This window comes from Marinobacter sp. G11 (assembly GCF_021282325.1).
Classification (GTDB): Bacteria; Pseudomonadota; Gammaproteobacteria; order Pseudomonadales; family Oleiphilaceae; genus Marinobacter; species Marinobacter vinifirmus.
In genome coordinates this window covers 57,672-114,194 of record NZ_JAJSPB010000003.1, presented here as the reverse complement: position 1 = coordinate 114,194, position 56,523 = coordinate 57,672, and the positions used below count along the sequence as shown (strand labels likewise).

At 61.0% G+C, this 56,523-nt stretch carries 54 protein-coding genes (2 of these 54 running past the window's edge); 29 read left to right on the top strand and 25 right to left on the bottom strand.

Annotated features, from left to right (window positions below):
* The 6 genes from rpe to trpC form a co-directional block, all read left to right on the top strand.
* Positions 1-643 carry the 3' portion of a ribulose-phosphate 3-epimerase gene (gene rpe / locus LWH94_RS03090; RefSeq protein WP_022988433.1) on the top strand. It extends 44 nt beyond the left edge of the window, so the window shows 643 of its 687 coding nt (coding positions 45-687); its start codon lies off the left edge, out of view; its stop codon occupies positions 641-643.
* Complete coding sequence (locus tag LWH94_RS03085; protein WP_232901217.1) at positions 640-1,329, top strand: phosphoglycolate phosphatase; 690 nt, start codon at positions 640-642, stop codon at positions 1,327-1,329. The genes rpe and LWH94_RS03085 overlap by 4 nt, the downstream gene beginning before the upstream one ends.
* Positions 1,330-1,565: 236 nt before the next feature.
* A complete protein-coding gene (trpE, locus tag LWH94_RS03080) occupies positions 1,566-3,053 on the top strand; it encodes an anthranilate synthase component I (RefSeq protein WP_232901216.1) in 1,488 nt (495 codons plus the stop codon).
* A 16-nt stretch (positions 3,054-3,069) separates the two neighbouring features.
* On the top strand, positions 3,070-3,648 hold the full coding sequence (locus LWH94_RS03075; RefSeq protein WP_232901215.1) for an aminodeoxychorismate/anthranilate synthase component II: 579 nt from the start codon (positions 3,070-3,072) through the stop codon (positions 3,646-3,648).
* 16 nt (positions 3,649-3,664) lie between these two features.
* Positions 3,665-4,693, top strand: coding sequence for an anthranilate phosphoribosyltransferase (gene trpD / locus LWH94_RS03070; RefSeq protein WP_232901214.1), 1,029 nt, complete (start codon positions 3,665-3,667; stop codon positions 4,691-4,693).
* Positions 4,694-4,857: 164 nt separating this feature from the next.
* The gene (gene trpC / locus LWH94_RS03065) at positions 4,858-5,679 is read left to right on the top strand and encodes an indole-3-glycerol phosphate synthase TrpC (RefSeq protein WP_232901213.1); all 822 of its coding nucleotides are present in this window, start codon (positions 4,858-4,860) and stop codon (positions 5,677-5,679) included.
* A gap of 146 nt (positions 5,680-5,825) precedes the next feature.
* On the opposite strand, the gene LWH94_RS03060 is transcribed toward trpC, so the two are convergent.
* From LWH94_RS03060 to LWH94_RS03040, 5 genes are all read right to left on the bottom strand, one after another.
* On the bottom strand, positions 5,826-6,437 hold the full coding sequence (locus tag LWH94_RS03060; protein WP_232901212.1) for a DUF4202 domain-containing protein: 612 nt from the start codon (positions 6,435-6,437) through the stop codon (positions 5,826-5,828).
* A gap of 63 nt (positions 6,438-6,500) precedes the next feature.
* Entirely contained in the window at positions 6,501-7,118 is a 618-nt protein-coding gene (locus LWH94_RS03055) for a glutathione S-transferase family protein (protein WP_232901211.1), read from the bottom strand.
* A gap of 77 nt (positions 7,119-7,195) precedes the next feature.
* Positions 7,196-7,936 (bottom strand): alpha/beta fold hydrolase, encoded by a 741-nt coding sequence (locus tag LWH94_RS03050; protein WP_232901210.1) that lies wholly within the window; start codon positions 7,934-7,936, stop codon positions 7,196-7,198.
* A gap of 1 nt (position 7,937) precedes the next feature.
* Positions 7,938-9,038 (bottom strand): M14 family zinc carboxypeptidase, encoded by a 1,101-nt coding sequence (locus tag LWH94_RS03045; RefSeq protein ID WP_232901209.1) that lies wholly within the window; start codon positions 9,036-9,038, stop codon positions 7,938-7,940.
* An 82-nt stretch (positions 9,039-9,120) separates the two neighbouring features.
* A complete protein-coding gene (locus LWH94_RS03040; protein WP_232901208.1) occupies positions 9,121-10,098 on the bottom strand; it encodes an META domain-containing protein in 978 nt (325 codons plus the stop codon).
* A 150-nt stretch (positions 10,099-10,248) separates the two neighbouring features.
* On the opposite strand from LWH94_RS03040, the gene LWH94_RS03035 reads away from it, so the two are divergent.
* The 6 genes from LWH94_RS03035 (at position 10,249) to modC (ending at position 15,453) form a co-directional block, all read left to right on the top strand.
* Positions 10,249-10,986 carry a glutathione S-transferase family protein gene (locus tag LWH94_RS03035; RefSeq protein WP_232901207.1) on the top strand — a complete coding sequence of 246 codons (738 nt, stop codon included), beginning with the start codon at positions 10,249-10,251 and terminating at the stop codon, positions 10,984-10,986.
* Between the two features lie 109 nt (positions 10,987-11,095).
* Positions 11,096-12,079: a sterol desaturase family protein gene (locus tag LWH94_RS03030; protein ID WP_232901206.1), complete on the top strand. Its 984-nt coding sequence runs from the start codon at positions 11,096-11,098 to the stop codon at positions 12,077-12,079.
* Positions 12,045-12,977, top strand: a complete 933-nt coding sequence (locus LWH94_RS03025) for an alpha/beta hydrolase (protein WP_232901205.1) — start codon at positions 12,045-12,047, stop codon at positions 12,975-12,977. Before LWH94_RS03030 ends, LWH94_RS03025 begins: the two co-directional genes overlap by 35 nt.
* Positions 12,911-13,687, top strand: coding sequence for a molybdate ABC transporter substrate-binding protein (modA, locus tag LWH94_RS03020; protein ID WP_232901204.1), 777 nt, complete (start codon positions 12,911-12,913; stop codon positions 13,685-13,687). Before LWH94_RS03025 ends, modA begins: the two co-directional genes overlap by 67 nt.
* Positions 13,688-13,702: 15 nt before the next feature.
* Positions 13,703-14,380, top strand: coding sequence for a molybdate ABC transporter permease subunit (gene modB / locus LWH94_RS03015; RefSeq protein ID WP_022988448.1), 678 nt, complete (start codon positions 13,703-13,705; stop codon positions 14,378-14,380).
* A complete protein-coding gene (modC, locus tag LWH94_RS03010; protein WP_232901203.1) occupies positions 14,377-15,453 on the top strand; it encodes a molybdenum ABC transporter ATP-binding protein in 1,077 nt (358 codons plus the stop codon). The genes modB and modC overlap by 4 nt, the downstream gene beginning before the upstream one ends.
* 2 nt (positions 15,454-15,455) lie before the next feature.
* On the opposite strand, the gene crp is transcribed toward modC, so the two are convergent.
* The gene (crp, locus tag LWH94_RS03005; RefSeq protein ID WP_022988450.1) at positions 15,456-16,097 is read right to left on the bottom strand and encodes a cAMP-activated global transcriptional regulator CRP; all 642 of its coding nucleotides are present in this window, start codon (positions 16,095-16,097) and stop codon (positions 15,456-15,458) included.
* A gap of 172 nt (positions 16,098-16,269) precedes the next feature.
* Between crp and LWH94_RS03000 the strand changes: the two genes are divergently transcribed.
* From LWH94_RS03000 to LWH94_RS02990, 3 genes are all read left to right on the top strand, one after another.
* Positions 16,270-16,692 (top strand): OsmC family protein, encoded by a 423-nt coding sequence (locus tag LWH94_RS03000; protein WP_022988451.1) that lies wholly within the window; start codon positions 16,270-16,272, stop codon positions 16,690-16,692.
* A 99-nt stretch (positions 16,693-16,791) separates the two neighbouring features.
* Entirely contained in the window at positions 16,792-17,583 is a 792-nt protein-coding gene (speD, locus tag LWH94_RS02995; RefSeq protein ID WP_022988452.1) for an adenosylmethionine decarboxylase, read from the top strand.
* A 137-nt stretch (positions 17,584-17,720) separates the two neighbouring features.
* Positions 17,721-18,578, top strand: a complete 858-nt coding sequence (locus tag LWH94_RS02990) for a pirin family protein (RefSeq protein WP_232901202.1) — start codon at positions 17,721-17,723, stop codon at positions 18,576-18,578.
* A 3-nt stretch (positions 18,579-18,581) separates the two neighbouring features.
* Here LWH94_RS02990 and LWH94_RS02985 read toward each other — a convergent pair whose 3' ends face one another.
* Together LWH94_RS02985 and LWH94_RS02980 are read right to left on the bottom strand one after the other, a co-directional pair.
* The gene (locus tag LWH94_RS02985) at positions 18,582-19,448 is read right to left on the bottom strand and encodes a phosphoribulokinase (protein WP_199458227.1); all 867 of its coding nucleotides are present in this window, start codon (positions 19,446-19,448) and stop codon (positions 18,582-18,584) included.
* Between the two features lie 19 nt (positions 19,449-19,467).
* Positions 19,468-23,220, bottom strand: coding sequence for a DUF1631 family protein (locus LWH94_RS02980; protein ID WP_232901201.1), 3,753 nt, complete (start codon positions 23,218-23,220; stop codon positions 19,468-19,470).
* Between the two features lie 92 nt (positions 23,221-23,312).
* Between LWH94_RS02980 and LWH94_RS02975 the strand changes: the two genes are divergently transcribed.
* The gene (locus tag LWH94_RS02975; protein WP_232901200.1) at positions 23,313-24,383 is read left to right on the top strand and encodes an aminopeptidase; all 1,071 of its coding nucleotides are present in this window, start codon (positions 23,313-23,315) and stop codon (positions 24,381-24,383) included.
* On the opposite strand, the gene argA is transcribed toward LWH94_RS02975, so the two are convergent.
* From argA to coaBC, 7 genes are all read right to left on the bottom strand, one after another.
* Positions 24,357-25,664 (bottom strand): amino-acid N-acetyltransferase, encoded by a 1,308-nt coding sequence (gene argA / locus LWH94_RS02970; protein WP_094624995.1) that lies wholly within the window; start codon positions 25,662-25,664, stop codon positions 24,357-24,359. The genes LWH94_RS02975 and argA overlap by 27 nt on opposite strands.
* A 14-nt stretch (positions 25,665-25,678) precedes the next feature.
* Positions 25,679-26,848 (bottom strand): acetylornithine deacetylase, encoded by a 1,170-nt coding sequence (gene argE / locus LWH94_RS02965; protein WP_094624968.1) that lies wholly within the window; start codon positions 26,846-26,848, stop codon positions 25,679-25,681.
* 23 nt (positions 26,849-26,871) lie between these two features.
* Positions 26,872-28,116, bottom strand: a complete 1,245-nt coding sequence (locus LWH94_RS02960; RefSeq protein WP_232901199.1) for an acetylornithine deacetylase — start codon at positions 28,114-28,116, stop codon at positions 26,872-26,874.
* Positions 28,117-28,142: 26 nt separating this feature from the next.
* Positions 28,143-29,039 carry an acetylglutamate kinase gene (gene argB / locus LWH94_RS02955; RefSeq protein ID WP_022988460.1) on the bottom strand — a complete coding sequence of 299 codons (897 nt, stop codon included), beginning with the start codon at positions 29,037-29,039 and terminating at the stop codon, positions 28,143-28,145.
* Between the two features lie 39 nt (positions 29,040-29,078).
* Positions 29,079-31,712, bottom strand: coding sequence for a phosphomannomutase/phosphoglucomutase (locus LWH94_RS19375; RefSeq protein ID WP_269802464.1), 2,634 nt, complete (start codon positions 31,710-31,712; stop codon positions 29,079-29,081).
* Between the two features lie 96 nt (positions 31,713-31,808).
* Positions 31,809-32,270, bottom strand: a complete 462-nt coding sequence (dut, locus tag LWH94_RS02945) for a dUTP diphosphatase (RefSeq protein ID WP_232901198.1) — start codon at positions 32,268-32,270, stop codon at positions 31,809-31,811.
* Complete coding sequence (gene coaBC / locus LWH94_RS02940; protein WP_232901197.1) at positions 32,267-33,481, bottom strand: bifunctional phosphopantothenoylcysteine decarboxylase/phosphopantothenate--cysteine ligase CoaBC; 1,215 nt, start codon at positions 33,479-33,481, stop codon at positions 32,267-32,269. The genes dut and coaBC overlap by 4 nt, the downstream gene beginning before the upstream one ends.
* A gap of 179 nt (positions 33,482-33,660) precedes the next feature.
* On the opposite strand from coaBC, the gene radC reads away from it, so the two are divergent.
* The 3 genes from radC (at position 33,661) to rpmG (ending at position 34,957) form a co-directional block, all read left to right on the top strand.
* Positions 33,661-34,335 (top strand): RadC family protein, encoded by a 675-nt coding sequence (gene radC / locus LWH94_RS02935; protein WP_011786974.1) that lies wholly within the window; start codon positions 33,661-33,663, stop codon positions 34,333-34,335.
* Between the two features lie 218 nt (positions 34,336-34,553).
* On the top strand, positions 34,554-34,790 hold the full coding sequence (gene rpmB / locus LWH94_RS02930) for a 50S ribosomal protein L28 (protein ID WP_011786975.1): 237 nt from the start codon (positions 34,554-34,556) through the stop codon (positions 34,788-34,790).
* Between the two features lie 11 nt (positions 34,791-34,801).
* A complete protein-coding gene (rpmG, locus tag LWH94_RS02925; protein WP_008173465.1) occupies positions 34,802-34,957 on the top strand; it encodes a 50S ribosomal protein L33 in 156 nt (51 codons plus the stop codon).
* 66 nt (positions 34,958-35,023) lie between these two features.
* Here the strand turns inward: rpmG and LWH94_RS02920 are convergent, their stop codons facing one another.
* The 3 genes from LWH94_RS02920 to LWH94_RS02910 all read right to left on the bottom strand — a co-directional run bounded on the left by LWH94_RS02920 (position 35,024) and on the right by LWH94_RS02910 (position 37,347).
* Entirely contained in the window at positions 35,024-35,884 is an 861-nt protein-coding gene (locus LWH94_RS02920) for an endonuclease/exonuclease/phosphatase family protein (protein ID WP_094624961.1), read from the bottom strand.
* 64 nt (positions 35,885-35,948) lie between these two features.
* Positions 35,949-36,584 carry a thiol:disulfide interchange protein DsbA/DsbL gene (locus LWH94_RS02915; RefSeq protein ID WP_232901196.1) on the bottom strand — a complete coding sequence of 212 codons (636 nt, stop codon included), beginning with the start codon at positions 36,582-36,584 and terminating at the stop codon, positions 35,949-35,951.
* A 154-nt stretch (positions 36,585-36,738) separates the two neighbouring features.
* Positions 36,739-37,347, bottom strand: a complete 609-nt coding sequence (locus LWH94_RS02910) for a c-type cytochrome (protein WP_058341967.1) — start codon at positions 37,345-37,347, stop codon at positions 36,739-36,741.
* Positions 37,348-37,528: 181 nt separating this feature from the next.
* Here LWH94_RS02910 and yihA point away from each other — a divergent pair, with 181 nt between their 5' ends.
* The gene (gene yihA / locus LWH94_RS02905) at positions 37,529-38,173 is read left to right on the top strand and encodes a ribosome biogenesis GTP-binding protein YihA/YsxC (RefSeq protein WP_232901195.1); all 645 of its coding nucleotides are present in this window, start codon (positions 37,529-37,531) and stop codon (positions 38,171-38,173) included.
* A 185-nt stretch (positions 38,174-38,358) separates the two neighbouring features.
* Here the strand turns inward: yihA and LWH94_RS02900 are convergent, their stop codons facing one another.
* A complete protein-coding gene (locus tag LWH94_RS02900; RefSeq protein ID WP_232901194.1) occupies positions 38,359-39,021 on the bottom strand; it encodes a TetR/AcrR family transcriptional regulator in 663 nt (220 codons plus the stop codon).
* A 174-nt stretch (positions 39,022-39,195) separates the two neighbouring features.
* On the opposite strand from LWH94_RS02900, the gene LWH94_RS02895 reads away from it, so the two are divergent.
* The 4 genes from LWH94_RS02895 to coaD all read left to right on the top strand — a co-directional run bounded on the left by LWH94_RS02895 (position 39,196) and on the right by coaD (position 43,602).
* Entirely contained in the window at positions 39,196-40,641 is a 1,446-nt protein-coding gene (locus LWH94_RS02895; protein WP_058341969.1) for a coniferyl aldehyde dehydrogenase, read from the top strand.
* Between the two features lie 5 nt (positions 40,642-40,646).
* Complete coding sequence (locus LWH94_RS02890; RefSeq protein ID WP_232901193.1) at positions 40,647-41,237, top strand: hypothetical protein; 591 nt, start codon at positions 40,647-40,649, stop codon at positions 41,235-41,237.
* Between the two features lie 25 nt (positions 41,238-41,262).
* A complete protein-coding gene (locus tag LWH94_RS02885) occupies positions 41,263-42,861 on the top strand; it encodes a GMC family oxidoreductase (RefSeq protein ID WP_232901192.1) in 1,599 nt (532 codons plus the stop codon).
* A 258-nt stretch (positions 42,862-43,119) separates the two neighbouring features.
* On the top strand, positions 43,120-43,602 hold the full coding sequence (gene coaD, locus LWH94_RS02880) for a pantetheine-phosphate adenylyltransferase (RefSeq protein WP_022988472.1): 483 nt from the start codon (positions 43,120-43,122) through the stop codon (positions 43,600-43,602).
* Positions 43,603-43,678: 76 nt separating this feature from the next.
* Here the strand turns inward: coaD and LWH94_RS02875 are convergent, their stop codons facing one another.
* The 4 genes from LWH94_RS02875 to LWH94_RS02860 form a co-directional block, all read right to left on the bottom strand.
* Positions 43,679-44,971, bottom strand: coding sequence for a DUF945 family protein (locus LWH94_RS02875; RefSeq protein ID WP_232901191.1), 1,293 nt, complete (start codon positions 44,969-44,971; stop codon positions 43,679-43,681).
* A 43-nt stretch (positions 44,972-45,014) separates the two neighbouring features.
* Positions 45,015-47,156 carry a polyphosphate kinase 1 gene (ppk1, locus tag LWH94_RS02870; RefSeq protein WP_232901190.1) on the bottom strand — a complete coding sequence of 714 codons (2,142 nt, stop codon included), beginning with the start codon at positions 47,154-47,156 and terminating at the stop codon, positions 45,015-45,017.
* Positions 47,157-47,196: 40 nt separating this feature from the next.
* Positions 47,197-48,228: a porphobilinogen synthase gene (hemB, locus tag LWH94_RS02865; RefSeq protein WP_232901189.1), complete on the bottom strand. Its 1,032-nt coding sequence runs from the start codon at positions 48,226-48,228 to the stop codon at positions 47,197-47,199.
* 175 nt (positions 48,229-48,403) lie between these two features.
* The gene (locus LWH94_RS02860; protein ID WP_094624950.1) at positions 48,404-48,625 is read right to left on the bottom strand and encodes a hypothetical protein; all 222 of its coding nucleotides are present in this window, start codon (positions 48,623-48,625) and stop codon (positions 48,404-48,406) included.
* A gap of 272 nt (positions 48,626-48,897) precedes the next feature.
* Between LWH94_RS02860 and LWH94_RS02855 the strand changes: the two genes are divergently transcribed.
* The 4 genes from LWH94_RS02855 (at position 48,898) to panP (ending at position 53,735) form a co-directional block, all read left to right on the top strand.
* Complete coding sequence (locus tag LWH94_RS02855; protein WP_094624949.1) at positions 48,898-49,527, top strand: TetR/AcrR family transcriptional regulator; 630 nt, start codon at positions 48,898-48,900, stop codon at positions 49,525-49,527.
* A gap of 2 nt (positions 49,528-49,529) precedes the next feature.
* Positions 49,530-51,221: an isovaleryl-CoA dehydrogenase gene (locus LWH94_RS02850; RefSeq protein ID WP_232901188.1), complete on the top strand. Its 1,692-nt coding sequence runs from the start codon at positions 49,530-49,532 to the stop codon at positions 51,219-51,221.
* Positions 51,222-51,510: 289 nt separating this feature from the next.
* Positions 51,511-51,858, top strand: a complete 348-nt coding sequence (locus LWH94_RS02845) for a DUF503 domain-containing protein (protein WP_058341978.1) — start codon at positions 51,511-51,513, stop codon at positions 51,856-51,858.
* A 182-nt stretch (positions 51,859-52,040) separates the two neighbouring features.
* The gene (gene panP, locus LWH94_RS02840; protein WP_036219155.1) at positions 52,041-53,735 is read left to right on the top strand and encodes a pyridoxal-dependent aspartate 1-decarboxylase PanP; all 1,695 of its coding nucleotides are present in this window, start codon (positions 52,041-52,043) and stop codon (positions 53,733-53,735) included.
* Between the two features lie 192 nt (positions 53,736-53,927).
* Here panP and LWH94_RS02835 read toward each other — a convergent pair whose 3' ends face one another.
* Both LWH94_RS02835 and LWH94_RS02830 read right to left on the bottom strand, forming a co-directional pair.
* Complete coding sequence (locus LWH94_RS02835; protein WP_036219157.1) at positions 53,928-54,194, bottom strand: hypothetical protein; 267 nt, start codon at positions 54,192-54,194, stop codon at positions 53,928-53,930.
* Between the two features lie 102 nt (positions 54,195-54,296).
* On the bottom strand, positions 54,297-55,862 hold the full coding sequence (locus LWH94_RS02830; protein ID WP_232901187.1) for an inorganic phosphate transporter: 1,566 nt from the start codon (positions 55,860-55,862) through the stop codon (positions 54,297-54,299).
* Positions 55,863-56,053: 191 nt separating this feature from the next.
* On the opposite strand from LWH94_RS02830, the gene LWH94_RS02825 reads away from it, so the two are divergent.
* A protein-coding gene (locus tag LWH94_RS02825) for a GGDEF domain-containing protein (protein WP_232901186.1) crosses the window boundary here: on the top strand, positions 56,054-56,523 show its start. 634 nt of this gene lie beyond the right edge of the window; the window shows 470 of its 1,104 coding nt (coding positions 1-470); it begins with the start codon at positions 56,054-56,056; the stop codon falls past the right edge of the window.

Here is a 56,523-nt window from a genome sequence, read left to right as displayed (position 1 = left end):
TGCCCGGCTGGGCGAAGAAGTTGATAACGTACTTGCCGCCGGCGCCGATGTGGTGCACTTCGATGTCATGGACAACCACTACGTGCCCAACCTGACCATCGGCCCCATGGTGTGCGAAGCCCTGCGCAAGCACGGCGTAACCGCCCCCATCGACGTGCACCTGATGGTATCGCCGGTAGACGACCTGATCCGCATGTTCATCGACGCCGGCGCCAGCTACATCACCTTTCACCCGGAGGCGAGCAAGCACATCGACCGCTCCCTGCAACTGATCCGCGACGGCGGCTGCAAGGCCGGCCTGGTGTTCAACCCGGCCACGCCCCTGAGCTACATGGATTACGTGATGGACAAGCTCGACATGGTGCTGCTGATGTCGGTCAACCCGGGCTTTGGTGGCCAGAAGTTCATCCCCGGCACCCTGGACAAACTCCGGGAAGCCCGCAAGAAGATTGATGCCAGCAACTACAACATCCGGCTGGAAATCGACGGCGGCGTAAAGACCGACAACATTCGGGAAATCGCCGAAGCCGGCGCCGACACCTTCGTGGCCGGTTCCGCCATTTTCAACACGCCGGATTACAAAGCCACTATCGATGCCATGCGCGCCGAGCTGGAACAGGCCCGCAAGGTGATTGGCGGATGAGCCTGAAAGGTCTGTTTAATCCCCGCTGGCCCGGCGTTGCCCTGTTCGACCTGGACGGCACCCTGGTAGACAGCGCGCCAGACCTGGCCGCGGCGGTCGACCAGATGCTGGAGCATCTGGGCCGCAAGCCCGCCGGTCTGGAGAAAGTGCGCATCTGGGTCGGCAACGGGGCCGGCATCCTGGTGCGCCGGGCCCTGGCCGACAAAACCGACTGGGAACCTGCGGCACTGAAAGACGAAATCCTTTACAACGACGCGCTTGAAATCTTCTACCACGCCTACGGCCAGATTAACGGCCGCAATGCCGTCGTGTTCGACGGCGTAACCGAGTGCCTGAACCACCTGCGCAGCCTGCGCTGCAAGATGGCCGTGGTGACCAACAAGCCGGACCGCTTCGTGGCCCCGCTGCTGAACAAGGCCGGGCTGGACCAGTACTTCCGGATCTGGGTGGGCGGCGATACCCTGGACGTGAAGAAACCGGACCCGGCACCGCTGCTCTACGCCATGGAACAACTGGGTGGCACCCGGGGCACCACGGTGATGGTGGGTGACTCCGCCGCAGACGTTAACGCCGCCCAGGCCGCCGGCATTCCATGCGTGGCCGTGCGCTATGGTTACAACTTCGGGGGCTCGGTAAACAGCCTCGGTGCCGACGCGGTTGTTGATTCGCTGGCCCAGCTTTTGTAATCTCGCAAGGACGTTTTACTTTGAACACATCATTTCGGGAGATTCCTGCCGTGCAGGGACTGAATCTGACTGCAGCGCGAGGCATCCTGACAACCCGCGCAACACGATGGTGGCGATGGCGCACCGGCTGAGCAAGCCACGGGGCTGATGGCACACGCCTGCATGCCCGCACCACCTGTCACAACGGTGTAACACCGTTCTGACAAAACGCAGATCAGATTTCAGGAAACCGAACCATGACACCCGAGCAATTCCGCGAGCTCGCTGAAGCCGGCTATAACCGCATCCCTGTGTACCGCGAAGTACTGGCGGACCTGGACACTCCCCTCAGCACCTATCTGAAACTGGCCAGCGGGCCCTATTCCTACCTGTTCGAATCGGTACAAGGCGGCGAGAAATGGGGCCGCTATTCGATCATCGGCTTGCCCAGCCAGGAAGTGCTGAAAGTCTTTGACCACCGCATTGAAGTAAGCCGTAACGGCGACGTGGTCGAGCAGGCGGAAGTGGACGACCCGCTGGCCTTCGTCGACGAGTACCAGCAGCGTTTCAACGCCCCGGACCTGCCCGAACTGCCCCGCTTCAACGGCGGCCTGGTGGGCTATTTCGGCTACGACACCGTGCGCTACATCGAAAAGCGCCTGCGCAACAGCTGCCCGCCCGACAAGATCGGCACCCCGGATATCCTGCTGATGGTGTCCAACGAAATCGTGGTGTTCGACAACCTGCGCGGCAAACTGCACCTGATTGTGCATGCGGACCCATCCGCCACGGGAGCCTACGAGCAGGCCCAGGCCCGCATCGACGAACTGGAAAACCAGCTGCACCGCCAGACCGCCAACGCGCCCCGCACCCCGGAACATCTGCGCGGCAAGGTGGTGGACGAGAGCGACTTTATTTCCGGCTTCAGCCAGGACAAATTCGAAGCCGCGGTGGACAAAATCAAGGGCTACGTGCTGGACGGCGACGTGATGCAAACCGTCATATCCCAGCGCATGTCGATTCCCTTCGAAGCGCCACCGCTGAATCTGTACCGGTCCCTGCGCGTGCTCAACCCGTCACCGTACATGTACTTCCTGGACCTCGAAGACTTTCACATTGTGGGTTCCTCGCCGGAAATCCTGGCCCGGGTGGAAGATGAAGAAGTCACCGTGCGCCCCATCGCCGGCACCCGCAAGCGCGGCGCTACCGAGGCCGAAGACAAGGCGCTGGAAAAAGAACTGCTAGAAGACCCGAAAGAAATCGCCGAGCACCTGATGCTGATCGACCTGGGCCGCAACGACGCCGGCCGGGTGTCGGAAACCGGCACCGTGAAGCTGACCGACAAGATGATTGTCGAGCGCTATTCCCACGTGATGCACATTGTCTCCAACGTCACCGGTCGACTGAAAGAAAACACCAGCTGCCTGGACGTGCTGCGTGCCACCCTGCCCGCCGGCACCCTGAGTGGCGCGCCGAAGATCCGCGCCATGGAAATCATCGACGAACTGGAACCGGTGAAGCGTGGCGTATACGGCGGCGCCGTAGGCTACCTGTCGTTCAACGGCAACATGGACACCGCCATCGCTATCCGCACTGCGGTGATCAAGGACAACACCCTGCACATCCAGGCCGGCGCCGGCGTGGTGGCAGACTCCATTCCCCGCCTCGAATGGAAAGAAACCATGAACAAGGGCCGGGCCATCTTCAAGGCTGTGGCCATGACCTACAACGACTACGACCACTGAGGCGGAGGAACAGATTATGTTGCTGATGATCGATAACTACGATTCCTTCACCTACAACGTGGTGCAGTACCTGGCCGAGCTGGGTGCCGATGTGCAGGTGTACCGCAACGATGAAATCACCATCGAGCAGATCGAGGCCCTGAAGCCCGAGCGGCTGGTAATTTCTCCGGGCCCCTGCACGCCGAATGAAGCCGGCATTTCCATGGAGGCGATCCGCCACTTTGCCGGCAAGCTGCCGATCCTGGGCATTTGTCTGGGCCACCAGTCCATCGGCCAGGTGTTCGGGGGCGACATCATTCGCGCCGGCCAGGTCATGCACGGCAAGGTTTCCCCGGTATATCACAAAGACACCGGCGTGTTCCGGGGCCTGAACAACCCGCTGCAGGCAACCCGTTACCACAGCCTGGTAATCGACAAGGACACCCTTCCCGAGTGCCTGGAAATTACCGCCTGGACCCGCAACGACGACGGTTCCATTGAAGAAATCATGGGCGTGCGCCACAAGACCCTGCCCATTGAAGGTGTGCAGTTCCACCCCGAGTCGATCATGACCGAACAGGGCCATGAACTGCTGCGCAACTTCCTGAGAACATAATAAAGAGGCCCCCCACATGGATATGAAACAAGCCCTCAGCCGCATCGCCTCCAACCTGGACCTGTCCCGGGAAGAGATGAAGGATGTGATGCGCATCGTGATGAACGGCGAAGCCACCGACGCCCAGATCGGCGCATTTCTGATGGGCCTGCGCCTGAAAAGCGAAACCATCGACGAAATCACCGGCGCCACCGAAGTGATGCGCGAACTGGCCACCAAGGTGGAAATCAACGCCAGCCCGCTGGTGGATATCGTGGGCACCGGGGGCGATGGCGCCAACCTGTTCAACGTCTCCTCGGCATCCGCCTTTGTAGTGGCCGCCGCCGGCGGTTATGTGGCCAAGCACGGTAACCGCGGCGTGTCCTCCAAAAGCGGCAGCGCTGACCTGATCGAAAAGGCCGGCATCAACCTGGATATGAAGCCGGAAGAAGTGGCCCGCTGCGTGGAACAGATCGGCGTCGGCTTCATGTTCGCCCCGGCCCACCACGGCGCCATGAAACACGCCATCGGCCCGCGCCGGGAGCTGGGCTGCCGGACCATCTTCAACATCCTCGGCCCGATGACCAACCCGGCCGGCGTCACCCGCCAGCTGATCGGTGTGTTCACCAGGGAACTGTGCCGCCCGATGGCGGAAGTGATGCAGCGCCTGGGCGCGGAACACATTATGGTGGTCTGCTCCAAGGACGGCCTGGATGAGATCAGCCTGGCGACAGTGACCCACGTTGCTGAACTGAAAGACGGCGAAATCACCGAATACGACCTCACCCCGGAAGACCTGGGCATCAAGAGCCAGTCGCTGGTGGGTCTGACGGTAGATGGGGCTGACGAGTCACTGGCGCTGATCAAAGCCGCCTTCGGCCGCAGCCACGACGAAACTACCGAGAAAGCCCGGGACATGATCGCCCTGAACGCCGGCGCGGCTATCTATGTGGCGGGTCTGGCCAGAACAGCCAAAGAAGGCGTCGATATGGCGCTGGACGCAATGGGCTCTGGCCTCGCGGCCGGCAAGATGTCTGAGCTGGCTGACTTTTCTCAGTGCTTTTAATCCCGGCCTGTTGAATTCGGTGCCGGACGACCGGCTGGGGAGGGGCGTTCCAAAACACGCCCACAAGTACATCCCTGTAGGGCTTGACTGCAGCCATCCCTGGCTGCAGACAGTTTTGGAACGCCCCTCCCCAGCCGCTCTCGCAAACTATTTACGGGCCTGCTATGACTGACAGACATTTGGATAAGACTCCCACTATTCTTCGGAAGATCGTTAACCGGAAATGGGAAGAGATCGACGAACGGAAGCCGAAAGTTTCCATTGCAGACCTCAGAGCCATGGCCGGCGATCAAGCCCCGGCTCGTGGGTTCGCGAACGCACTGCGGACTCGCATCGAAGCGCAGCATCCGGCGGTAATCGCAGAGATCAAAAAAGCTTCGCCCAGCAAAGGCATCCTTCGCGATCCATTTGAACCCGAACGCATTGCCGAGAGCTACGAGAAAGGCGGCGCAGCCTGCTTGTCAGTGCTTACCGACCACGATTTCTTCCAGGGCCATGAAGACTACCTGAAAGCCGCCCGAGCCGCCTGCAGCCTGCCGGTGATCCGCAAGGACTTCATGGTGGCGCCCTATCAGGTGTATGAAAGCCGGGCCATTGGCGCCGACTGCATCCTGCTGATTGCCGCGTGCCTGACCAAGGACCAGATGCAGGAACTGGAAGGCATTGCCCATGAGATCGGGCTGGATGTGCTGGTGGAGGTTCACAACGGTGAGGAGATGGACGATGCCCTCACCCTGAGTACGCCGCTGGTGGGGATCAACAACCGGAACCTGCACACCTTTGACGTGTCGCTGGACACCACCTTCGACCTTCACGAGCGCATTTCTGCCGACCGGCTGACGATTACCGAAAGCGGCATCATGACCCGTGCAGACGTTAAGGCTATGACCAGCCGGGGCATTTACGGCTTCCTGGTGGGTGAATCCTTTATGCGGGCGCCGGAGCCCGGGGAGAAACTCCAGGAATTGTTTTTCCCGGAAGGCTAATGAATAAGCATAAACGGGCCGGCGGGCAGGGCTGACCAAAATCGTGCGTAGCCATGGATGGCGGAGCCGAGCGTACAGGGACGTATTTACAGCGTATTTTGGTCAGCCCTGCCCGCCGGCCCGTGCACAAACACCTGCATTAAAAATCAGCTCTCAGGCTCAGCCAAAGCTTCCTGCAGCAATTCCAGCAGATGAGCGGGCATGCCTTCCGCCAGCTTCAACGCAGCTTCGTGGGCCCGGGGGCTCATTTTGTCCCAGGTGCGGCGCACGATGCGCAGCCACTTTTCCTTGTCGAAATCGGGGTTGTCTTCGAAGAACCCGGCAAAGTACCGTTCCAGAAACACCATGCAGGCCACGTCTTCCAGCAACTGGGTATCTTCGTCTTCCCGCAGTTTGCGCTTGGTGATGATCGTTTCTACCCGCTCGCATTCTTCCTGCGGATAGCCGCATTCCGCCATAATCTCCGCCGCCCGGCGGCCGTGCATCCGGCCACAGGCCAGGCGCCATTGATAGTAATTCTTGCGGCCTTCGCCATAGTCGCTGCGGGGCATGGTCCAGCGCTCCAGGTGCTGGGCCCGGCAGGCAATCTGCATGCGTTCTGAGGGTTCCGGTTCCAGCGCGAACAGCCAGCGGGTCATGTGCAGGCTGTAGGCGTATTCCCTGGGCAGTTGCTGGCCGTCTACCTGCTCAGTATTCGGGTCTGCCCGGTTGGCCCGGTCGATGGCTTCCAGTGTGTTCATCAAGGTTTGTTGCGTCATACCATGTCCTGTTGCTGATCCTGACCGGGTTATGGCTTTGCTGGGCAATCCTGGCTGCTGGTATCAAGCCTGGGCCGAAGGCCGGGCCTTGATGCGGTCGTACCAGGCCTGCAGGTTAGTGTGCTCCGGCTTGATACGAATATTCACCACCCGGGCGAACGCTACGGTGGTGAAGGCGTTGATGTCGGCCGCGGTAAAGCGGTCGCAGCAGATGTAATCCTTGCCTTCCAGGTGCTTGTTCAGGAAGTGCATGAACTTTTCCACGCCCTGCCCGCATTCTTCGCCCCACTCTTTAATGGGCGTCATCCGGTCCTTGAAGTAGCCGGTGGTGTGCTGGAAGCACATGCCCGTGGGCATGAAGAAATAGAACTCCAGCCAGCGCAGCCACTGCTCTACCTGGGCTTTCTCGGCGGCGGTCTCGCCCATCAGTTGCGGGGTATCCGGGTAGGCTTCTTCAAAATAGCGACAGATGGCCATGGTTTCGGCAATGCAGGTGCCGTCGTCCAGTTCCATCACCGGGACTTTCTTCATGGGGTTTCGGGCCACGAATTCCGGCGTCAGGTTTTCGCCTTTCTGGATATCTATCTCAATAAATTCCGCCTTGTCCAGCAGGCCTTTCTCGGCCATGAACATGCGCACGCGGCGGGGGTTGGGGGCAGTCCGGGTTTCGAAAATTTTCATCTTGTTATTGGCTCCCTGGCAGAAAAACGGGCTTTGAATACAGCAGGTTGACCGGAAAAAACGGTTGCGTCAAGAAACTATCGGGTGCCGGGTATCCAGTCACCCATTTGCCGGATTACCCACTCCGGCTCATCCAGCGGCAGGTCGTGGCCGGCATCCGGGTGCAGCTTCAGGGTCCAGCACCAGCGCCGTTCCAGTTCGGCACTGCAGTGCCAACTGGCAATCCGGTCGCCCTTGCTGGCCAGTATCAGGGCATCGGCCGTCGGGCGCTTTTCCAGGGGTTTGAAACGGGCAGCCGCCAGCAACTGGTTGCGGGCGTTGGTGAACGAGACCGGGCGCTGGCGCTGGATGCTGTACCAGGCCTTGCACAGGCTCAGGGGAATATCCCGGTTGGAGGTCAGGCGCAGGATGTCCCGTTCCCGATGGAACAGTTCACGGCGAACCAGTAAACGCAGGATCTTCGGCCAGGCCGCCGGCTGCATTCGCTGCCAGGGCCGGCTGAAACCGGAACTGGTGTTGATCAGCACCAGGTGCTGCAATTCGCCGGGCTCGGCATGCTGGGCCCAGTCCAGGGCCACCATGCCGCCCATAGACAACGCCAGGATGCTGAACGGCCGGGGAATATGGCTCACCTGCCGGCACACCTGCTCGCGAATAGCGCGCACTGTGGCCGGGCTGGCTTCCCGGTAATGGATGCCCGTGCCGGGCAGGTCTACCAGGTGGAAGTGCTGGTCCGGAAAGGCCGCACGCAAGCGTTCGGGAAAGTCGCCCCAGTGTGCCCGTTCCCGGGTAAGACCCCGCAGGAGGATCCAGTGCATGTTATCGGTTATCCCTGTACCAGTGCATGATGGCGGCTTCCCTGAGCATGGACTCTTCATCTCCCTCCGGCAACCAGTTCCGGTAACTGCTGGCCGCATTCACCAGGAAGTCTATCCAGCTCAGGTGGCTACGCAACACCCGCTGATGGCGGTGGGGTACCAGCGGGTTGAATAACCCGTCCAGCCGCAGCAACTGGCGCGGGCGCTTGCGCACCCATTTCCAGGAGCCCATTTCCAGGGTCAGGGGCAGGAACACCCCGTCACTGCTGCGGTTGACCTGCTTGTAGAAGTAATCCCACAGGTCACCGTGGGTCAGGTAATGGGCCGACTGGGGTTCGAAACGATAGTGGTGATTGGGGTAAGCCTGTTCCCAGATCAGCTTGAGGGCCATCACCGACCCGATGCGGCGCATGGGCCGGCGGCGATAGGCATAGGGAAACCAGATCTGGTCCTGCCAGCCGAAACCGGAGTGGCAGTCCAGCGCCACGCTGAAGGGCCGGCCCGGCAGCAGGTCCTGAATCACCGCTTCCAGTGCAAGGTTCTCCGGCTCCATGCCCTGCTCCGGATCGCCGGTGTACCAGGGCAGGCGGGGCGACAGGCGCTGGCCACCCAGCAGGAAGGCGCTCTGGTCCTGGGCGGTAATCGGCGCGTTGCGCATCAGGTCGACACCGTTGGGATTGCCCCGCTGGTTCAGGTACATACCGCCGGGGTTCAGGATCGGCAGCAGGGTGATGCGGACTTTCTCCAGCAAGGCGTTCAGGTGGTCATCCCAACCGAGCCGGGCCAGGAAGGAATCGAGCCAGGCCATCACCACCTGGCTGCCAATACGCTCTAAGCCGTGAACTCCGCCGACAATCAGCACCGCCGGCACATCGTCCCGGGTGGAGCCCAGGTCCACCCGGTAGATGGGCAAGTGCAGATCCCGCACGGCAACCTCGCCGGCGACGGTGGTGGTGACCTGTTCGGGGGCTTCGGCCAGCTGTCGCTCCAGCTGCACCAATTCCGGCAGGAAGCTGCGCAACAGGCGCTTCTGGTTGCGGTCGCGGCCGGCCTGTTGTTCGGGAATGGCACTGTGGGGGGTGAGGGCCCGCAATTCGGTCATGGCTGGTCTCTCTGCAGCATCGACCTGTCAGGGTAGACGGCAAATGCTGCAGAAATTTGACCGGGCGGGCCCTTGAAGAGAGTTACAGGTTGTCGGTCGTTGCCGGGAGCGCCTTGATCACCTCACCGTTGCCGGTTTCCAGCAGCAATTCACCCTGGCGACCAATGCGGCCATCCACCACCTGCCCCAGCAATTCCAGGTACTTGCGCTCCTGGTTCATCAGCGACGGCGCGCAGGCCATCATGGTGCTGCCCAGGGTACTGAACGACAATCCATCATCACTCAAACGGTAGTTGCCCATAAACCGGTTGCAGGATGCACGCCCGGCTACCCGGCCATTGCCCAGGAACTGCAGGGTAACCATGGAGCGGTCGATCAGCCCGGCACCGGCCAGGTCTTCTACCACCCACTGCACACCCCGGAACAGCCGCTCCCGGTCGCCGCCACAGCCTTCAAAGCTGTTGCCGTCCAGGGTCAGCCGGATCTGGGACGGATACTGGCGTTTGTCCAGGCCCACTTCACACAGCTGGTGTGCCACCCGCACTTCCAGCGACTGGGCTTCGGTTTTCGCTTCAAACGTCCGGCCGTGTCGATTGGCCAGGGTTTCGGTCAGCCAGATCTCGTTCAGCGCTTGCTGCTGGTACGGCGGGGTCAGGGTCATCCGGTTGTTCTCGATCAGCGCCGACCAGTCCGGGTCGGCACCGATGGCCTCAAACCGGGATTCTATCGCGCCCGGTTCCAGGCATTCCGGCAGCACATCACCCTTGAGTGTCAGCGTTGCCCGCTTGCCTTCGGCCAGGAAGCGGGTGGAGGTATCGCCCGGAGCCACGTAGAGGGCACCGGTGTCGGTGGGGGACGGTTTCAGCAATACGCGGCGGTCCAGATACTCAAGGCCCAGAAGCTGGCCGTCTTCAGCCGGGGCAACCCGGATATCCAGCTGGCCGCAGCGATAACTGCCATAGTCCGACAGGGCCAGGGTTTTGGGTTGGGAAGCGCAGGCTGCCAGTACAAGGCTGCAGCCGGCAAGAATGGTCAGCGAAAAAATTCGTCCCTTAAACATCAAAACATCCTATTTTGGTCCAGACTCCGGGGCGCTAGTCTAAAGATTCCGGGCCAGTTTCACCATGCCCAGTCACACGGAACCGGCCTGTTGTGGTACCGGGGCCGCACAGGGTAACCTTGCGCCATCTATTTCAGGGGAATCATCACCATGGCCGTGAAACTCTACCAATTCTGCATCTCCCACTATTCCGAAAAGGTTCGCTGGGCCCTGGATTACAAGGACATCAAGTACCAGCCGGTCAACCTGCTACCCGGGCAGCACAGCAGAACCATCAAGAAGCTTACCCGGGCCGGGTCCTCGGTGCCGGTGCTGGACCACGATGGCCAGATTATCCAGGGCTCTTCAGAGATCCTGGACTACCTGGATAAAACTTTCCCGGAACCCCCCCTGATGCCCGAAGACCCGGCCCTGCAGGAACAGGTTCGCAGCTGGGAGACAAAGCTGGACGAACTGGCTGGCGCGGCCATCCGCACCTGGGTCTACCACTACTTCCTGCAACGGCCGAAGGTAGTGGTGCCGCTGCTGGCTGCCGGCACACCGTTCTACAACCGCATCCTGCTCAGCCTGGCCTTCAGCCGGGTGGACGAGATCATGCGCAACTGGATGAAGATTAACCAGAAGACCGCCGATGCCGCGCAGGAAACCCTGGAGCAACTGATTACCGAACTGGCAGAGGTGTACGAGCAGCAGCCGTACCTGGTGGGTGACCGGTTCACCCGGGCTGACCTGACCGCCGCAGCGCTGCTGGCCCCGCTGTTCCAGCCCGAACAATATCCCGTGCCCTGGCCCAGGCCGGCAAAGATCCCGAAACCGGTGCAGGCCTGGCTGGCAGACTGGCGCCCGAAACTGGAACCGGTGGTGCAGGTGTACCACAAGCACCGCTAACCCCGGGGCGATTGGCCGAAAAGGCCACCTCCGCTGTCGCAACAGCGACAGTGCATTTATCGGTGGTTATGCCAAGATAAAACCTGAAGAAAAACAAAACAGGTTTCCCATGGCATTACTCGACATGATGCGGGCCGTACTGGAAGACAGCGGCCTGCTGGCACTCTGGCACACACTGGCTCCGTGCCTGGCCCTGGATGAGCGGCAGCTGATTTTCATGGTGGCCACCCCCATCTTTATCGGTATTACCTTCTGGGAGTACCGGAAAATCCGTCACGACCCGAAACTGATGGATACCGCCGAAGCCATCCGCAACTTTGCCCTCGGCGCCGGTTACCAGGTTACCGAGTTACTGTTTGCCGGCATCATTGCCTTCCCTGTCTACGCGCTTTGCTACCACTACCGCCTGTTCGAGCTGGAACTGAACTGGCTGACCGGATTCCTGACCTTCCTGGGCGTGGATTTCTGCTTTTACTGGATGCACCGGGCCAGCCACCGTATGCGCTGGTTCTGGGCGGCCCACGTGGTGCACCATTCCTCCGAACGCATGAATTTTTCCACTGCCATGCGCCAGAACGCCACCAACATTTTCAACTGCATGTGGGTGTTCTACCTGCCCATGGCCCTGATCGGCTTCAACCCGGTGTGGATCGGCGTGGCCTATGCCTTCTCGCTGGTGTACCAGTTCTTTGTGCACACCACGCTGGTGGGCCGGCTGCCCGGCTGCATCGAACGGGTGTTCAATACCCCCAGCCACCACCGTGTACACCATGGCCGCAACCCGGAATACATTGACCGCAACTACGGCGGCACCCTGATCATCTGGGACCGGCTGTTCGGCACCTTTGCCCCGGAAAACGATGCCAATCCACCGGAGTACGGCATCACCCGGCAAATCCATTCCACCAACCTGATTGTGCTCTGGACCCACGAATATGTGGACATGTTCCGCGACATGAGCCGCCCGGGCGGTCTACTCTCCCGTCTCGGACATTTGTGGCGACCACCGGAGTGGCAGCGCCCGACCACCAGCAACAGCAAACAACCGGGCACCCTGCATGAGCGAAACCACCCTGAACCTGACCACCACTGACGGACACCGGATAACCGGCACCCTGTTTTGCCCGGACACCCCCGGCGCCGTCCTGGTGATCAGCCACGGCATGGCCGAGCACGGCAACCGCTATGCCGGCCTGGCCCGGTGGCTGGGCACTCAGGGCGTGGCGGTTGTCACCTACCACCACCGGGGCCATGGCCCGGACTGCCGTCCGGAAGACCTGGGCCACTACGCAGACCACCAGGGCTGGCAGAAAGTGGTGGACGATCTCGGCCTGGTGGTGGATCACATCCGCCAGCAGTTCCCGCAGCGGCCGGTCACCCTGCTGGGCCACAGCATGGGGTCGTTCATCGCCCAGAGCTATGCTGCGCAGCACGGTGACAAGCTCGACACACTGGCGCTCAGTGCCACCAACCGCATTCACAAACCCCAGCTGCGGGCGTCCGCCGCACTGGTCTGGCTGATCCGTCTGCTGCGGGGCCGCCGGCACCACAGCAAGCTCATAAGCGCCATGACCTTCGGCCAGTTCAACCGGCACTTCCGCCCTAACCGTACCGACTGCGACTGGCTCAGCCGGGACCCGCAACAAGTGGACCGCTACCGGGCAGATCCGCTGTGCGGGTTCGAGTGCAGCGCCGGCCTGTGGCATGATTTCATCACTGGTATGCTTGGCATCAATCCCGGACAATGGCCGCAGGATCTTCCGGTACACCTGTTTGCCGGCACCGATGACCCGGTGGGCGAGATGGGCAAGGGTATCCGCCAGCACTTCCGGGCGATCCGGGAGGCAGGCATCCAGAAGGTGACCTTCCGGCTGTTTGACGGAGGCCGCCACGAGATGCTGAATGAACTCAATGCCGAGGACGTATGGCAACACCTTCTGCAATGTATTCCGGTTCGGGAAAACACCTGCACCGAGCCCTTGCCGGCCTGATCGGCACTGCCCTGCTTGTTTTCCATTCTGCAGCCCTTGCGGAAACGGCCACCCTGGCGGTAGCCGCCAACTTCACCGGCACCATGAACCGGCTGGCGCCGTTGTTCGAACAACAGACCGGTCACCAGTTGCGCATCAGCTACGGCTCTACCGGCAAACTCTATGCCCAGATCCGCCATCGCGCGCCGTTTGATGCCTTTATGGCGGCAGACCGGGAACGACCGCAGTTACTGGAACAACAGGGGCTGGCGGTCGCCGGCACAGGATTTGACTATGCCGAGGGCCGGCTGGCGCTTTGGAGCAGAACCCCCGATCTGTTTACCGATGGCACGGCCTGGCTGGCCCGACAACCCGAGCGGCTGGCCATCGGCAACCCGAAAACCGCCCCTTACGGCATCGCTGCCATGGAAGTGCTGCAGAATCTCGGGCTCGCACAAGCCCTCCGCCCCGCGCTGGTCAGCGGCGACTCCATTGCCCAGACCTTCCAGTTTGTCGCCACCGGCAATGCCGTCGCAGGGTTTGTAGCACTGGCCCAAACGCGGGCATGGAAGGAGGAAGGCTCCCTGTGGCTGGTACCGAATGATCTGCACACGCCCATCAGGCAACAGGCTGTTTTGCTGGGCCACGGCGAGGATAATCCGGCGGCCCGGGCGTGGATGTTGTTTCTCGCCAGCGAACCGGTTTTTTTTTTCGAACAGCCCAACCACTGAACTGGCGGAGACTTCATGAGCCCGGAATGGCAGGCCGTCTGGCTAACCCTGAAACTGGCAGGCATCACCACCGCACTGCTGCTGGTGATTGGTACGCCCATCGCCTGGTGGCTGGCCCGCACCGGGCACTGGCTGCGCCAGCCGGTTTCGGCCGTGGTTGCACTGCCACTGGTGCTGCCACCCACGGTGCTGGGTTTTTACCTGCTGATCGTTATGGGCCCGGATGGTGCCCTGGGTCGCCTGATGGAGAACCTCGGGCTGGGCCTCCTGCCCTTTACCTTCGAAGGCTTGGTGCTGGCGTCGGTTATCTATTCCCTGCCCTTTACCGTCCAGCCCCTGCAAACTGCTTTCCTGACCATCAACCAGAGCCTGCTGGAGACCGCCGCCACCTTGCGGGCTTCACCCCGGGATCGCTTTTTCTCGGTTGTGATTCCGCTGGCGCGACCGGGCTTTCTGACCGCCGCGGTACTGACCTTTGCCCACACTGTGGGTGAATTCGGGGTGGTACTGATGATTGGCGGCAACATTCCGGGAGAAACCAAGGTCTTGTCGGTGGCCATCTTCGACCATGTGGAAGCCCTTGAGTACACCCAGGCCCACTGGCTGTCTGCCGGCATGGTGGCGTTTTCCTTTGTGGTGCTGGTCAGCCTGTACGCCCTGAATGGCCGCTACCAGCCGGGAGTGGTGAAATGACCGGTACCGTCAACGCCTGCCTCCGGTGCCAGCTGGGGGACTTCACCCTGGATGTAGACCTGACCCTGCCCGGCTCCGGGATAACCGCGATCTTCGGCCACTCCGGGTGCGGCAAGACCACCCTGCTGCGCTGCATCGCCGGCCTGCAGCCTGCCGAGGGTCACCTGAGCGTGCTGGGCGAACCCTGGCAGGCCGGAAAGCTCAGCCGGCCCGTGCACCACCGGCCCCTGGCCTATGTGTTCCAGGAAACCAACCTGTTTCCCCACCTGTCGGTGCGTAAAAACCTGCTGTACGGATACCGGCGGGTGCCCAAAGCCCACCGGAAAATAGAACCTGAACAGGTGCACCAGTGGCTCGGCCTGTCGCCCCTGCTGGAGCGGATGCCGGCCGGGTTATCCGGCGGGGAGCGCCAGCGGGTGGCCATCGGCCGGGCCCTGCTCACCAGCCCCCGACTGCTGCTGATGGACGAGCCCCTGACGGCCCTGGACCAGCAGAGCAAACAGGACATCCTGCCGTACCTGGAACGGCTGCGGGACAGCCTGGAGCTGCCGGTGCTCTACGTATCCCACTCCACCGCCGAGGTGGCCCGGCTGGCAGATCATATCGTGATGATGGATCAGGGCCGGGTGGTTGCCCAGGGCCCGCTGCAGGAAACCCTGGCCCGCACCGATCACCCGTTCCGGCTGGAAGAAAATGCAGGGGTTATTCTGGAAGGCAAGATTATCGAGGTGGATACCCGCTGGCACCTGTGCCGGCTGGCATTCGATGGCGGCGAGCTCTGGCTGCGCCACCATGATCACCTGAGTGAGGGAATGACTGTGCGGGTACAGGTGCTGGCCCGGGATATCAGCCTTGCCCTGGAGGAAAATCCGGACCAGAGCATCCAGAACCTGTTACCGGCCTGTATCGACCAGATTGATACCGAGGTAACCCCCGGCACCAGCCTGGTACGCCTGGGAGCCGGGCCAACCGCTTTCCTGGCCCGCCTGACCACCCGCTCCCTGCACCAGCTGCAACTGGAGCAGGGCCAGCAGGTTTGGATGCAGATTAAATCCGTCGCCCTGATGGACTGACCTTACCGGGTGCCGAACACCACCATGGTCTTGCCTTTCACCCGCACCAGGCCCTGGTCTTCCAGGGTTTTCAGTACCCGGCCCACCATTTCCCGGGAACAGCCGACAATGCGGCCGATTTCCTGGCGGGTGATCTTGATCTGCATGCCGTCCGGATGGGTCATGGCATCCGGCTCCTTGCACAGGTCCAGCAGGGTACGGGCCACCCGACCGGTTACGTCCAGGAAGGCCAGGTCACCCACTTTGCGAGTGGTCTGGCGCAGGCGCGTTGCCATCTGCTCACCGATGAAATACAGCACCCGCGGATCCTGCTGGGCGATTTCCCGGAACTTGGTGTAGCTGATTTCCGCCACTTCACACTCGGTCTTGGCCTTGACCCAGGCACTGCGGGAATCCATGTTATCGAACAGACCCATTTCGCCGAAAAAGTCCCCGGCGTTCAGGTAGGCCATGATCATCTCCCGGCCATCGTCGTCTTCAATGATAACGGTCACCGAACCCTTGACGATGTAGAACAGGGAGTCACTTTTGTCGCCTGCATAAATGATGGTGCTTTTGGCGGGATAGCGCCGGCGATGGCATTGGGAAAGAAAATAATCGAGATGTTTGGTCTTCTGCTCAACCGGCTTGACGATAGTAGCCATAATGCGAGACGTGCCTCCTCAGAGTCTGGCAGTGCTTATCTTTTTATATCCCCGCTTTTCCCTGCAGGTTAGGGTTTTTACTGATGTGCCCGGCAACTTATAACAAGAAGGCCGGTTGCGGGCAACTGTGCTAGCATTCCCCGCCATACCCGAATAGCCGATGGAGACACCGATGAAAGCTACCGTTGACTGGACCGGCAATGCCAGCTTCAAAGCCACCAGTGGCACTGGCCACACCGTACAACTGGACGGACCGCCCGACCACGGCGGCCAGGACCTGGGCCCCCGCCCCATGGAAATGCTGCTGATGGGCGTGGGCGGCTGCTCGTCGTTTGATGTCATGAGCATCCTGAAAAAGAGCCGCCAGGACGTCACCGCCTGCCACGCCGAGCTCGAGGCCGAGCGGGCCGATGCCGTGCCTTCCGTGTTCACCAGGATTCACCTGCACTTTGTGGTAACCGGCCACAACCTGAAAGAAAAGCAGGTAGAACGGGCAGTTAGCCTGTCCGCAGAAAAGTACTGTTCGGCATCAATCATGCTGGGTAAGGCAGGCGTGGAAATCAGCCACAGTTACGAGATCCACGAGGCGGAATAACCGGCTGGAAAAAGTCATTGCAACGACTATCCAATGACACATACGGTATGCATAATACGCAACTTTCTTAAAGGTCTGCGCAAAAGGTGATCAACTATTATGGAAACCAAACTCCAGCTACACGGTTTCAACAACCTGACCAAGTCCCTGAGCTTCAATATCTACGATATCTGTTACGCGCAGACCGAAGAACAGCGTGAAGCCTATATTGATTACATCGACGAGATGTACAACGCCGAGCGTCTGACCCAGATCCTTTCAGACGTGGTCAAGATCATCGGCGCCAACATCCTCAACATTGCCCGCCAGGACTACGAGCCCCATGGCGCGTCTGTCACCATGCTGATTGCCGAGCATGAAGTGACCGACAGTGAAGCCAATAACGAGGAATCCCCGGGCCCGCTGCCAGACACCATTGTTGCGCACCTGGACAAGAGCCACGTAACCGTTCACACCTACCCGGAAAGCCATCCCCACGACGGCGTAAGCACCTTCCGGGCGGATATCGACGTATCCACCTGCGGCCTGATTTCACCGCTGAAGGTACTGAACTACCTGATCCACAGCTTCGATTCCGATGTCGTGACCGTGGACTACCGGGTGCGGGGTTTCACCCGCGATGTAGACGGCACCAAGCACTACATCGACCACGACATCAACTCGATCCAGAACTACCTGACCGAAGACACCCAGAACGCCTATCAGATGATCGACGTGAACGTGTACCAGGAAAACCTGTTCCACACCAAGATGATGCTGAAGGACTTCAACCTGGATAACTATGTATTTGGCGTGAATGCCAGCGAACTGGACCCGGCCGAAGCCCAGTCCATCGAAGACCGCCTGCGCCGCGAAATGCTGGAGATTTTCTACTCCCGAAACGTGGAATAGTCCGGCCCTGCCGGTGGCCCGGACGGGCCGCCGGCCGCTCCTTCAGTTTTTTTGATCCCTCCCGCCAGAATTCTGCGTTTTCATCCTGCCCGTCGCCCCGGTTTAATGGAACCATTGCTAACCGAGAGGACGACACCATGACGCATCGCGCCCTGAAACAGATTATCCCCGCACTGGAGACCTCCGATGGTGCCGGGGTAAAAATCAAACGCTCCCTGGGCCAGCGCCAGAGCATCCGCATGGATCCCTTCCTGATGCTCGACGAGTTCGGCTCTGACCAGCCCCAGGATTACATTGCAGGCTTTCCCGCCCACCCGCACCGGGGTTTCGAGACGGTCACCTACATGATCGAAGGCCACATGTTGCACGAAGACCACCTGGGTAACCGGGGCAACCTGCGCAACGGCGGCGTACAGTGGATGACCGCCGGCCGGGGCATTGTGCACTCGGAAATGCCGCAGCAGGAATCCGGCCTGATGCGCGGTTTCCAGCTGTGGCTGAACCTGCCGGCGGCGGAAAAAATGAAACCGGCCGGCTACAGGGATATCCAGCCCGAAGACATTCCGGCCTTCAGTCAGGGCGGCGCCACCGTCAAGCTGATTGCCGGCGAGATGACCCTCAGTGGTGGCCAGGTATCCGGTGCGGTCACCGGCGGCAGTACCGATGCCATCTACGCCGACATTCACCTGGAGCCCGGCAGCCAGCTATCATTGCCGGTACCGGCCAGCCACAACGCCATGCTGTACCTGTACGAAGGCGATGCCGAGCTGATCACGGGGGGCGAGCGCACCCGCCTGCCGGCATCGGCAGCCAGTGTGCTGGATGACGGTGACGAGCTGATGCTGGAGGGCGGCACACAGCCGGCCCGTGTGCTGCTGATAGCCGGCAAACCGATCGGCGAGCCGATCGTGCAATACGGCCCGTTTGTGATGAACACCCGGGAAGAAATCGAACAGACCCTGAAGGATTACCAGAGCGGCCATCTGACCGCCTGAGCTTCAGGCGAAGGCCTTGCCGGCCATCAGCTTCTGCACCATGGGCCGGACGATCAGGTCCATCGCCAGGGGCATCTTGGTACCGGGAATCACCAGGGTATCGTGGCGGGACAGAGTGCTGTGGGGAATCACCTGCAGCAGCCAGGCAAAGTCGACATCGGCGGCTTCCCGGAAGTGGATCACCACCATGCTTTCATCTTCGGTGGGCACATCCCGGGCAATAAACGGGTTGGAAGTATCCACCAGCGGGATGCGCTGGAAGTTGATGTGGGTATGGGAGAATTGCGGCACGATGTCGTGCACATAGTCGTCCATACGGTTGATGATGGTTTTGACCACCGCATCCGGGCTGTAACCCCGCTGGTTGGTATCCCGGTGAATCTTCTGGATCCATTCCAGGTTAACGATGGGCACCACGCCAATCAACAGGTCCACATACTGGGCAATGTTGTAGTTTTCGCTGACCACCCCGCCATGCAAACCTTCGTAGAACAGTAAATCGGTATCCGCCGGCAATGACTGCCAGGGGGTGAAGGTTCCGGGCTTGAAACCGGCCGCAATCAGCTCCCGGTCTTCATCATGGACATAGTGGCGATAACGGCCGTTGCCGGTATGGCTGTAGTCGTACAGCAAGGCTTCCAGGCGGTCGATGTGGTTGGCCGCCAGGGCAAAGTGGTTGCGCTCGCCGAACTGCCCCTTGGCGGCCAGCCGGGCCATCTGCTCGCGGGTATATCGGTGAAAGCTGTCGCCGCTGACCATGGCCGCGCTGATGTCTTCACTGGCAAACAACCGGCTGAAGATCTGGCCGGTTGTACTGGTGCCCGCTCCGGAGGACCCGGTAACGGCTATAACAGGATGGCGTTTGGACATAAACGGCAAGGCTCCCGGATCAGGTCAGGCTGTCGAGCAGCCGCGGCTTCTCGATCACAAAGCCCTGAGCATAGTCCACACCCAGCTGTCGCAACAGGTCCAACACGTCCCGGGACTCCACCTGCGAGGCAATCACCTCCCGCTCCATGTAGTGGGCCATGTCGACCATGGACTTCACCATGGTCTGGTCAGTCTCGCTGGCCACCAGCTGGCTGGTGAAGGCGCTGTCGATCTTGATCAGGTCCACCGGCAGCGAACGCATGAACTGGAACGAGCTGGGGCCGCTACCGAAATCCCCCAGGCAGAACCGGCAACCCAGCTCCTTCATTTCCGCCATGAAGTCGGCCACCGCCTGCAGGTCATTGATGGCCGAAGCTTCTGTCAGTTCGAACCAGAGTCGTTCAATGGGCGCATCCTGCTTGCTGAGCTTTTCGTAGATAAATTCCAGCAGCGACTGGTCATTCAGGGAGTGACCGGACAGGTTGATACAGATTCCACCCACCGCGCCGGGGTCCGGCGCCTCATCCCGCAACCAGTCCAGCATGTGGCCCACCACCCAGCGGTCCACCACCTGCATCCGGTCGTAGCGTTCGGCCATGCGGATGAAGTCCCGCCCGGTAATCAGCTGCCCGCTGTCGTCGTACATGCTGATCAGCACTTCGTACTGGGACGGCATCCTGGCTTTGCCATGCAGCGGGATAATCTTCTGGCAGCGCAGCAACATGCGCTCGTCGCCCGGGTCCCGCAGGTTCGCCAGCCGGGCGGCAATCTGTTCCTGGCGGTCCTGGTCGGCCTTGTCCGGCGCATACTCGGCAATGGTGCCCTCGCCTTTCTTGCGGGCGGCGGTCAGCGCCTGCTCTGACGCCCGCAACCAGCGCTCGCCATTGACCAGCACCGGCAGGTCCGGCACCAGCCCCACGTTCGCCGACAACGCATACTGGTTGCCGCCGAATTCGAACACATCGGTTTCGATGGCGCTGATCAGCGCCTTGGCAATGCTGTTGCCCTTGTCCGCCGGCACCAGCATGGCAAATTCGTTACCCGCCAGGCGCGCCACCGGCCGGCCACCCTCGGCCTGCCGGCACAGGATATCCGCCAGGCGTTTCAGCGCTTCATCACCGGCCTGGTAGCCGGCCGTGTCGTTCAGTAGCCGGAAGCCCCGCAGATCCAGGTACAGCAAGGCCAGGTTTTCTTCCCGTCCCGCCAGTTGCTGGTCGAGCATACGCTCGAATTCCCGGCGGTTCAGCAGGCCGGTCAACTGGTCATGGCTGGATGCCCAGGACAGCTGGTCGTAAACATCCTTGACCATGCGGTCGATACTTTCATCCACCAGCGGCCGATCATACTCGGCATCCGGCACAATCACGCCACGGCGCATCTGGCGGGCCAGGTCTTCCAGGCCCAGCTCCACCACTCTCATGCCCTGATGGTTCACAAAGACAAAGCGGCCGAAGCCCCGGGCAACCCACACCAGCCTGATATGCTGGGGCTGTTCCGGCTGGCTCAGGTCCTTCAGCCATTGCCCGCCCTGCAACTGCTGGGCGCGGGTAATCCAGCGCTGGAGGTTGCGCCGCTCCAGTTCGCTCAGGCCATCCTGGTCCTGTGCTGACGCATCCTGCTCCGGCTCTGCCTCGGGCACATCCACCATTTCAGGCGGCTGCTCCGGCGACCGCACCAGGAACCGTTTGAGTTCTTCCCGAATCCGGGACGAGGGCATATGGTTACCGGAAATAGACGCCAGGCCATCCTGGATCAGCCGCAGCAGTTCCGGCAGGTTGATCTCCATCTGCGGGTCTTCACCGAAAGCCTGCAGGGAGTCGATCACCTCCAGGTAATCAGCCCATGCCTGGCTGTCCGGGCCCTGGCGGATCCAGGTCAGCGACAGCAGGTCACGCCAGCCGCCTTCCAGCAGGGTCATCAGTGCCCTGGGCACCCGGCAGCCGGCAATCTTGCGGTTGACCGCTTCAGTGACCGCCGCCCGGGACTCGGATACTTTCTGGGCACCCTCTGCCGCCGCCGTCACCCGTTCAACATTGCGGCGATAAATCTGGTTCTGGCGTTCGATCAGCCCGTCCAGCTCGGCAAGCGTTTGCTCGAACATCGCCGGGTCCTGCTCGAACTCGGTGGCAATACGGTGCACCAGCTCATCAACCCGGCGCTGCACCACCGGGTTGATCCGGCCGCCCCGGATACCCAGCTGGGCCAGCCGGTTCATCACTTCCCGAACCGGGCTGCCGTGGTCCTCGAAAAACGCAGGATCACGCATCACCACCTTCAGTACCGGCACTTCCAGCCGGCGCATGATGGCCTGGGCGTGTTCACTGAGTTTCGGGCTGGATAACACACTCTGGAAAAAGCGGTCGACTACATCGAGGGTTTCCTGCTGTTCCTCGTTCAGGCCGGCGTCTTCGCCATTTTCCCGAACCTTGCCCAGCACCCGCTCTTTCAGGGATGCGGTATCGTTTTCGTCGCCGACAACCTGCAGCTGCAGTTCCTGCAGGTCACGGTACAGCTCACCCGGCGACAGCGGCCGGGCATCGGCGGGGGACATCCCGGTTGCCGACTCCCCGGCGGCCGCCCGGCTGGCCTGGAGGGTACTCAACAGGTTGCGAACCGTGGCGAACGCCGTCCGGGCCGACTGGGAATAACCACGGAAGTCACCGGTTGGCCGGTTAGCGGGGTCGCTGTTCTGGTCCGCAGTATTTTGCTGATCGTCCACAGCCGGTTTCGGCTCCTCGGCCGGCTTCGGCTCCGGCGGCGTCTTGGTTGGCCGGGGATCGGGCTGTTCACTGAGGTAGCGGGACAGGTCGAGATCCGGCAACACACCATGGCGAATCAGTATGTTGTTCAGTTCCCGGTACATGGGCCCGAGTTCCTTCAGCACCGTCAGCTCGAAAACCTTCAGGCAAATTTTTTCCACATCCCGGGACAGGTTGAGCTGCCCCAGGGCGTTATGGAACGCCTCGCTGACCAGGGCCGGCCCCAGCGGATTATGGTGGCCGGTGCGATTGGCCACCTGCAGGTGATCCAGGCGCAGCTTCAGCTGCAGCAGGTCACCGCGATAGCGGGTGTCGGCCCGGGTCACCATCACCCGTACCGCCAGCCATTCCTCGAATTCGTTCTTGTCGACCACCGACAGCGCCGCGCCGGGCGCGCCCTTGGGTTCGGGCTTCAGGGGTGACTGCAGGCTGGCCGCCATCTGGTGCCAGATGACTCGTTGGCGGCTGTGGATCTGACCGGCCGCTTCCAGGTATTCGTTGGCCTGCTGGTCATGGGAGGCCTTCCTGGCAGCAGCCTGAAGTTCCTCGGCCATCTGAACGATGCAGGCATCCATCAGGGGTTCGATGTAATGGGTAATTGCCCGGGCGGCCTGGTGCAGGACAAACTGGACCCGGTCAGAAGGCGCCTTGAGGGAGGAGCGATCCTGTTCCCGGCTGGCGCCGCACAGCTTGAGCATGGCGTTGACCGCCTCGGGGTCCGACCGGGTAAAACTGACGCCCATGGCCCCTTCCGTACGGCGGGTGGGTGTCACATGCAGCTCGTAACGGCGGTTACCTTCCAACCCGCGAAAACGCACCACCAGCTCTTGCGGCGCATCACCCGAGAACGCCCGTTCGATCTTGCCGGAGGTTTCGGCAGAATAACGAATGTACATGCCCTCGGCACAGAAATCGGCAATCTGGCACGGCAACGGATTACCGGTCCCGATATCAAGCTGGGCTGCGAGTTTGATGGGCTGTCGGGTGCTGCTGCGACGTTCTTTGGGTTCCATGGACATCCTGGTCGGTTACCGGTTCGACGGCGATGGCTGGCAATGCATTTGCTCAGTGACCGTGCGAGTGTTTCATCATAACATTCCATGTCATGAAACAGCTTATTCAGATCAATCTTCTTTTACTACTTCTGGCTGGTGTATCCGGGTGTTCGACTTTCGGCTACTACAGCCAGGCCATCGGCGGCCACCTGTCGCTGATGATGCGGGGCGAGCCGGTAGAGCGCCTGCAAAAGCAGCCGGATACACCACCGGAATTGCGGCAGAAACTCGAGCTTGCCGAAGCTGCCCGCCGCTTCGCCCGCAACCGGCTCGACCTGCCCGTGGGCGATGCGTTTACCGGGTTCGTGGAACTGGACAGGCCCTGGGTGGTGGTCAACCTGGTGGCGGTGCCCGAGTTCTCCCTGGAACCCCACCGCTGGTGCTATCCGGTGCTCGGCTGCCAGGCTTACCGAGGCTACTTCAAACTCGAACAGGCACGCAAGGAAGAGGCCCGGTTCCGCCAGCAGGGCTACGACACCTTTATTGGCGGGGTGACGGCCTACTCAACACTGGGCTGGTTTGATGACCCGCTGCACACTGGCTTTACTCGCCTGTCGGATGACCGAATGGTAGCGCTGATGTTCCACGAACTGGCCCACCAGGTGGTCTACATGGCCGAAGATACCGCCTTCAACGAGAGCTTTGCGACCGCCGTGGAACTGGAAGGGCTGCGCCTGTGGCTGGAGCAGCAGAACAGTGCGGAAGATTTTGACCTGGCCTTGCTGCGGCAGGAACACCGAAACCAAACCCTGGCCCTGGTTGAGGCAACTACGGCAGAGCTGGAGCAGCTGTACAACCGGCAGGGCAGGCTGACACCGGAACAACTGCGTGAACACAAGGCAGGACACCTGGAGCAACTGGCGCAAGCCTACGCCCGGCTGGCCGATGACTACCCGGAGCCCGGCCCTTTCGGGGCGCCGCCGGTGCAGCTGAACAACGCCAACCTGGCGCTGTTCCGGCAGTACAATCAGCATGTGCCGGCGTTCCGGCAACTGTTGCGGGAGCTGGACTACAACTTCGGGGAATTCTACCGGCAGGTGGAACAGCTGTCCGGCCAGCCGGAACCGAAACGCAGGGCCCGGCTGGCGGAGTTGTCACATCGGTTTGACGAACACCTTTGAGTTGCGCTGGGTGTTGTAGGCCGCCAGCTTGGGCCCCGGCAGGTTCTGCACGGCCGTCGGCTCGAAGCCCCGCTCCCGGAACCAGTGTTCGGTCTGGGTGGTGAGCACAAACAGTTTGCGGATGCCCTGGCTGCGGGCCAATTTTTCCACCATGGCCAGGATGTCGTCACCCCGGCCTGCCCGTCGATAGGACGGGTCAACGGCGAAGCATGAAAGCTCGCCTGCGCCTTCATCCGGGTAGTTATACAAAGCGGCGCAACCCACAATGGTGCCGTCCCGTTCTGCCACCACAAACCGGTCGATTTCGGTTTCCAGCATTTCCCGGGACCGGCGCACCAGTACGCCCTGCTCTTCCAGTGGCTGGATCAGCTCCAGGATCCCGCCGATATCTTCCACCCGGGCCTGGCGAATCTGCTCGTAGTTGTCACCGCTCACCAGGGTGCCGGAGCCGTCCCGGGTGAACAGTTCTTCCAGCAAGGCGCCGTCTTCGGCGTAGCTGATAATGTGGGCCCGGCGCACCCCTTTAACACAGGCATCACAGGCAGCTTTCAGCAGCGCGGCATCGTGGCCGGTCACGGTATTGTCGTTCAGCCGCTCGGAAGCCTGGCGCGCAGACAACTCACGGATCAGCGAGCCGTCTTCATCCAGCAGGCCTTCATCATCAATAAAGACAATCAGCTTTTCCGCCTGCAGCGCGGCCGCCACCTGGCTGCCAACATCCTCGTAGGACAGGTTGAAGGCGTCGCCGGTGGGTGAATAGCCCATGGGTGGCAGCAACACTATGTGGCCCAGTTCCAGCAACTGCTCGATACCCCGGCTATCGACCCGGCGTACCCGCCCGGTGTAGCCGTAATCAATACCATCCAGCACCCCGACCGGCTTGGCAGTCAGATAATTGCCGCTGCTGACACGGATCCGGGCGTTGTGCATGGGCGAGTTCACCAGCCCCATGGACAACTGGCTTTCAACGTAGGCGCGCAAGCCGCCAATGGCTTCCATCACCAGCGGCAGGTGGTCGTCGGGAGTGACCCGAAGCCCGCGGGAGAAGGTGGATTCCAGGCCGGCATCATCCAGCCGCGACTGGATCTGCGGGCGACCACCAAAGGCCACCACCAGTCGCACACCCAGGCTGCTGAGCAGGGCGATGTCGTGGATGATATTAATAAAATTGCGGTGTTCTATGGCATCGCCGGGCATGGTCAGCACCACCGTGCGCCCGCGATGGGCGTTGATGTACGGTGATGAGTGCCGGAACCCGTGCAGCCATTCGTTTGATTTCAAACCGGTCTCCCTGTTCATCCGATACAGAACTGCCTGATCAGTCCCCGCAGAATATCCACCGTGGGCTGTAATTGCGACAATTCCAGGTACTCGTCTGGTTGGTGCGCCTGGTCAATGGAGCCGGGGCCCATCACCAGGGTTTCCAGGCCCAGCTTCTGCAGCCAGGGCGCTTCGGTGGCGAAGGCGACAGCATGGGCGGTGTGCCCGGTGAGCTTTTCGCAGGCTTGCACCAGTGCCGCATCGGCCGGCGTCTCGAACGGTGGCACACCATCGAACAACGGCTCGAAACTGAGGGCCAGCTGGCGCCGCTCCGCCAGCGGCTGGATGCGGTTCAGGATAGCCTGGCGCAGGTTATCCATGTCCATGCCCGGTAATGGCCGCAGGTCAAAGTGCAGCTCGCAGCGGGCACAGATACGGTTCGGGTTGTCGCCACCGTGGATGCAACCAAGGTTAAGGGTGGGCACCTGCACCTTGAACGCCGGGTTCCGGTACTTCTCCTGCCACTGGCCGCGCAGGGCCAGCAGTTCAGTCATGGCCTCGTGCATACCCTCCAGGGCATTACGGCCTAAATCCGGGTTCGAGGAATGGCCGGACTGCCCCTCGAAGGTCAGCCGCTCCATCATGATGCCTTTGTGCATGCGCACCGGGCGCAGGCTGGTGGGTTCGCCAATCACGGCATAGCGGGCCCTGGGCTTGCCCGCCTCGGCCAGCGCCCGGGCCCCGTTCATGGAGCTTTCTTCGTCAGCGGTGGCAAGGATAATCAGGGGCTGCTTCAGGGGCTGGTCGATAAAGGCTTTCGCCGCCTCGATGGCGAGCGGGAAAAACCCTTTCATATCGCAGGTACCCAGGCCATACCAGCGATCGTCTTTTTCGGTCAGGGTGAAGGGATCGCTGTGCCAGCGTTTGTCGTCAAAGGGCACGGTATCTGTGTGGCCGGACAGCACCAGGCCGCCGGGGCCGCTGCCCAGGGTAGCCACCAGGTTATATTTTCCGGGCATGCCCGGCACATCCAGGATCTCGATGGCAAAGCCCAGCGCTTCCAGCCATTCCGCCAGGGTGCGAACCACCGCCTCGTTGCTGTGGTCCCAGTCCGGCGACGCACTGCTGATCGATGGCTGGGAAATCAATCGGGCCAGCATCTCCCGGATGCCCGGCACGCTGGCTTTACTGTCTGTGTGCACCATCCTCGCCTCCCGGCTTGTTGGCGTCAGTCTGCCCGGCCGCGCCGCCAGACTTCGAATTGGCTGATGGCGCGAATCAGTATCGGATAGGATACTTCGCCGCCGCCCACCGAACGGGTGATGTCCATTTCCCTTTCCCGGACAATGTCGAGCCGGCCTTCCACCTGGTTACCGTTCGACAGAGTTATACGAACCTGCCGGCCGATCCAGCCCGCAGCGTTTTCGGAATCTTCTTCATACCACCCCTGCTTGCCCGGCTCTTCCTGGACAGCCACCGGCTCCATGGCTTCAGCCGGCAGAGGCGGCTCAACCACTTCAATGGTGGTCAGGTAGACATCCGGAACCGTGGCGCCATTGTAGGTTACCGGCCAGGCGGCCTCCGGGCTGCCTTCGGTGCGAACCGGGATATCCGGTGTACCGGTGGTGGCCGCAACCGGGAATACCAGCTCGCCGCCTTCAGTCAGCCACTGACGATACAGCGCAACGAGTTGGTCACTGGCCTGGTATCCCCGGGCCCGAAGCCCGGCATCCAGTGCAGTTGCCGCCTTGCCTGCCCACTCGTTCACCGTAAGTCCGGTTTCCCGGCCACAGTAGGCGGACAAACGGCGCATCAGGCCACCATCCCGCAAAGTAACACTGGCATTGTCCTGCGCTCCGGCCAGGGTCAGCTCCGAATCCAGCAGTTGTAAGCGGGTATCGGGCCAGTGCACTTCCAGGCTGCCGGTATCCACCGTATTCAGTTCCGCGTGCAGGCCTTCGCTGTCCTGAATCAGCAACAGGTCACCGCGGATGGCTTCAATACCCATGCGGGTCAGGTCGCCGCTGCCCAGCTGCTGGCGCGGATCCGGCGCACAGGACAGCACAACCAGCGGTGCCGGTGCATCCTCGGCTTCAGCGCCGGCGGTTACCCAGTTGCGGAACATCACCGGTTCCAGAACCATGCTGGCCTGCTCTACCTTCAGCTGCCAGTCGGATGGCAGCGGCTCCGGGTACATCAGTGCCGTCAGCAGGCTCACCGGCGAGCCGGTGTCCAGCTCCACCAGGCCCAGCTCCAGTGGCTGGGTCAGCCGGAAGTCCTGCCAGCCTGCTTGTTTCAGCAGTAGCCGGCCATCCAGTGCCGAGCTGATGTTGCCTCGCTGCAATACACCGACCTCCGAGAGTGCCGTGCGCGCCTCCGCCAGGCGCTGATCCGCCAGCCACCAGGCACCGGCCTTGAAGCCGACAAACACCACCAGGGCCAGAATGATCAGAAAGGACAGCAGGCGCTTCATGCCACGGTTACTCCCGGTTATCGGCTTCAGTTACGGGAAATCAGGGTACCGACACCTTCGTCGGTAAAGATTTCCAGCAGACAGGCATGGGCCACCCGGCCATCAATGATGTGGGAGGTACGCACGCCGTTTTCCACCGCACTCAGGGCGCAACGGATTTTCGGCAGCATGCCGCCGTGGATGGTGCCGTCTTCGATCAGGTCGTTGACCTGCTGCGCAGTCAGGCCGGTCAGCACCTTGTCGTCCTTGCTCTTCAGGCCGGAGACGTTGGTCAGCAGGATCAGCTTCTCCGCCTTCATGGCCTCGGCCACCTTGCCGGCCACCAGGTCTGCGTTGATGTTGTAGGAAGCACCGTCCGGGCCGACACCGATGGGCGCAATCACCGGAATCACGTTGCTGCGGGTGAGCATGTCGATCACATCCACATTCACGCTGGCCACTTCGCCGACATGGCCGATATCAATGATTTCCGGGCGTTCCAGCTCCGGAGAACGATCCACCACTTCCAGCTTGCGGGCACGGATCAGGTTGGCGTCTTTTCCGGTCAGCCCCACGGCGGTGCCGCCCTGGGCGTTGATCAGGGAAACGATTTCCTTGTTGACCTGGCCGCCGAGCACCATCTCTACCACGTCCATGGTCTCGGAGTCGGTCACCCGCATGCCGTTCACAAAGCGGGACTGGATGTTCAGCCGCTCCAGCAGTTCACCGATCTGGGGGCCACCACCGTGCACCACGATGGGATTGATACCGACCAGCTTCATCAACACCACGTCGCGGGCGAAGCTGCTCTTCAGGTCTTCGTTTTCCATGGCGTTGCCGCCGTATTTGATCACAACCGTTTTGCCGGTAAACCGTTGGATATAGGGCAGGCCCCGGCTCAGTACCGAGGCCACCTGCATTGCTGTTTCACGATCCAGCGCCATGGTGATGTGTTAATCCTTACTGTCAGAGAATGGTTTGAATCAGAATTCGGCCACCAGGTCCGGTGCCGCCTTCTGCAATTGTTCCCGGAACACGGACTTGATCCGCTCCAGGGCGTCTTCGTTTTCGGCCTCGAACCTCAGCACCAGCACCGGCGTGGTGTTGGATGCCCGGCACAGGCCCCAGCCATCGATGTAGTCTACCCGCAGGCCGTCAATGGTACTGACGTTGCCGTCGCCGAAATCAGCCTGCTGCTCCAGGCGTTCGATAATGGCAAACTTGTCGCTCTCGGTAACCTGTACATTCAGCTCAGGGGTGCTGATGTCTTCCGGGAAGTCCTCGAACACCTCATCGCTGTGGCGATCTTCAATCCCCAGGATTTCCAGCAAGCGGGCGGCGGTATACAGGCCGTCATCAAAGCCGTACCAGCGCTCGGCAAAGAAGATGTGCCCGCTCAGTTCGCCCGCCAGCAAGGCACCGGTTTCCTGCATCTTGGCTTTCATCAGGGAGTGGCCGCTCTTCCACATAATGGGCCGGCCACCGGCTTCGGAAATCACCCCAGCCAGGCGACGGCTGCATTTGACGTCATACAGCACATCGGCACCCGGATTGCGGGACACCACATCCCGGGCGAACAGCATCAGCAGGCGATCGGGCCAGATAATCTTGCCACTGTTGGTCACCACGCCAAGCCGGTCGCCATCGCCGTCAAAGGCCAGGCCGATATCCGCGCCGGTCTCCTGCACCTTCGCGATCAGGTCCTGCAGGTTCTCGGGCTTGCCCGGGTCCGGATGGTGGTTGGGGAAGTCACCGTCAACGTCACAGTGCAACGGTGTCACTTCGCAACCCAGTTCTTCCAGCAACATGGGGCCAAGTTCACCGGCAATTCCGTTGCCGGCATCCACAACCACCTTGAGGGGTGCGGCCACGGCAATATCACCGACGATCCGGTCCAGGTAGGCCCGGCGCACGTCTTCCCGGGACAGCTCACCCTGGCCGGCACTGAAGTCGGCATTCTGGATGCGGTCATACAGCTTCTGGATAGCATCGCCGGACAGGGTTTCGCCACCCAGCATAATCTTCAGGCCGTTGTAGTTGGCCGGATTATGGCTGCCGGTCACCATCACACCAGAGCCGGTTTCCAGGTGGTGGGCGGCAAAGTACAGCACCGGAGTGGGCACTGCGCCCACCTCGATCACGCTACAGCCGGTGGAGAGCACACCCCGTGCCAGCGCATCGGCCAGGCCCGGGCTGGAATGCCGGCCGTCGTAACCGATACACAAAGACGTAACGCCCCGGTCGGTCGCCTCAGAGCCGATGGCCCGGCCAATAACCTCGACAACGTCCTCGGTCAGGTTATCGCCAACAATGCCGCGGATATCATAGGCCCGGAAAATTTCCGGCCGCACATCCACCTGCGAGGTCTCAGCCAGAACCGGTTCATCCTCGTCAAACAGTTCGTCGTCGAACATCGGGGCATCGCCGAAGCCCAGGACGTCTTCATCGCCATCCATCATATCCACATCGGGAATGTCGTCCTGGAACATGGGAGCGGCGCTATCGGAGGCAAGTGCACTGGCCCGGGCGGGCTTGCCGTTGCCATTCTCGCCGGCCTTGTTTACCCGGCTTTCTACCGCCAGCGACAACCGGTGCAGCACTTCGCCGGCTGAGGCCACCGTATCCCAATGCAACGCCGGCAGGCGCAGCCATTCACCGACAAAGGCCTTGTGGGCCCACTGGATCAGCGCAGACATATCTTCACGGATACTGCGCTGGGCTGCCGCCAGCAGCATCCACACCAGCAGCGCTGCCAGCAGGGCCGGAATACCGATCAGCAGTGCCAGTGCCATGGGGCTGACCACCGGTTCCGGCGCCGAGGCTGCCTGGTACACCACGGACCAGTCCGGGTTGGTCAATGTACGGGTTTCTGAGGGCCCGTTTCCGTTACCTGCGCTGGCGACGGTGCCGGAACTGCCGGAAATGGTCTGGACCAAGGCCAGCTGACCGCCCAGCCGGCCATTGGAGACCGTCAGCATCGGTTGCAGAATGTCAGCATCAAAGACAGCCAGTACGGTTCCGACGACCGCATTGCTCACCGGATTCCGGACCGGCGCAGCAAACTGGATATACCAGACACCATCCCGGGGGAAGGCGTCTGGCTGAAGCGGCAAACCTTTTTCGGCCCGCCGGGCCAGTTCAGCACCGGCAAACCCCAGCAAGGAGCCGTTATCGCCAGCCCGCGGGATATCACCATGGAGGAAAACAAACACCGCGCTGGCACCGGGCAAGGCATTTTGGAGCTGACCGGCCAACACCTCGGCACTAGTGTCTCCAGCCAGACCCCGGAGTACATGGGGCTGGTTGGCGATGGCCTGAACCTGTTCCTGCTGGGCGGTAAAATACCGGTTCAGGCGCTGCTGGGCGCTGTCGGCTTCCACCTGACGCGATGCTTCATGGCGCTTTTCCGCAGCCGGCATCACCGACAGGAAATACACGGCGAGCACAGCGACTACACCCGCCAGTAACACTGCCAGTGCTTGCTGCAACGCAACCGACCCCAGGCGACGCCCCCTTTTGGCCACCGGCTCCTGTGACTTGCTACTTTGCTCTACTGGGCTCTGTTCCGGCGTCTGGTCCTGGGCGGACTCTTTGCTCTTCTTTTTACCGAATTTCATAGTGCATCCCGCAGTTATTTTTGAGTCCCGATGCTGCCTTGCTCTGCGAAGTATAGCTGGCAGCCGTGCTGACGGCTCTCAGCCTTTAGGGTGTGGTCAGTGACTCCCGGTAGAGCCAAATCCGCCGGCACCCCGTTCGCTGGCATGGAACTCCGACACCACTTCAAATTCCGCCTGAACCACCGGAACCAGCACCAGCTGGGCAATGCGCTCGCCCACTTCAATGGTGAACGGGGTCTGCCCCCGGTTCCAGCAGGACACCATCAGCTCGCCCTGGTAATCCGAATCGATCAGCCCCACCAGGTTACCCAGCACAATACCGTGTTTGTGGCCCAGGCCACTGCGAGGCAGGATCATGGCCGCCAGCGCCGGGTCTTCGATATAAATCGACAGGCCGGTGGGGATCAGGTGGGTTTCCCCGGGCGCCACCTTCAGTGGCTGGTGGACACAGGCCCTGAGGTCGAGGCCGGCAGAACCGTCTGTTGCGTATGAGGGAAACGGGATCCCGGTTCCGATACGGTCGTCCAGAATCCGGACCTGTAAATTCTTCTTGGTCATGCGTTTTCAATCCTGTCACTGTGGCTGGCAATGAGCGTAACCAGTCGCTCTGCGATGGCCTGTTTACTGTCCGGGCCGATGGACTCCTGCCCTTCCGGCCAGAAAACCGTAACGGCGTTCTGGTCGCTGTTAAAGCCCAGCCCCGGCGCAGAGACATCATTGGCCACAATCATGTTCAGTTTCTTGCGCTGCATTTTGTCGGTAGCGTAGCGGGCGACGTCTGTGGTTTCCGCCGCAAAGCCCACGGTAAAGGGCGCATCAGGCCTGGCCGCGATGGTGGCCAGGGTATCCGGATTGCGCACCAGCGCCAGGCTCATGGCTTCGCTGGTTTTCTTGATCTTGTCGCCGGCGCAGTTTTCCGGCCGGTAGTCCGCCACGGCGGCGGTGGCGATAAAAACATCGCAGCCTTCGGTGACCGCCCGTTCGGACGCCCGCAGCATATCCTCTGCCGTCACTACCGGGCGCACTTCCACGCCCTCCGGGGCCGGCAGGTTTACCGGGCCACTGACCAGCAACACCCGGGCACCGGCGGCAGCGGCGGCACGGGCAATGGCGTAGCCCATCTTGCCGGAGCTGTGATTGGAGATGTAGCGCACCGGGTCAATGGGCTCCCGGGTTGGCCCCGCAGTGATCACCAGCCGTCGACCGGCAAGCACTCCCTTGGCCGGGGGTTCCGGCGATGCCATAACCAGCCGGGCCAGGGCTTCCGGCTCCAGCATCCGGCCCGGGCCGGTATCGCCACAGGCCTGCTCACCCTGATCTGGCCCCCACAGGGTAATCTGTGGATCTTCTGTGAGCAGCTGCACGTTGCGTTGGGTGCGGAAATTTTTCCACATGGCCTGGTTCATCGCCGGCGCAACCGCGATCGGCGCCTCGGTAGCACAGCACACAGTGGTCAGCAGGTCGTCTGCCATGCCCTGGGCCAGCCGGGCCAGGAAATCGGCAGACGCTGGCGCGACCACCACCTGGTCGGCCCACTTGGCCAGTTCGATATGCCCCATGCCAGCTTCCGCCTCCGGGTCCAGCAGGGACGTACGAACCGGCTCGCCGCTGAGGGCCTGGAAGGTCAGTGGCGTTATGAACGCCTCGGCACCACGGGTCATCACAACCCGCACTTCCAGCCCGGCTTTTTTCAGCAACCGGACCAGTTCGGCACTCTTGTAGGCGGCAATGCCGCCGGTGATTCCCAGCAGAATTCGCTTGGCAGCCATGGGGGCTCCGTAATCCCGTAAAATGAAAGGGTTATAAGATAGCACGCCACGGGCCGGCAGGCAGCCTGCACGGCCACCCCGTTCGTTTACCAAATGTTACCTTTTCAGGTAACCTTTGTAATTCTGAGAACCCGATGCAGGACGCATCGCCCGTATCAAACCAAAGCAAGGAAGCCCGGATGACCGATTCCAGCTGGCCCACCGACGAGCGGCCCAGAGAACGCCTGCTCGCCCATGGCGCCCAATCCCTGTCTGACGCCGAATTACTGGCCATTTTTCTGCGCACCGGCACGACCGGCATGCCAGTGATGGCGCTGGCACGACACCTGATTGACGAATTCTCCGGCCTGCGGGGGCTGATGACCGCCTCCCGCCGGCAGTTTCTGCAAGTGAAAGGCCTGGGTACCGCCAAGTACGCCCAGGTGCAGGCCGCCATGGAAATGGCCCGGCGGGTCATGGACGAACCCCTGCGCCAGGGGGATCCGCTGCGCTCACCGGCAGACACCCGGCGCTTTCTAACAAGCCGGCTGGGCACCTATCCCCACGAAGTATTCGCCGGACTGTTCCTGGACAACCGCCACCGGGTCATCCAGTACCGGGAGCTTTTCCGGGGCACCATCGACGGCGCAGCCGTGTATCCGAGGGAAGTGGTGCGCCAGGCCCTGGAAGACAACGCCGCAGCCGTCATTTTCGCCCACAACCATCCCAGTGGCGTGGCCGAGCCCAGCCAGGCCGACATTTCCCTGACCCGCAGATTGAAGGAAGCGCTGGGATTGGTGGATATCAGGGTTCTTGACCATATGGTTATTGGCCACGGTGAGGTAATATCGCTGGCTGAACGAGGGTTGATGTAACCGCTGCGGGGTCGCCACCGGAAAACTGGACAATTTCCCAACAATTTTTTGCGTTGGCTGGCCAGTTCTGGTATAAAAGCGTCCCTTTCTGGCGGCGTCTGGCGAGCAGCGTTCAGTTTAGAGGCGCGAACCGGTAGCAGTTATGGCTCCGGAGCAACCAGAGACGCATTAAATAACGAATTCGTATAGATAGACCATTGCTCAGGTCGGAGGCAAGTATGTCCAGAGTTTGTCAGGTTACCGGTAAGCGTCCGGTTACCGGTAACAATGTATCCCACGCGATGAACCACACTCGTCGTCGTTTTCTGCCGAATCTGCAGAACCACCGTTTCTGGGTTGAGTCCGAGAAGCGTTTCGTGAAGCTGCGCGTATCCACCAAGGGCATGCGCATCATCGACAAAAAAGGCATTGACGCTGTGCTGGCCGATCTTCGTGCCCGCGGCGAGAAAGTTTAAGGAGCCGCATCATGCGCGAGAAAATCAAGCTGGTTTCATCAGCAGGTACTGGTCACTTCTACACGACCAAAAAGAACAAGCGTAACACCCCGGAAAAAATCGAGATCAAAAAGTACGATCCGGTTGTCCGCAAGCACGTTGCGTATAAGGAAGCCAAGATCAAGTAATTGATCCTGCCTCCACGAAAAACCCGGCCATGGCCGGGTTTTTTTGTGCCTGAATCTGGACCAGGATCAGAAGGTTTGCAGGTATCCCTTGGGCAGGGCGACGTCCATGGCGATCGGCAGGTGGTCCGACACCGGATAGCTCACCACCTCCGAACGGCGGATCTCCAGCGACGGGCTCACCAGGATATGATCCAGCGCCTTTTCCGGCCGCCAGCTGGGGAAGCTGTGGGCGGTATCCGGCAGCGGAATCAGGTCGGTTTCTTTCAGGGGCGTCCTGGTCAGCAGTTGTTCTGCATGGGCATTCATATCCCCCATCAGCACCACATGCCGGTAGTCGGCAATCAGTTCCCGGATATACCCCAGCTGGCGCTGCTGCGCCGACTTACTCAGGGACAGGTGCATCAGCACCAGCACCAGGGGATCATCCTCTGCCCCGTAACGGGCAATGATGGCTCCCCGGCCCGGAATCACTCCCGGCAACTTGTGCTCGGTCACGTCCAGCGGCCGAAACCGGCTCAACAGGCCATTACTGTGCTGGGCAATCTGCCCCAGATTACGGTTCAGCTGCTGATACCAGTACGGGATGCCTGCCGCCTCGGCCAGGTATTGCACCTGGTTTATGTAGCCGCTGCGAAGGCTGCCACCATCGCACTCCTGCAAGGCCACCACATCGTACTGGCTGAGCAGGGTTGCGATTCGATCCAGGTTCTCGATGCGCCGGCGGTTAGGCAGGAAGTGTTGCCAGCTACGGGTGAGGTAGTGGTGATATGACGAAGTATTGATGCCCACCTGGATATTAAAGGTGAGCAAACGGATATGGCGGTGGGCCTCAAACTCAGGCACATGCTCGCTGCCCGAGCAGGCACCCCGGGGGCTTTCTTGCGATTTCAGAATCCCGTTCAGCTGATTGCGGATCCGTTTATACATGCGCGCAAATCCCCGGACTGCTCCAGAAAACGGCCAGCGTCAGCGCTGGCACGCGGCCACCGTATTACTCGGCTCCTGCCTGCTCCTGCTCGGCCAGGTATTCGACTACCTGAAGAACATTCTCGTGGCTGCCAGCCATGGAGGCACTGACCACATACTTGCCATTTACCAGCATAGTCGGTGTTCCGGTGATGCGCGCACCACGGATCTTGGACTGCGCCTGCTGCACCCGGGCACGTACGCCGAAGCTGTTGTAGGTGTCGACAAATTCCTGGGCGTCCACCCCGTAGTCAGCCACGAAATCCGCCAGTGCCTCTGCAGAATTCAGCGGGCGACGCTCTCCGGCCAGCGCATTGAACAGGGCGTCGTGCACCTTGTCGAGTTCACCCATGGCTTCAAGGGCGTAGAAAGCGTAGGCATGGGGCTCCCAGCTTTGCCCCAGGGCCGCCGGCAGGCGAACGTAGTTTACATACTCCGGCGCCTTCTCTTCCCAGGCTTCCGCCAGGGGCTTGAAGTTGTAACAGTGGGGACAGCCATACCAGAACACCTCGGCCACCTCGACACCGCTGTCTGAGGCGGTACGAACCGGGTTATCCAGCGTGCGGTAATGTTTGCCCTCCTGCCAGGACTGGGCATTTGCCACGCCTGAAACAAGCAGGGCAGCTGCAAGAAATACAACAGAGCCAAAGCTTCTGATCATCGAAAATCTCCGAGCCATGATTTTGAGTTATCGGGAATTATGACCCAGCATACGGAAAAAGTTCCACCGCAGGCCACGGGCAAATCGTTACAGAAAGGTAAACAGCAAAAACCCCGCCGAAGCGGGGTTTCTGACGCAGCGTTACCGGGAACGATCAGTTCAGGCCGGAAACGTAGTTGGCAACTGCCTCGATTTCCGCGTCGGTCAGCTTGGAGGCCACATCCATCATGATGGCTGCGTTGGCACCGCCAGCGCGCTCACCGGAACGGTAGGCATTCAGCTGCTTGGCAACGTACTCGGCAGTCTGGCCACTCAGTGCCGGATAGCCCGCAGGCTCGTTACCGGTACCACGAGGGTTGTGACAACCGGAACAGGCCGGAACACCGGAAGCCATGTTGCCGCCACGGTACAGGGCCTGGCCCTGTTCCACCAGCTCCGGATCAGCCTGGCCAACCACCATGTCCTGCTCGTTGAAATAGGCTGCCAGGTCCTGGAGGTCCTGGTCGGACATGGCGTCCAGCAGGCCCGTCATTTCAGGAATCGAACGGTCGCCGTTCTTGATATCTACCAGCTGCAGGTATGTGTAACGCTCGCCGATACCGGACAGCTTCGGATACGCCGCCATGATCGGCTTGGCTCCGCCCTGTCCGTGGCAGCCGGCACATACCGCTGCATTCTGTTCACCCGCTGCCGGATCTCCTGCCCCGTGAGCCATTGCTGTCAGGCCAACTCCGAGAACAACTCCTGCGATCAGTCTTTTCATGCTCGCTCCGCTTCTCTCATCTTTGCATCTTGAAAGTATTCTTCGTTGTGCAACCGGCAAGCACTGACAAAACAGGCTCATAACCGGGGCTAAAGCGGTAACGCGAGGCGTCCCGCCCTGAATTGGTGTAGCATTATACATTAATCGCCGATAACTGAAATCCAAAGGAACGCCAACCGTCGTGGACTCTGATCTGACTCAAAAAAGCCTCTCATTCAACAGCGCCCGATTTCTGATCAGCGCGTCACGGCTGGATGAATGCCCACCGGATTTCGGCGCTGAAGTGGCCTTTGCCGGCCGCTCGAATGCCGGCAAATCCAGCGCCCTGAACGCCATCACCGCCAACGGCAAGCTGGCCCGCACCAGTAAAACGCCGGGGCGCACCCGGCTGATCAACTTTTTCACCCTGAATCGCGAAAACATGCGCCTGGTGGATCTGCCCGGCTACGGCTACGCCAAGGTTTCCCGCGACATGAAAGACGACTGGCAGAAACACCTGGGCCACTACCTGAACGAGCGTCGCTGCCTGCGCGGCCTGGTTTTGGTGATGGATATCCGCCACCCGCTGACCGACTTCGACCAGATGATGGTGGACTGGTGCGAACACAATAACCTGCCCCTGATGATCCTGGCCACCAAGGCCGACAAACTGAAATTCGGGCAAGCCAAGACTGCCATGCTGGGCATCGCCGGCAAACTCAAGCCTTTTGGCTGCGTACAGCACCTGATCATGTTCTCCGCCACCTCGAAGCGGGGCGTCGACGAATGCCGCGAGGCCCTGACCGACTGGCTGGAAGCGCCTGAAGCGGAAGAAACAGAAGAATAAGCAGAAGAAAAAGAAAAAACCGGCCTGCAAAGACGCAGGCCGGCGAAACGTCAGGGTTTGCGACGTGCTAAACCTGAGAACTCACTCAGGAGACGCAGAAAAGTCCGATTTCCCACGTCACTACCTGTGACACCGCACTCTTCCAAAAGTTCAAAGTCTGCTCAAAAAATAACCGGCAGCTACAATCAAGCCGGCACCGCCTCCGGCAAAACCGGGCGATACTTCTCTCGCAGTACCATCACCCGCTCACGGTATTCAGGCGTCAGGTACGGTATTTCCAGCGTCAGCACCTGGTAAATGCCCTGCTTCAGCTCGGTCAGAGTCAGGCTGGCCGACTCCTCGCTGGCGTGGGCCGTTTTCAGGAATGCCATCCAGTTAGTGATTACCAGCCAGACATTCAGTGACATGGCCGAACGCAGCTCTTCGGGCTGAGGCTCGATAATGCCCGCTTCCGCCAGCTTGCCGAAAATCCGGTTAATGGCGGCCAGGCAGCGGTTGGTAAATTCCCGGTAGTCCCGGCGCAGGCGCGGATCGCTGTCGAGCAGGTATTCCAGGTCCCGGTGGAAGAACCGGTAACTCCAGAGTCCGTCAAAGACCGACTCCAGGTAAAAGGTCAGGTCTTCCAGGGTAATGGCCCGGTCTTCGGGGATATCCAGGTAGTAATCCACCAGCTTTTCATATTCCTGGAAGATCTCGTAAATGATGTCGGACTTGTTCCGGAAGTGGTAATACAGGTTGCCCGGAGAAATGGCCAGGTGCGCGGCAATATGGTTGGTGGTGATATTGCGCTCCCCCCGCTCGTTGAACAGCTCCAGACTGGAAAGCAGAATTTTGTCTCTGGTTTTCATTCGCCCGCCGGTGTTTGTTGTTATCTGTCTCGCAGATGGCCCGATGGGCCATCCACCGCTTCTTGACTGCCTAGAGTATATACTCTAATAATAGCCGCAAGTGCAAATCCACCGGATTGCAGCCACCGATAACAACAAGCTGTACAGGCAGGCCTGACGGCAAGGGGAGAGAAAATGGGAGCCACCGTTGTTCAGCTCACCGAGAGCAAGAAACAGATCCAGCACACCCACCGGGTTTTCGAAGAGCAGAAAAAAGCCTTCCGCGCCAACCCGATGCCATCCCTAACCGAGCGCAAGGAAAACCTGAAACGCCTGAAGCGCGCCCTGCTGAGTAACCAGGACCGGCTCACCGATGCCATCGACCGGGACTTCAGCTGCCGCTCGAAGGATGAATCCCTGATTGCCGAAGTCATGCCGTCCATTCAGGGCATCAACTACACCCTGAAGAACCTGGGCGACTGGATGAAGCCGTCCAAACGCCATGTCTCGGTACTGTTCCAGCCGGCCAGCAACAAGGTGCACTACCAGCCCAAGGGCGTGGTGGGCGTGATCGTGCCCTGGAACTACCCCCTGTACCTGGCGGTAGGCCCGCTGGTGGCCTCGCTGGCTGCGGGCAACCGCACCATGATCAAAATGTCCGAGTACACGCCGCACACCTCGGCCCTGTTCAAGGAAATCATCGAATCCATGTTCCCGGAGGAAATGGTCTCGGTGATCACTGGCGAGGCCGACGTCGCCGCAGACTTTTCCCAGCGCCCGTTTGATCACTTGCTGTTTACCGGCTCCACCTCGGTGGGCAAGCTGGTGATGCGGGCCGCGGCCGAAAACCTCACTCCGGTGACCCTGGAACTGGGCGGCAAATCGCCCGCCATTGTGTCGCCGGATGTGCCCATGGAAGACGCCGCCCAGCGCATCGCCTTCGGCAAGGCCTTCAACGCCGGCCAGACCTGCGTGGCACCGGACTACGTGCTGTGCCCGGCCGACCGGGTGCAGGCCTTCGTGGATGAATTCCGCGCCCGATTCGCCGAAATGTACCCCAGCCTGCGGGACAACGACGACTACACCGCCATCATCAACGAGCGCCAGTACGACCGCTTGCAGGGTTACCTTGAAGATGCCCGGGCCAAGGGCGCCGAACTGGTGGAAATCAACCCCGCCAACGAAGACATGAAGGAAGGCACCCGCAAGATCCCGCTGACCCTGGTGCTGAAAACCACGCCGGACATGAAAGTGATGCAGGACGAGATCTTCGGCCCGATCCTGCCGGTGATCAGCTACAGCGGCCTGGACGAAGCCATCCACTACATCAACGAACGGCCGCGTCCGCTGGCCCTGTACTTCTTCGGCTACGACAAAACCCAGCAACAGCACGTGGTGGACAACACCCACTCCGGTGGTATGTGCATCAACGATGCCCTGATGCACGTAGCGCAGGACGACCTGCCCTTCGGCGGTATCGGCGACTCCGGCATGGGCCACTACCATGGCCGCGAAGGCTTCCTGACCTTCTCGCACCACCGGGCCATCTTCACCAAGCAGAAGTTCAACAGCGGCAAATACGTGTATGCACCCCACGGCACCGCTGCCCATCGCATGGTCTACAAATTCTTTATCCGGTGAGCCCCATGAACCGACGCAGTTTCCTGAAAACCGGGGTAGGCGGCGCCGTCTTCCTCGGCACCGTCAGCCTCACCGCCGGCCTGTCCGGCTGCGCCACCGCGCCGGCCGGGCGGGTCAGTGCGGTCGACAGCCGCATGGACGCCAGCTACCGCTTCCAGTTTCTGAGCAAGGACGACATCGCGCTGTTCGAAGCCCTGTTACCGGCCATGTTCACCGGCGCCCTGCCGGAAGAACCGAACCAGCGCCAGTTTGCCGTTGCGGCCACCATCGAGCGCATCGACCAGGGCATCGCCCGGTTCGGCGCCCCCAACCAGAAAGAACTGCGCAAGCTGTTCGACCTGCTGAACTTTGCCCCCACCCGGGTCACCCTGGCCCGGGTCTGGTCCGACTGGCCATCCGTGACCACCGGCGAAGCCGACGCATTCCTGAACCGCTGGCGCAACAGCCGGATCGGCCTGCTCAACAACGGCTACATCGCCCTCAGCAAGATCGCCAACGTCGCCTTCTACGGCCACCAGAACCAGTGGCACCTGACCGGCTACCCCGGGCCACAGGAATGGATCGTGAACGTCTTACCCCAGTTCAAAAACACCTGAAAGACCCCGGATTACGGAGCGCAGTATGTCCATGAATGATCCCATTGCCCGGGGCCTGGCCGCCGGCTGGAAGGTTACCGACGCCAGTACCCTCACCAGCAACCAGACAGCAGAAGCCGATGTGGTCGTCATCGGCACCGGTGCCGGTGGCGGCACCACCGCGGAAATCCTGGCCCGGCAAGGCCTGGCCGTTATCCTGGTGGAAGAAGGCCGGCTGTATTACCAGAAAGACTTCAAAATGGACGAGCTGACGTCCTACGCCAACCTCTACCAGGAAGGCATGAGCCGGACCACCGCCGACGGCGCCATCGCCATACTGCAGGGCCGTTGCGTAGGTGGCTCCACCACCGTCAACTGGACCAGCAGCTTCCGCACCCCGGACGAAACCCTCACCTACTGGAGCCGGCAATTCGGCCTCGACAGCCTGACACCCGACGCCATGGCGCCCTGGTTCCAGGGCCGCGAAGAGCGCCACACCATGGCGCCCTGGCAAACCGACCCCAACCTGAACAACGACATCCTGCGCCAGGGTTGCGAAAAACTCGGCTACTCCTGGCAGGTGATTCCCAGAAACGTCAAAGGCTGCTGGAACTCCGGCTACTGCGGCGTGGGCTGCCCCACCAACGCCAAGCAAGGCGCCCTGCTGACCACCATCCCCGGCGCCCTCGACAACAACGCCCGCATGTACCACGGCCTGCGCGCCGAAAAACTGGTCATGAACCAGGACCGCATCGACCACCTGCAGGCCAGCGCCATGGGGCCAGACGGCGTAACCCCCTCCGGCGTCACCGTCACCCTCAAGGCCCGGCACTTTGTCGTCGCCGCCAGCGCCATCGGCTCACCGGGCCTGCTACTGCGCTCGCAACTGCCCGACCCGCACCAGCGCGTGGGCAAACGCTCGTTCATCCACCCGGTTAACGCCACCGTGGCCCGCATGCCGGCCAACGTAGACCCCTTCTACGGCGCACCCCAGTCCATCTACTCGGACCAGTTCAACTTCAGCCAGGGCGTAGACGGCCCCGTGGGCTACAAACTCGAAGTACCCCCCCTGCACCCGGCCATGGCCGCCGGCGTCGTCCCCGGCCACGGCCCGGACCAACTCGCCGACCTCAGCCAGCTGGCCAGAATGCAGTCTGTCATCGCCCTGCTGCGCGACGGCTTCCACGAACAAAGCCCCGGCGGCACCGTCACCCTGCGCGACGACGGCAGCCCGGTACTCGACTACCCGGTAACCGACTACCTGTGGCAAGGCATCCGCCAGGCCTACCTGCACATGGCCGAAATCCAGTTCGCCGCCGGCGCCGAAGCCGTCCGCGCCATGCACCTGGATTCCACCTGGTACAAAACCTGGGCCGAAGCCAAGGCAGCGATCGCCGAACTCCCCATGAAACCCCACCGCGCCCGCCTGTTCACCGCCCACCAGATGGGCGGCTGCAGCATGGGCAGCAACCCGGAATACTCCGTGGTCAACGGCTTCGGCGAACACCATCACGTTCCCAACCTCAGCATCCACGACGCATCGATCTTTCCAACGAGTATCGGCGCGAACCCGCAGTTGTCGGTTTATGCATTGGCGGCGAGGAACGGTACGCGCCTCGCGCAAAAACTGCGCTCAAACGGTTAATTGGACAAGGGGCTTCCCCAAAAAGTCGGGGAGGCCGGCACGTCGTCAGCAAGCGGTGTCAGGGCATGTCCTTCCGGGAATGTCGTAGGCCAGGGATGGCCGGAGTCAAGCGCACAGGGATGTGCTTGTAGCGGTTCCCGGAAGGACATGCCCTGATACCGCGATGCACCAAAACAGGCAGCCAACACCAAAAGTCCCGGACTACAGCACACCTATGGTTCCTGCTATGCTACCGTCCACAAACAAAAGGAGCTGCGCATGCCAAAAGTCATCTACCCGGGCACCTTCGACCCCATCACCAACGGCCACACCGACCTCATCGAACGGGCCGGCCGCATGTTTGACGAAATCGTCGTCGCCGTCGCCTACAACCCGAAAAAGCAGCCACTACTGAACCTCGAAGAACGCTGCGAACTGGTACGCAAAGCCACCGCCCACGTACCCAACGTAACCGTCACCGGCTTCAGCAACCTGCTGGCCGAATTTGTGCGGGAACAGAACGCCACCGTCATCCTGCGTGGCCTGCGCGCAGTCTCCGACTTTGAATATGAATTCCAGCTCGCCGACATGAACCGCCGGCTGGCCCCGGAAATCGAAAGCGTGTTCCTGACCCCGGCCAACCACCTGTCCTACATCTCATCCACCCTGATCCGGGAAATCGCATCCCTGGGCGGAGACATCTCGGAATTTGTCGATCCGGCGGTGGCCGAGGCACTGAAGCAGAAATTCAGCCAGGCCTGAACCCGGCTGGCGAGAAGAAAGGCAAAAGCGGGAAAACAATAGCGGAACCGCTGCCAGCACAGGCAGCGGTCTGACATCAAAGCAGCGGTGGCAGCGGAATCTGCAGCCCGTTGATGTCCAGCACCAGATCTTCCATGCGGCCACCCATCACCAGCCGGTCACCCTCCTGAACCAGCAAACCCTGCTTGATCAGTGGCGCTACCTGCATGCGCACCGCAGCATAATCTTCGGCCAGTGCCATCGGCATGGAAAAATCCAGCTCGCCGGTCAGGCCCTGCATCACCATCAGCATGGCGTCCTTTTCAGCACCGGCCAATTCCGGATGAGAGATATCCAGGCTGCCCTGCACCGGCCCTTCCGGCGTTTCCAGGCTCAGCTCGCGGATACCGGCCGAAAAACCGGCGGCGGCCAGGTCACGGATCGACTCATTGAACCGCTGCATCACCGCCATCTGCTGCTCGAAGCTGGCACCACCGCCAGCCCCGGCCTTGACCGTCATCGCCTGCAGGTCTGTCATGGCCGAACTGAAGGCATTCCAGCTGGCTACATCGAGGTTATCCACCGAAACCGCCATCCGCTGGGGGCCGAATGCGTCACTGCCGACGCTCACCGACGCCACATCCAGCTCCAGGGTTGAATCCAGCCGACGATCCTGGTCTTTCGCCTCGCTGGCACTGGTCATGGCCAGGCCACCCAGGACCACGGGCTCCGCACCCGGGCTTTGTACCGACAGGGACTCCACCGACAAGGTGCCGGTTCCGGTCCAGATATCACCACTTAACCAGGTCAGGCTTTGCTCCAGGTGGGCATCTTCCACCGTCAGATCCAGCTCCGGCCCGGACAGCGACAGTGCCGGCCACACCAGCATCAGATCAGCCTGCTCACCCAGACTGCCCACACTGATGCTGGCCAGGCCACCGCTGCTGCGCAGGGACTCGCCCGATGCCGGGTTGTCGATCGCCATTGCCGGCGCTTCCAGCACCAGGGTGGCCGAGCCCCAAACCCGGGTTTCCAGGGTCAGGCGGGGCTTTTCACCACGAAACCAGTTGGCGCCCTCCGGCTGCCAGCCGGCGTCCGGGCGGAAATCCATCAGGCTGCCGGTCACCCCGTGGGACACCTTCACCCGGAAGCCTATCCGGTAACTGTCGCCCCGGGCCGGGTCGGTAATGGTCAGGGTGCCAGCGGCTTCGGAGGCCAGCACACCACGCTGATACTGCTGGGTTTCCAGGTGCACAAACGGCTGGGCAGCGTTTACTTCCAGGGCAGCCCGGAACCACTGCTGCTCGGTCACATAGCCCACGCCCCAGGGCGCGAGGCCGGCTCCGGCCAGAATCACTCCGCCGGCAACCAACCACTTGTTGAATTTCAAAATCAGAGTCCTGTTATCTAGGTAGTTATTGTTGTATCCGGGCTCAGACCGGCTTGCTGGTCAGGCGCTCCAACAGCACCAGCTGGGAGGCAAAGGGCTCTTCGCCCTCGGCCGGCTGGTTCTGGATATAGCTGCCATCGGGCTGCAGCACCCAGGCCTGGCAGTTATCCGCCAGGTAGGTATCCAGGTCTTCCCGCAACCGGGCCACCAGTGCCGGCTCTTCCACCGGGAATGCGGTTTCTACCCGGTGCAGCAGGTTGCGTTCCATGCCGTCAGCACTGGAACAGTAAACTTCCGGACGGCCATTATTACCGAAGTAATACACCCGGGTATGCTCCAGGAACCGGCCAATCACCGAACGCACCCGGATGTTATCCGACAGCCCCGGTACTTCCGGCCGCAGGCAGCAGATGCCCCGGATAATCAGGTCAACCTTCGCGCCGGCCTGGGAGGCCCGGTAAAGGGCCTTGATCATCTGCGGCTCGGTCAGGGCGTTGAACTTGAAGATAATCCGGCCCTTGTCGCCATAGCTGGCCTCCCGCTCGATCAGGCTGATCAACCGGTTGTGCAGGGTAAACGGTGCATGGAACAGCTTCTTGATCTTCAGGGCCTTGCCCATGCCGGTCAGCTGCTGGAACAGCTTGTTGACATCATCGCCAATAGACTCGTCGCAGGTCATGAAGCTGTAATCGGTGTACAGCCTCGCGTTGCCGGCGTGGTAGTTACCGGTACCCAGGTGCACATAGCGACGCAGGCGACCTTCTTCCCGGCGCACAATCAGGATCATCTTGGCGTGGGTTTTGTAGCCCACCACGCCATACACCACGATCACCCCGGCTTCCTGCAACCGGCTGGCCAGCTCCAGGTTTTCCGCCTCGCTGAAACGGGCCCGCAACTCGATCACCACGGTCACTTCCTTGCCGCGCCGGGCGGCATCGGCCAGCGCTTCGACAATTTCCGAATCGGCACCGGTCCGGTACAGGGTCTGCCTGATGGCCAGCACATTCGGATCTTTCGCGGCCTGGCGCAGCAGGTCTACCACCGGGCTGAAATTCTCATAGGGATGCAGCAACAGGATCGGCCGTTTGCGGATGGCATCGAACATGGATTCCTTGCTGCGGATCTGGCGCGGAATGGACGGCGAGAAGCTCGAGTAGGTCAGGTCGGGCCGGTCTACCAGGCCACCCACGGCCATCAGGCGGGTCAGGTTCACCGGGCCGTGCACCTGGTAAAGGTCACGCTCGGCCAGCCCGAATTCCCGCAACAGAAACTGCACCAGTTCTTCCGGGCAGTTATCGGCTACCTCCAGGCGCACACCGTCACCAAAGCGACGGCTGAGTAGCTCGCCGCGCAGGGCCGATGCCAGGTCTTCCAGGTCATCTTCCAGCTCAAGGTCAGCGTTACGGGTCAAACGGAACTGGTAACAGCCCTTTACTTCCATGCCCGGGAACAGCTCATCCGCGTGGGCGTGGATCATCGACGACAGGAACACCAGGTTCTCACCACCTTCGCAGACTTCATCCGGCAGGCGCACCAGACGGGGCAGCGACCGGGGCGCCGGCAGGATGGCCATGCCGGTTTCCCGGCCAAAGGCGTCTTTGCCATCCAGTTCCACGATAAAGTTCAGGCTCTTGTTCACCAGGCGCGGGAACGGGTGTGACGGGTCCAGCCCGATGGGGCTGACCACCGGCAGAATCTCTTCTTCAAAGTAAGTACGCACCCACTCTGCCTGGGCCGGGGTCCATTCCCGGCGCCGCACAAAGTGGATGTTTTCCTGCTCCAGCTCGGGAATCAGGACATTGTTCAGGATGTCGTACTGCTCGTGGATGTACTCGTGGGCTACCCGGCTGATCTCCGCCAGCACCTGGTCCGGCTGCATGCCGTCCACACCCACGGTTTCCCGGCCGTACTTCATTTGCTGACGCAGGCCCGCCACCCGGATCTCGAAGAACTCGTCCATGTTGCTGCTGAAAATGCAGCAGAAAATCAGCCGGTTGATCAGCGGATGCGTGGTGTCCAGCGCCTGCTTCAGTACCCGGTAGTTGAACTGCAGCTGGCTCAGTTCCCGGTTGAAGTAGTTCTCGTTGGCGTCCAGGTTCACTTCCTCGCCTACCGGCGGAAGCTCAACCGGCGCAGGCACGCTCAGTTCGGCATCGATTGTCTGCTTGGCTGTTTCAGTGGTCATCGCTATCCATATCCGTTGTCTGGGCAGGCGGTCGCCTGCGTCACGCCCGCGCGCGGTCTCTCATCAGTCTCGCAGCGCGCACGGCAAAATAAGTCAGAATGCCATCGGCACCGGCCCGGCGCATGGCCATCAGGCTTTCCATCATCACCGCATCGCAATCCAGCCAGCCGTTCTGAGCCGCCGCCATGTGCATGGCATACTCACCGCTGACCTGGTAAACAAAGGTCGGCACCTGCAGTTCGGTTTTCACCCGATGCACGATGTCCAGGTACGGCATACCCGGCTTGATCATCACCATATCGGCGCCTTCCGCCAGGTCCATGGCCACCTCGTGAATGGCTTCATCGCTATTGGCCGGGTCCATCTGGTAAGTGGACTTGTTGCTCTTGCCCAGATTGGCGGCGGAACCGACCGCATCCCGGAACGGGCCGTAATAGCTGGAGGCATACTTGGCAGAGTAGGCCAGAATGCGGGTATTCACATAACCGGCATCTTCCAGGGCTTCACGGATGGCGGCTACCCGGCCGTCCATCATGTCGGAGGGCGCCACCACATCGGCGCCGGCGTCGGCGTGGGACAGGGCCTGGTTCACCAGGGCTTCTACGGTCACGTCGTTGAGCACGTAACCGTCGTTATCAATAATGCCGTCCTGGCCATGGGTGGTGAACGGGTCCAGCGCCACATCGGTAATCACACCCAGTTCCGGCTGGGCTTTCTTGAGCGCCCGCACCGCACGCTGGGCCAGGCCATCGGAATCCCAGGCGCCAGAGCCGGACAGATTCTTTTTCTCCGCCGGCACCACCGGGAACAGCGCCACCGCAGGAATGCCCAGCTCAACCAGCTCCGCCGCCTGCTCGACCAGCAGGTCAATACTCAGTCGTTCCACACCCGGCATGGACGGCACCGCCTCACGCTGGTTCTCGCCTTCGAGCACAAACACCGGGAAGATCAGGTTGTCCGCCGACAACTGGTTTTCCCGCACCAGGCGCCGGGAAAAATCACTGGCACGGTTGCGGCGCAGACGGGTAGCCGGATAGGCTCGGTTGGAAAGCGGCTGGCGTGGCTTGGGCATGAAATACCTCCTGAACATGGATGGCCTTGGAAAGTCATGACATCATACACCCGGTGAGCCGCCTGTTGCAGGCGCCGGGGGCAAGTCTGCAGTACTCAGATGACAATTCAATGACAAAAACCAGGACGGCGCCAAACCGGCCGCCCTGGTAAAGAAGGGAAATCGGGGAAGGAACTCAGATGGAACGGTTGTTAAAGCCCACTTCCACCTTGCGAGGGGTATCAGCCCGGAAGCTGGTATCCACTGCCTGGATCTTGCCGCCACCCTGCAAAAAGGCTTCGATATCTGACTGCAGCTGGGCCCTTACCCGGGCACGGCCGGCAACAGAATGGTTATCCTCACTGTCGCTGCCCCAGTTACCGGACTGCTCCAGATTGCTTTCGTCGAATTCACTCATGCTCTTTTCTCCATCAACGAAAACAGATTTTCAGGTGCCCTGTACGCCCTCCCGGGCAGCACCCCGTCTCGACTGCCGGCCGCCTGCGGCCCCGTCTTGGCGTCTTTATAATCCGGTTTCGTTGACGGCGCTATTTCCTGACAACCACTTTTTTGTAAATTTTTGTAACACGGCGCATGCCATTGATTTTGAAGGGCCAATCCCAGTACATGCCAGGCCCTTCAAATTGACACAAAGAATGAATAATGATTCACTGCTTGTAGGGAGCCGGCATGGCTTATCGTGAAACCGAAAAAATGCGCCAACGCAAAGCCCAGGCGCGCCAGAAGATCATCGAAAGCACCTGGGAATGCGTTGCAGACGGCGGCTTCCAGAGCGCCCGAGTTACCCGAATTGCCGGCCTCGCCGGCGTGGCAACCGGCACGATTTACCGGCATTTCGAATCCCGGGAAGACCTGTTTGCGGAGATTTTCCGGCTGGCGACCCAGCGCGAAGTCGACAAGGTAGCCGAAGCCCTGGCCATAACAGGCAATGCGGTACAGCGGCTGGACCACGCCCTGCGCCATTTCGCCCAACGGGCCCTGAAAGGCCCGATGAAAGCCTGGGCGCTGATCGCCGAGCCGGTGGACCCGAAAGTAGAAGAAGAACGACTGGCGTACCGCAGGGCCTACGCCAACCTGTTTGAACAAGCCATCCGGGACGGCATCGCCGAAGGCACCATCCCTGATCAGAACACCCGCCTGGCCGCTACATGCCTGGTGGGCGCGATATCCGAAGCCCTGGTAGGCCCGTTGTCGCCAACCCAGACAAGCGAGCTACCGGACAACGACAACAATGACAATGAACTGGTCGACACCATCGTCTGTTTCTGCCTACGGGGGTTGACCGGCACCAGGAGCTGAACATGAACAACCCGCAGCGCAAAACCGAGTCCGCCACCGACAACCGTTACCTGTCGGCCACCCATGAGGTCATCAACCAGCCCCAGCCGCTGGAGAACTACAACCTCTACGAACAGGACACCGCGCTGCGGGAAGCCGTTCTGCGGGAAGGCGCAGGCTTCGCCAACGACGACCTCACCCGCTTCGGGGCCTGGACCGGCCTGGCCGACACCATCGAACTGGGCAACCAGGCCAACGCCAACAAACCCGGCTTCCGCACCCACGACCGCTACGGCCACCGGATTGACGAAGTCACCTTCCACCCGGCCTACCACGAACTCATGCGGGTAGCCCTGGAAAACGGCCTGCACAGCTCGCCCTGGACCAACCCCGGCAAAGGCGCCCACGTTGCCCGCGCCGCCAAGTACTACCTGCACTCACAGGTAGAAGCGGCCCATTGCTGCCCGGTGACCATGACCTTCGCAGCCATACCTTCGATCCAGAACCAGCCGGACCTGGCCAAACTCTGGGCCCCGAAAATCCTGGCCAACGAATACGACAGCCGAAATGTACCGGACAGCAAAAAAACCTCCGTCACCATCGGCATGGCCATGACCGAAAAACAGGGCGGCAGCGACGTGCGCGCCAACACCACCATGGCCTACCCGATAGGCCAGCAAGGCCCCGGCCAGCCCTACGAACTGGTCGGCCACAAATGGTTCGTCTCCGCCCCCATGTGCGACGCCTTCCTGGTACTCGCCCAGACCACCAGCGGCCTGTCCTGCTTTTTGATGCCCCGCTGGCGCCCGGACGGCAGCAAGAACCCCTGGCAGGTACAGCAGCTCAAGAACAAAATGGGCAACGTCGCCAACGCCTCCAGCGAAGTGGAAATCCGCGGCGCACTGGCCTGGATGGTCGGTGAAGAAGGCCGCGGGGTAAGAACCATCATCGAAATGGTCGCCATGACCCGCTTCGACTGCATGATCGGCAGCGCCGCCGGCATGCGCCAGGCCGTCGCCCAGGCTACACACCACTGCCACAACCGCAGTGCCTTCGGCGCAACCCTCAGCGACCAGCCACTGATGCAAAACGTCCTGGCCGACCTGGTCATCGAAAACGAAGCCGCCCTCGCCTACACGATGCGGGTCGCCCGGGCCATGGACAACCAGGACAACGAACACGAACGCCTGCTCGCCCGCCTGGCCACACCCGTCGGCAAATACTGGATCTGCAAACGCACCCCCAACCACGCCTACGAAGCCATGGAATGCATCGGCGGCAGCGGCGTCATGGAAGACTGCATCATGCCCCGCCTGTTCCGGGAATCCCCCGTCAACGCCATCTGGGAAGGCAGCGGCAACGTCCAGTGCCTCGACACCCTGCGCGCCCTGCAGAAAGAACCCGAAACCCTCGACGCCTTCTTCAAAGAAGCCGCCGAAGCCAAAGGCGCCGACCGCCGCTTCGACCAATACCTGGCCCAACTGCAACACGACTTCGCCGACATCAGCGACTTCCAGTACAGCGCCAGAAACCTGGTCGACCGCATGGCCCTGACCATGCAGGGTTCGCTGCTGCTGCGCTTTGGCGACAAAGACGTCGCCGACGCCTTCTGCGCCTCCCGCCTGCAAAACAACGGCGGCATGAACTACGGCAACCTGCCCTCCGGCACCAACCCGGCAGCGATTATCAAACGGGGGACGCCTGTAGTAGGCTAGGGAAACCCAGCCAGCCTGGCGCACCAGACAGATGGCAGCCGGCTGAAGAGACTCCCCTTGCGAGGTTTGTGAACCGGCGGGGGATGGCTTTCCAAAAATTTGCGGAGCCATGGATGGCGGAGCAGAAGCGCCACATGGGTTCGGCCGAGCGCTTATGAAGCAAAGCTTCATGCGACAGCCGAACGACCACAATCTACGATTGTGGGCCGGACCCCGCAGGGGTGCCGAAGGAGCGGTTTTTGGAAAGCCATCCCCCGCCGGTTCCTGCACCAACACGCGGAACCAGACCATGTCAGAAGCCCTGAGAAAACTGCTGAAAGAAGGCAAAACCCCACAACAGCACCAGGACATCACCCCCCACGTAGGCGTCCTGACCCTGCACTTCCAGCTCTACGGCTGCGAAGACATAAAAGCCAAACGCAAAGCTTTCACCGCCATGAAAGCCATCTGGGGCAAAGAACCCGACCTGGCTGTGGCTGAAACCGCCGACCACGAAGCCCTGGATTGCGCCACCTGGACCATCGCCGCCCTGGGCGCCAGCGCCCAGCAAATCACCCAGCGCCTCGACCAGGTCGAAAAAGACATACAGGAGCGCATAGACGCCCCCATCCTCGACATCCACCGGGAAATCCTCTGAGCCACGCCCCGAAAGCCCCGGGGCATAGCGTCAAACCCGCACAGGCCTTATACTACGGCCCCTCAAGGAGTAGATGACCTGCCTGCCGGCGGGCCACCAAATTCAATGTCGGGCCCAGCCCGGCCCCGTCCGCCGGGTTTCCGGAACCGACCCGCGGACAACCCCTGAGTGTGTGTGGTGCTATGACCGGAAAGAAAAAATCCGCCCAGGCCTCGGTCGAGGCAATGTATCGCGTGTTCACGGTGCCCGAAGCCCCGGAATCCACGCTCAGCCGTATCGACCAGAATATCTCCAGCAACCTGGCCGGGTTCCTGCAGGAGCACATCGTTGCCGTTGAACGGGATCTCTCGGAAGTCGAAAAAGACTTCTCCGACTATGTGATCCCGGAAAAACCCGTGTTCGTCTCAGAACAGGCCCAGTTCCTGCTCGACAAACTGGTCGCCAACTCCGTACACACCGCCTCACCGGCCTTTATCGGTCATATGACATCGGCACTGCCTTACTTCATGCTGCCGCTGTCAAAAATCATGATTGCCCTGAACCAGAACCTGGTCAAAACCGAAACCTCCAAGGCCTTCACCCCCATGGAGCGCCAGGTACTGGGCATGATCCACCGGCTGGTGTACCAGCAGGACGGCTCCTTCTACCGGAAATGGATGCACGACCCCCGGCACGCCCTGGGTGCCATGTGCTCCGGCGGCACCATCGCCAACCTGACCGCCCTGTGGGTTGCCCGCAACCGCGCCTTCCCCGCCGAAGGCAGCTTCCGCGGCCTGCACGAAGAAGGCCTGTTCCGGGCCCTGAAATACTACGGCTACGAAGGCGCCGCCATCGTCGTCTCCAAACGCGGCCACTACTCCCTACGCAAAGCCGCTGACGTGCTGGGCCTGGGCCGCGATGCCCTGGTGCCGGTAGAGACCGACGAATACAACCGCATCCTGCCAGACGCCCTGCGCGACAAGTGCCTGGAACTGCAGAAACAGAAAATCAAGGTCATGGCCATCTGCGGTGTAGCAGGCACCACCGAAACCGGCACAGTGGACCCGCTGGACAGCATGGCCGACATAGCCCGTGAATTCGGCGCCCACTTCCACGTAGACGCCGCCTGGGGTGGCCCCACCCTGTTCTCCCGCACCTACAAACACCTGCTGCGGGGCATAGAACAGGCCGACTCCGTCACCTTCGACGCCCACAAACAGCTGTACGTGCCCATGGGTGCCGGCCTGGTCGTGTTCAAAGACCCCAGCCTGGCCAGCGCGGTAGAACACCACGCCCAGTACATCATCCGTAAAGGCTCAAGAGACCTCGGCAGCACCACCCTCGAAGGCTCCCGCCCGGGCATGGCCATGCTGATCCACTCCGGCCTGAAAATCCTGGCCCGGGAAGGCTACGAAATCCTGATCAACCAGGGCATCGAAAAAGCCAGGACCTTCGCTGGCATGATCGACGAACAACCGGACTTCGAACTCATCACCCGTCCGGAACTCAACATCCTGACCTACCGCTACTGCCCGGAACCGGTTCAACAGGCCCTGGCCATCGCAGACGAACTGCAGGCAGAGAAAATGAACACCTGCCTGAACCGCATCACCAAGTTCATCCAGAAAACCCAGCGGGAACGCGGCAAAGCATTCGTATCCCGAACCCGACTGGAACCGGCCCGCTATTACCACTTCCCGTGCATCGTGTTTCGGGTGGTGTTGGCTAACCCGCTAACAACGCCGGAGATCCTGGCAGACATCCTGAAGGAACAGCGGGAATTGTCGAAGGAAGACGGCATTGCCGATGAGATCGCCATCCTGCATCAGATGGCAGAAGCCGTATTGAGCCCCCGACCATCAAAGGCAAAACCCAGGCTGAAGTCAGCTCAGGGATAATACGGCTCATTCATTAAGATGGGAAGTAGCTGGTGCGATGACGGTATGAACTATGCCCGGGGCGGGGTGTGCGAGGAGCTGTTCAAAAATTTGCGGAGCCAGGGATGGCGGAGCAGAAGCGCCACAGGGATGTGCCGAAGGAGCGGTTTTTGAACAGCTCCTCGCACACCCTGCCCTGCACCTGGCTAAGCTTTAATACAGGGCCTCTTCGTCATCCAGCACCTCGTGCAGGATCTCCAGGAACATCTTGTCCGCCTCACTCCAGGTCTCCGGAATACGGATCGTAGTGTTGGCGCTGATCTCGCGGGCAATCAACTCGTCAGCATTGGGCTCACCCTTGTACTTACGGGCAATCTCCATGGACTTTACGGCGATGGTCGGCTCGCTCATCACCTTCTTGATAAACACCCGTAACTCTTCAATCATTCTGGCCTGACGGCTCTCGGAAGATGAACTCATTCCTGACTCCCTGAAAAATAGCGTTGAAGCAAAACGGCCCGCACAGGGCCTGATGCTCATAGTATGGCCAAACCGCGGGGCGCTAACCAGCCCCGCCCGGCATTAAACCATCAAACCCCGCAGGGCGAAGAACAGGAACGCGGCCATCAGGGCGGACGCCGGCACGGTGATAATCCAGGCTGCGGCAATCTTCACCAGGTGGGAGCGCTTGACCATCTCTTCCTTGTAAATCTTCTTCAGGCGCTTGCGCTCGGACTTGGACAGCGGCACCTGCTCCTTTCTCTTCTTCGCTTGCTTGAGCAGCTTTTCCATTTCCTCCACAGAGGCGTTGCGGAAATCGTCCAGGAACGGCTTCAGGCGCTCCTGGTCCGCCGGGTCATGGTGCTCGATCATCTTGTGCAGCTGGCTCGCGTAGTTGGACTTCAGGTACTCCCGCAGGAAGCCCACACCGAACACGCCACCGATAGCAATATGGGTTGAACTGACCGGCAGGCCCAGCTGGGACGCGAGGATTACCGTCAGTGCCGCAGACAGGGCGATACAGAAGGCCCGGGTCTTGTCCAGCTCGGTAATCTCGCTGCCCACGGTCTTGATCAGGCGCGGGCCGAATAGCATCAGGCCAACGGCCAGGCCGAGCGCACCCACCATCATGACCCACAGCGGAATGCTGGCAGAGGTCACCACGCCACCACCGGCGCGAATAGCATCGTTGATCGCAGCCAGCGGCCCGATGGCGTTGGCGACGTCGTTCGCACCGTGGGCAAAGCTGAGCAACGCGGCGGCAAAGATCAGCGGCCAGGTGAACAGCGTGTTCACGCCCTTGGAACTGTTTTCCATGGTCGCGGCACGACGGCTCACCAGGTTACGCATGATGAACCACACCACGGCAGCCACCACCAGGCCCATGATCGACGCCGACAGGAAGTCCACCTTTACGATTTTCTTCACGCCCTTGAGCATCAGGTAGGTTGTGAACGCCCAGGCCATGATCGATACCAGGACGGGCACAAAGGTGCGGGCCGACGACACCAGGTTTTGCCGGTACAGCACGGTTTTCTTGATGGCAAACAGGAACAGCGCCGCCAGGGCACCACCCAATACCGGAGAGATCACCCAGCTGGCCGCAATCTTGCCCATCACACCCCAGTCGGCGATGGCCCAGCCACCGGCCGCGATACCGGCTCCCAGCACACCGCCCACAATAGAGTGGGTCGTGGAAACCGGCGCGCCCATCCAGGTGGCCAGGTTCAGCCAAAGTGCGCCGGCCAGCAAAGCTGCCGTCATCAGCCAGACAAAGGCGCGGGGATCTTCCAGGGTGGTAGGGTCAATAATGCCGCCCTTGATGGTAGAGACCACGTCGCCACCGGCAATCAGCGCGCCGGCTGCCTCGAACACCGCCGCCAGCAACACGGCGGCGCCCAGCGACAAGGCACCGGAACCCACCGCGGGGCCCACGTTGTTGGCTACGTCATTGGCACCGATATTGATGGCCATATAACCACCGATGACCGCTGCGGCCATCAGCAACATGCTGTTGGGTAATCCCTGACTGAAAGAGCCGACAATCAACCAGACACAGAGCAGGAACAGAACACTGAAACCAACCCTGTACCGTTCCGTGGAGGGGCTGCTGAGAAGGTTATCCAGAAAGCTGCTGGAACGGGCCATAAACAATCGAGTCTCTTGTGAACGGAATGAGTCCAGGCAATTTTGCCGCGCGCAAACTATAAAATTTTTATCATAAAATTGAAACCGAACTGTCATGGAGGCTAAAGATCACAAACCGGACGGACATCACTCCAAAGCCGCGGTTTTTTGGCGCATACTTGGCAAAAACCTGTCAAAAAGAACAACACAAGATGACGGCCAGCTACCGACACAACCAGATCATATCTTCCGAGCACGAAGAACAGCAGATTTCACTCCTGTTGAACGGGTTATCGGCCATGGCCCTGCTGTTCCTCACCGGCATCGGCCTCAAGGCCTGGTTCGCCGACCATCACACCCATGCCATCGTGCTCTGGCTGTTCAATATACCGGTGCTGGCCAATATGCTCTGGTATTTCCGGACGGGTAACCGGCTGGCGCAGAAGGCGGGACTGCTGATTACCGTTGCCCTGCTGTTTGCCTACCTGATCGCCTCGGGTGGCGAAGGCAACACCGGCCCCCTGTGGTTCTACGTGTTCCCTCCGCTACTGTTTTTCCTCACCAGCCTGAAGGGCGGCACCGCCATCCTGCTGTTCTGCTATCTGCTGGCGATCATCGTATTCCAGTTTCCCAACCTGCCCGGAGTAGCCGCCGAATACTCCACTGACTTCAAGATACGCTT

Bases quoted from the DNA above. Each gene is read 5' to 3' on its own strand.
- LWH94_RS03085 (WP_232901217.1), top strand. From the start codon at position 640: ATGAGCCTGAAAGGTCTGTTTAATCCCCGCTGGCCCGGCGTTGCCCTG.
- trpE (WP_232901216.1), top strand. From the start codon at position 1,566: ATGACACCCGAGCAATTCCGCGAGCTCGCTGAAGCCGGCTATAACCGC.
- LWH94_RS03075 (WP_232901215.1), top strand. From the start codon at position 3,070: ATGTTGCTGATGATCGATAACTACGATTCCTTCACCTACAACGTGGTG.
- trpD (WP_232901214.1), top strand. From the start codon at position 3,665: ATGGATATGAAACAAGCCCTCAGCCGCATCGCCTCCAACCTGGACCTG.
- trpC (WP_232901213.1), top strand. From the start codon at position 4,858: ATGACTGACAGACATTTGGATAAGACTCCCACTATTCTTCGGAAGATC.
- LWH94_RS03060 (WP_232901212.1), bottom strand. From the start codon at position 6,437: ATGACGCAACAAACCTTGATGAACACACTGGAAGCCATCGACCGGGCC.
- LWH94_RS03055 (WP_232901211.1), bottom strand. From the start codon at position 7,118: ATGAAAATTTTCGAAACCCGGACTGCCCCCAACCCCCGCCGCGTGCGC.
- LWH94_RS03050 (WP_232901210.1), bottom strand. From the start codon at position 7,936: ATGCACTGGATCCTCCTGCGGGGTCTTACCCGGGAACGGGCACACTGG.
- LWH94_RS03045 (WP_232901209.1), bottom strand. From the start codon at position 9,038: ATGACCGAATTGCGGGCCCTCACCCCCCACAGTGCCATTCCCGAACAA.
- LWH94_RS03040 (WP_232901208.1), bottom strand. From the start codon at position 10,098: ATGTTTAAGGGACGAATTTTTTCGCTGACCATTCTTGCCGGCTGCAGC.
- LWH94_RS03035 (WP_232901207.1), top strand. From the start codon at position 10,249: ATGGCCGTGAAACTCTACCAATTCTGCATCTCCCACTATTCCGAAAAG.
- LWH94_RS03030 (WP_232901206.1), top strand. From the start codon at position 11,096: ATGGCATTACTCGACATGATGCGGGCCGTACTGGAAGACAGCGGCCTG.
- LWH94_RS03025 (WP_232901205.1), top strand. From the start codon at position 12,045: ATGAGCGAAACCACCCTGAACCTGACCACCACTGACGGACACCGGATA.
- modA (WP_232901204.1), top strand. From the start codon at position 12,911: ATGGCAACACCTTCTGCAATGTATTCCGGTTCGGGAAAACACCTGCAC.
- modB (WP_022988448.1), top strand. From the start codon at position 13,703: ATGAGCCCGGAATGGCAGGCCGTCTGGCTAACCCTGAAACTGGCAGGC.
- modC (WP_232901203.1), top strand. From the start codon at position 14,377: ATGACCGGTACCGTCAACGCCTGCCTCCGGTGCCAGCTGGGGGACTTC.
- crp (WP_022988450.1), bottom strand. From the start codon at position 16,097: ATGGCTACTATCGTCAAGCCGGTTGAGCAGAAGACCAAACATCTCGAT.
- LWH94_RS03000 (WP_022988451.1), top strand. From the start codon at position 16,270: ATGAAAGCTACCGTTGACTGGACCGGCAATGCCAGCTTCAAAGCCACC.
- speD (WP_022988452.1), top strand. From the start codon at position 16,792: ATGGAAACCAAACTCCAGCTACACGGTTTCAACAACCTGACCAAGTCC.
- LWH94_RS02990 (WP_232901202.1), top strand. From the start codon at position 17,721: ATGACGCATCGCGCCCTGAAACAGATTATCCCCGCACTGGAGACCTCC.
- LWH94_RS02985 (WP_199458227.1), bottom strand. From the start codon at position 19,448: ATGTCCAAACGCCATCCTGTTATAGCCGTTACCGGGTCCTCCGGAGCG.
- LWH94_RS02980 (WP_232901201.1), bottom strand. From the start codon at position 23,220: ATGGAACCCAAAGAACGTCGCAGCAGCACCCGACAGCCCATCAAACTC.
- LWH94_RS02975 (WP_232901200.1), top strand. From the start codon at position 23,313: ATGAAACAGCTTATTCAGATCAATCTTCTTTTACTACTTCTGGCTGGT.
- argE (WP_094624968.1), bottom strand. From the start codon at position 26,848: ATGGTGCACACAGACAGTAAAGCCAGCGTGCCGGGCATCCGGGAGATG.
- LWH94_RS02960 (WP_232901199.1), bottom strand. From the start codon at position 28,116: ATGAAGCGCCTGCTGTCCTTTCTGATCATTCTGGCCCTGGTGGTGTTT.
- argB (WP_022988460.1), bottom strand. From the start codon at position 29,039: ATGGCGCTGGATCGTGAAACAGCAATGCAGGTGGCCTCGGTACTGAGC.
- LWH94_RS19375 (WP_269802464.1), bottom strand. From the start codon at position 31,712: ATGAAATTCGGTAAAAAGAAGAGCAAAGAGTCCGCCCAGGACCAGACG.
- dut (WP_232901198.1), bottom strand. From the start codon at position 32,270: ATGACCAAGAAGAATTTACAGGTCCGGATTCTGGACGACCGTATCGGA.
- coaBC (WP_232901197.1), bottom strand. From the start codon at position 33,481: ATGGCTGCCAAGCGAATTCTGCTGGGAATCACCGGCGGCATTGCCGCC.
- radC (WP_011786974.1), top strand. From the start codon at position 33,661: ATGACCGATTCCAGCTGGCCCACCGACGAGCGGCCCAGAGAACGCCTG.
- rpmB (WP_011786975.1), top strand. From the start codon at position 34,554: ATGTCCAGAGTTTGTCAGGTTACCGGTAAGCGTCCGGTTACCGGTAAC.
- rpmG (WP_008173465.1), top strand. From the start codon at position 34,802: ATGCGCGAGAAAATCAAGCTGGTTTCATCAGCAGGTACTGGTCACTTC.
- LWH94_RS02920 (WP_094624961.1), bottom strand. From the start codon at position 35,884: ATGTATAAACGGATCCGCAATCAGCTGAACGGGATTCTGAAATCGCAA.
- LWH94_RS02915 (WP_232901196.1), bottom strand. From the start codon at position 36,584: ATGATCAGAAGCTTTGGCTCTGTTGTATTTCTTGCAGCTGCCCTGCTT.
- LWH94_RS02910 (WP_058341967.1), bottom strand. From the start codon at position 37,347: ATGAAAAGACTGATCGCAGGAGTTGTTCTCGGAGTTGGCCTGACAGCA.
- LWH94_RS02900 (WP_232901194.1), bottom strand. From the start codon at position 39,021: ATGAAAACCAGAGACAAAATTCTGCTTTCCAGTCTGGAGCTGTTCAAC.
- LWH94_RS02895 (WP_058341969.1), top strand. From the start codon at position 39,196: ATGGGAGCCACCGTTGTTCAGCTCACCGAGAGCAAGAAACAGATCCAG.
- LWH94_RS02890 (WP_232901193.1), top strand. From the start codon at position 40,647: ATGAACCGACGCAGTTTCCTGAAAACCGGGGTAGGCGGCGCCGTCTTC.
- LWH94_RS02885 (WP_232901192.1), top strand. From the start codon at position 41,263: ATGTCCATGAATGATCCCATTGCCCGGGGCCTGGCCGCCGGCTGGAAG.
- coaD (WP_022988472.1), top strand. From the start codon at position 43,120: ATGCCAAAAGTCATCTACCCGGGCACCTTCGACCCCATCACCAACGGC.
- ppk1 (WP_232901190.1), bottom strand. From the start codon at position 47,156: ATGACCACTGAAACAGCCAAGCAGACAATCGATGCCGAACTGAGCGTG.
- hemB (WP_232901189.1), bottom strand. From the start codon at position 48,228: ATGCCCAAGCCACGCCAGCCGCTTTCCAACCGAGCCTATCCGGCTACC.
- LWH94_RS02860 (WP_094624950.1), bottom strand. From the start codon at position 48,625: ATGAGTGAATTCGACGAAAGCAATCTGGAGCAGTCCGGTAACTGGGGC.
- LWH94_RS02855 (WP_094624949.1), top strand. From the start codon at position 48,898: ATGGCTTATCGTGAAACCGAAAAAATGCGCCAACGCAAAGCCCAGGCG.
- LWH94_RS02850 (WP_232901188.1), top strand. From the start codon at position 49,530: ATGAACAACCCGCAGCGCAAAACCGAGTCCGCCACCGACAACCGTTAC.
- LWH94_RS02845 (WP_058341978.1), top strand. From the start codon at position 51,511: ATGTCAGAAGCCCTGAGAAAACTGCTGAAAGAAGGCAAAACCCCACAA.
- panP (WP_036219155.1), top strand. From the start codon at position 52,041: ATGACCGGAAAGAAAAAATCCGCCCAGGCCTCGGTCGAGGCAATGTAT.
- LWH94_RS02835 (WP_036219157.1), bottom strand. From the start codon at position 54,194: ATGAGTTCATCTTCCGAGAGCCGTCAGGCCAGAATGATTGAAGAGTTA.
- LWH94_RS02830 (WP_232901187.1), bottom strand. From the start codon at position 55,862: ATGGCCCGTTCCAGCAGCTTTCTGGATAACCTTCTCAGCAGCCCCTCC.